This window comes from Lysobacter daejeonensis GH1-9, from assembly GCF_000768355.1.
In the GTDB taxonomy this organism is placed as follows: Bacteria; Pseudomonadota; Gammaproteobacteria; order Xanthomonadales; family Xanthomonadaceae; genus Aerolutibacter; species Aerolutibacter daejeonensis.
This window is the reverse complement of the sequence record NZ_AVPU01000004.1, coordinates 115344-173014: the sequence shown is the minus strand read 5'-3', so window position 1 is coordinate 173014 and position 57671 is coordinate 115344. Positions and strand designations below refer to the sequence as shown.

General features: G+C 66.9%; 44 protein-coding genes and 1 tRNA gene (2 of these 45 cut by a window edge). 17 read left to right on the top strand and 28 right to left on the bottom strand.

Annotated features, from left to right (window positions below; all coding sequences use genetic code 11):
• From N800_RS03915 to N800_RS03885, 7 genes are all read left to right on the top strand, one after another.
• Positions 1-207 carry the end of a cytochrome c-type biogenesis protein gene (locus N800_RS03915; RefSeq protein ID WP_036135064.1) on the top strand. Its footprint begins 273 nt before the window's first position, so only the last 207 of its 480 coding nucleotides appear in the window; its start codon lies beyond the left edge, outside the window; the stop codon is at positions 205-207.
• A complete protein-coding gene (locus N800_RS03910) occupies positions 207-1205 on the top strand; it encodes a tetratricopeptide repeat protein (protein ID WP_052107893.1) in 999 nt (332 codons plus the stop codon). Before N800_RS03915 ends, N800_RS03910 begins: the two co-directional genes overlap by 1 nt.
• A gap of 96 nt (positions 1206-1301) precedes the next feature.
• Positions 1302-2450 (top strand): homoserine O-acetyltransferase MetX, encoded by a 1149-nt coding sequence (metX, locus tag N800_RS03905; RefSeq protein WP_036135062.1) that lies wholly within the window; start codon positions 1302-1304, stop codon positions 2448-2450.
• Positions 2451-2586: 136 nt separating this feature from the next.
• Complete coding sequence (locus N800_RS03900) at positions 2587-3057, top strand: MarR family winged helix-turn-helix transcriptional regulator (protein ID WP_036135059.1); 471 nt, start codon at positions 2587-2589, stop codon at positions 3055-3057.
• A gap of 129 nt (positions 3058-3186) precedes the next feature.
• The gene (locus N800_RS03895) at positions 3187-3612 is read left to right on the top strand and encodes an organic hydroperoxide resistance protein (RefSeq protein WP_036135056.1); all 426 of its coding nucleotides are present in this window, start codon (positions 3187-3189) and stop codon (positions 3610-3612) included.
• Positions 3613-3739: 127 nt separating this feature from the next.
• A complete protein-coding gene (locus N800_RS03890; protein WP_036135053.1) occupies positions 3740-4339 on the top strand; it encodes a cysteine dioxygenase family protein in 600 nt (199 codons plus the stop codon).
• 43 nt (positions 4340-4382) lie between these two features.
• Positions 4383-4469 (top strand) — tRNA-Leu (locus N800_RS03885).
• Between the two features lie 171 nt (positions 4470-4640).
• Here the strand turns inward: N800_RS03885 and N800_RS03880 are convergent.
• The 3 genes from N800_RS03880 to N800_RS03870 all read right to left on the bottom strand — a co-directional run bounded on the left by N800_RS03880 (position 4641) and on the right by N800_RS03870 (position 7878).
• The gene (locus N800_RS03880; RefSeq protein ID WP_036135050.1) at positions 4641-4979 is read right to left on the bottom strand and encodes a tRNA-binding protein; all 339 of its coding nucleotides are present in this window, start codon (positions 4977-4979) and stop codon (positions 4641-4643) included.
• Between the two features lie 119 nt (positions 4980-5098).
• Positions 5099-5377, bottom strand: a complete 279-nt coding sequence (locus N800_RS03875) for an EF-hand domain-containing protein (RefSeq protein WP_036135049.1) — start codon at positions 5375-5377, stop codon at positions 5099-5101.
• 83 nt (positions 5378-5460) lie between these two features.
• On the bottom strand, positions 5461-7878 hold the full coding sequence (locus tag N800_RS03870; RefSeq protein ID WP_036135046.1) for a heavy metal translocating P-type ATPase: 2418 nt from the start codon (positions 7876-7878) through the stop codon (positions 5461-5463).
• Positions 7879-8274: 396 nt separating this feature from the next.
• Here N800_RS03870 and fdhD point away from each other — a divergent pair, with 396 nt between their 5' ends.
• Positions 8275-9105: a formate dehydrogenase accessory sulfurtransferase FdhD gene (gene fdhD / locus N800_RS03865; protein WP_036135043.1), complete on the top strand. Its 831-nt coding sequence runs from the start codon at positions 8275-8277 to the stop codon at positions 9103-9105.
• 35 nt (positions 9106-9140) lie between these two features.
• Here fdhD and N800_RS03860 read toward each other — a convergent pair whose 3' ends face one another.
• Together N800_RS03860 and N800_RS15550 are read right to left on the bottom strand one after the other, a co-directional pair.
• The gene (locus N800_RS03860) at positions 9141-10352 is read right to left on the bottom strand and encodes a nuclear transport factor 2 family protein (protein WP_084087170.1); all 1212 of its coding nucleotides are present in this window, start codon (positions 10350-10352) and stop codon (positions 9141-9143) included.
• Positions 10353-10446: 94 nt separating this feature from the next.
• On the bottom strand, positions 10447-11712 hold the full coding sequence (locus N800_RS15550) for an AraC family transcriptional regulator (protein WP_156962864.1): 1266 nt from the start codon (positions 11710-11712) through the stop codon (positions 10447-10449).
• Between the two features lie 30 nt (positions 11713-11742).
• Between N800_RS15550 and N800_RS15825 the strand changes: the two genes are divergently transcribed.
• From N800_RS15825 to N800_RS03835, 4 genes are read left to right on the top strand one after another with little or no spacing between them, the layout of a single operon-like run.
• Positions 11743-12408 (top strand): DUF3348 domain-containing protein, encoded by a 666-nt coding sequence (locus N800_RS15825; RefSeq protein ID WP_232227535.1) that lies wholly within the window; start codon positions 11743-11745, stop codon positions 12406-12408.
• Position 12409: 1 nt separating this feature from the next.
• On the top strand, positions 12410-14506 hold the full coding sequence (locus tag N800_RS03845; RefSeq protein ID WP_036135041.1) for a DUF802 domain-containing protein: 2097 nt from the start codon (positions 12410-12412) through the stop codon (positions 14504-14506).
• Positions 14503-15147 (top strand): OmpA family protein, encoded by a 645-nt coding sequence (locus N800_RS03840; RefSeq protein ID WP_036135038.1) that lies wholly within the window; start codon positions 14503-14505, stop codon positions 15145-15147. Before N800_RS03845 ends, N800_RS03840 begins: the two co-directional genes overlap by 4 nt.
• A 26-nt stretch (positions 15148-15173) precedes the next feature.
• Positions 15174-15791, top strand: coding sequence for a DUF2894 domain-containing protein (locus tag N800_RS03835; RefSeq protein ID WP_052107889.1), 618 nt, complete (start codon positions 15174-15176; stop codon positions 15789-15791).
• A gap of 86 nt (positions 15792-15877) precedes the next feature.
• On the opposite strand, the gene N800_RS03830 is transcribed toward N800_RS03835, so the two are convergent.
• From N800_RS03830 to N800_RS03815, 4 genes are read right to left on the bottom strand one after another with little or no spacing between them, the layout of a single operon-like run.
• Positions 15878-16486: a cation efflux transmembrane domain-containing protein gene (locus N800_RS03830; protein WP_036135035.1), complete on the bottom strand. Its 609-nt coding sequence runs from the start codon at positions 16484-16486 to the stop codon at positions 15878-15880.
• A complete protein-coding gene (arsJ, locus tag N800_RS03825) occupies positions 16483-17742 on the bottom strand; it encodes an organoarsenical effux MFS transporter ArsJ (protein ID WP_052107888.1) in 1260 nt (419 codons plus the stop codon). The genes N800_RS03830 and arsJ overlap by 4 nt, the downstream gene beginning before the upstream one ends.
• Positions 17743-17745: 3 nt before the next feature.
• On the bottom strand, positions 17746-18750 hold the full coding sequence (locus N800_RS03820) for an ArsJ-associated glyceraldehyde-3-phosphate dehydrogenase (protein ID WP_036135032.1): 1005 nt from the start codon (positions 18748-18750) through the stop codon (positions 17746-17748).
• 51 nt (positions 18751-18801) lie between these two features.
• A complete protein-coding gene (locus N800_RS03815) occupies positions 18802-19131 on the bottom strand; it encodes an ArsR/SmtB family transcription factor (RefSeq protein ID WP_425476494.1) in 330 nt (109 codons plus the stop codon).
• Positions 19132-19444: 313 nt separating this feature from the next.
• On the opposite strand from N800_RS03815, the gene N800_RS03810 reads away from it, so the two are divergent.
• Positions 19445-20248 carry an NRDE family protein gene (locus N800_RS03810; protein ID WP_036135030.1) on the top strand — a complete coding sequence of 268 codons (804 nt, stop codon included), beginning with the start codon at positions 19445-19447 and terminating at the stop codon, positions 20246-20248.
• A gap of 147 nt (positions 20249-20395) precedes the next feature.
• The gene (locus N800_RS03805; protein WP_036135027.1) at positions 20396-20767 is read left to right on the top strand and encodes a hypothetical protein; all 372 of its coding nucleotides are present in this window, start codon (positions 20396-20398) and stop codon (positions 20765-20767) included.
• A gap of 123 nt (positions 20768-20890) precedes the next feature.
• On the opposite strand, the gene N800_RS03800 is transcribed toward N800_RS03805, so the two are convergent.
• The 7 genes from N800_RS03800 to N800_RS03770 all read right to left on the bottom strand — a co-directional run bounded on the left by N800_RS03800 (position 20891) and on the right by N800_RS03770 (position 28052).
• Positions 20891-22192, bottom strand: a complete 1302-nt coding sequence (locus N800_RS03800) for a PQQ-dependent sugar dehydrogenase (RefSeq protein WP_036135024.1) — start codon at positions 22190-22192, stop codon at positions 20891-20893.
• A 73-nt stretch (positions 22193-22265) separates the two neighbouring features.
• Positions 22266-22748 carry a hypothetical protein gene (locus N800_RS03795; protein WP_425476493.1) on the bottom strand — a complete coding sequence of 161 codons (483 nt, stop codon included), beginning with the start codon at positions 22746-22748 and terminating at the stop codon, positions 22266-22268.
• The gene (locus tag N800_RS03790; protein WP_036135161.1) at positions 22718-22918 is read right to left on the bottom strand and encodes a PspC domain-containing protein; all 201 of its coding nucleotides are present in this window, start codon (positions 22916-22918) and stop codon (positions 22718-22720) included. The genes N800_RS03795 and N800_RS03790 overlap by 31 nt, the downstream gene beginning before the upstream one ends.
• A 64-nt stretch (positions 22919-22982) precedes the next feature.
• Complete coding sequence (locus N800_RS03785; RefSeq protein WP_036135021.1) at positions 22983-24068, bottom strand: class III poly(R)-hydroxyalkanoic acid synthase subunit PhaC; 1086 nt, start codon at positions 24066-24068, stop codon at positions 22983-22985.
• Position 24069: 1 nt separating this feature from the next.
• A complete protein-coding gene (gene phaE / locus N800_RS03780) occupies positions 24070-25374 on the bottom strand; it encodes a class III poly(R)-hydroxyalkanoic acid synthase subunit PhaE (protein WP_052107887.1) in 1305 nt (434 codons plus the stop codon).
• A gap of 74 nt (positions 25375-25448) precedes the next feature.
• Positions 25449-26066, bottom strand: coding sequence for a CDP-alcohol phosphatidyltransferase family protein (locus N800_RS03775; RefSeq protein ID WP_036135019.1), 618 nt, complete (start codon positions 26064-26066; stop codon positions 25449-25451).
• 138 nt (positions 26067-26204) lie between these two features.
• Positions 26205-28052: a D-(-)-3-hydroxybutyrate oligomer hydrolase gene (locus N800_RS03770; protein WP_232227533.1), complete on the bottom strand. Its 1848-nt coding sequence runs from the start codon at positions 28050-28052 to the stop codon at positions 26205-26207.
• Positions 28053-28175: 123 nt separating this feature from the next.
• Between N800_RS03770 and N800_RS03765 the strand changes: the two genes are divergently transcribed.
• A complete protein-coding gene (locus N800_RS03765; RefSeq protein WP_036135017.1) occupies positions 28176-28841 on the top strand; it encodes a response regulator transcription factor in 666 nt (221 codons plus the stop codon).
• Here N800_RS03765 and N800_RS03760 read toward each other — a convergent pair.
• Both N800_RS03760 and N800_RS03755 read right to left on the bottom strand, forming a co-directional pair.
• Entirely contained in the window at positions 28838-32197 is a 3360-nt protein-coding gene (locus N800_RS03760; RefSeq protein ID WP_036135015.1) for a hybrid sensor histidine kinase/response regulator, read from the bottom strand. The genes N800_RS03765 and N800_RS03760 overlap by 4 nt on opposite strands.
• Positions 32198-32392: 195 nt before the next feature.
• A complete protein-coding gene (locus tag N800_RS03755; RefSeq protein ID WP_052107886.1) occupies positions 32393-34627 on the bottom strand; it encodes a TonB-dependent receptor in 2235 nt (744 codons plus the stop codon).
• A gap of 183 nt (positions 34628-34810) precedes the next feature.
• On the opposite strand from N800_RS03755, the gene N800_RS03750 reads away from it, so the two are divergent.
• Positions 34811-36214: a GntP family permease gene (locus N800_RS03750; protein WP_036135013.1), complete on the top strand. Its 1404-nt coding sequence runs from the start codon at positions 34811-34813 to the stop codon at positions 36212-36214.
• Positions 36215-36228: 14 nt separating this feature from the next.
• Here the strand turns inward: N800_RS03750 and N800_RS03745 are convergent, their stop codons facing one another.
• Complete coding sequence (locus tag N800_RS03745; protein WP_036135155.1) at positions 36229-38943, bottom strand: bifunctional acetate--CoA ligase family protein/GNAT family N-acetyltransferase; 2715 nt, start codon at positions 38941-38943, stop codon at positions 36229-36231.
• Between the two features lie 218 nt (positions 38944-39161).
• Here N800_RS03745 and dinB point away from each other — a divergent pair, with 218 nt between their 5' ends.
• Positions 39162-40244 (top strand): DNA polymerase IV, encoded by a 1083-nt coding sequence (gene dinB / locus N800_RS03740; protein ID WP_156962863.1) that lies wholly within the window; start codon positions 39162-39164, stop codon positions 40242-40244.
• A 111-nt stretch (positions 40245-40355) separates the two neighbouring features.
• Here dinB and pnp read toward each other — a convergent pair whose 3' ends face one another.
• The 9 genes from pnp to N800_RS03695 form a co-directional block, all read right to left on the bottom strand.
• Positions 40356-42464: a polyribonucleotide nucleotidyltransferase gene (pnp, locus tag N800_RS03735; RefSeq protein ID WP_036135009.1), complete on the bottom strand. Its 2109-nt coding sequence runs from the start codon at positions 42462-42464 to the stop codon at positions 40356-40358.
• 156 nt (positions 42465-42620) lie between these two features.
• Positions 42621-42881 (bottom strand): 30S ribosomal protein S15, encoded by a 261-nt coding sequence (rpsO, locus tag N800_RS03730; protein WP_036135007.1) that lies wholly within the window; start codon positions 42879-42881, stop codon positions 42621-42623.
• Between the two features lie 214 nt (positions 42882-43095).
• Positions 43096-44019: a tRNA pseudouridine(55) synthase TruB gene (gene truB, locus N800_RS03725; protein WP_036135004.1), complete on the bottom strand. Its 924-nt coding sequence runs from the start codon at positions 44017-44019 to the stop codon at positions 43096-43098.
• Positions 44020-44064: 45 nt separating this feature from the next.
• A complete protein-coding gene (rbfA, locus tag N800_RS03720; protein ID WP_036135003.1) occupies positions 44065-44469 on the bottom strand; it encodes a 30S ribosome-binding factor RbfA in 405 nt (134 codons plus the stop codon).
• A 3-nt stretch (positions 44470-44472) separates the two neighbouring features.
• Positions 44473-47097, bottom strand: a complete 2625-nt coding sequence (gene infB / locus N800_RS03715; protein WP_036135001.1) for a translation initiation factor IF-2 — start codon at positions 47095-47097, stop codon at positions 44473-44475.
• A gap of 106 nt (positions 47098-47203) precedes the next feature.
• Positions 47204-48691 carry a transcription termination factor NusA gene (gene nusA, locus N800_RS03710; RefSeq protein ID WP_036135000.1) on the bottom strand — a complete coding sequence of 496 codons (1488 nt, stop codon included), beginning with the start codon at positions 48689-48691 and terminating at the stop codon, positions 47204-47206.
• A 5-nt stretch (positions 48692-48696) separates the two neighbouring features.
• Positions 48697-49302, bottom strand: coding sequence for a ribosome maturation factor RimP (gene rimP, locus N800_RS03705; RefSeq protein ID WP_036134996.1), 606 nt, complete (start codon positions 49300-49302; stop codon positions 48697-48699).
• A gap of 337 nt (positions 49303-49639) precedes the next feature.
• Positions 49640-54748: an OmpA family protein gene (locus N800_RS03700; RefSeq protein WP_084087181.1), complete on the bottom strand. Its 5109-nt coding sequence runs from the start codon at positions 54746-54748 to the stop codon at positions 49640-49642.
• 20 nt (positions 54749-54768) lie between these two features.
• Positions 54769-57671 carry the final stretch of an isopeptide-forming domain-containing fimbrial protein gene (locus tag N800_RS03695; RefSeq protein WP_036134995.1) on the bottom strand. The gene runs 4504 nt beyond the window's last position, so only the last 2903 of its 7407 coding nucleotides appear in the window; its start codon lies beyond the right edge, outside the window; the stop codon is at positions 54769-54771.

Below are 57671 nucleotides of genomic sequence, written 5' to 3'. Positions count from 1 at the left end.
CGCTACGGCGAGTTCGTGCTGTACCGCCCGCAGGTCGAATCGAAGACGTGGTTGCTGTGGTTCGGCCCAGCCGTGGTGTTGCTGGCCGGTGGCCTGGTGGTGGCCGGCATCGTGCGTCGTCGATCCGTGCAGCAGCGCGCGTCGGCGCAGGGCAATGCGGCTCGCAACACCCCGGCCAACGCCGTCGAAGACGATCAGGAGTGGTGATGAGTGCGTTCGTGGTGGCCAGCCTGGTGCTGGTGCTTGTCGTGCTGGCCTACGTGCTGCGCCCCGTGCTGAAGGCGCACCGACTGAGCGGCGCGGCAATCTTTGTATCGGTGCTGGTGATGACCGGCGCGCTGTACTTCGCCGTTGGCACGCCGCGTGCGCTGGACCCGGCCCAGCGCCGCGCCCCGCAGACGCTGGACGATGCCATTGCCCAACTGGAAGCCAAGTTGGCCGACGAACCCGGCGAGATAGACGGCTGGCGCCTGCTGGCCCGCGCCTACACCGCGCAGGGTCGCCACGCCGAGGCCCGTGACGCACTGGCCCGCGCCGTGACCGTGGCCCCAGACGAGCCGGACCTGCTTGCCGACGCCGCCGAAGCCCGTGCCAACGCGGACAAGGAGCACCGCTTCGACGACAAGGCCGTGCAGATGTTGCGCCACGCCCTGGACAAACAGCCCATGCACCAGCGCGCCCGTTGGTTCCTCGGCATCGCCCACCGCCAGGCCGGCCAGCCCGCCGAGGCCGCCAAGACCTGGGAGCCGCTGCTGGCCATCGTGCAGCCCGACGTGGTCGCCACCCTGCGCCCGCAGATCAACGCCGCCCGCGCCGATGCCGGCCTGCCCGAACTGGCGGCCCCGGTGGCCGCCAGCGCCAAGGGCATCACGGTGAAGGTGGAACTGGCCGAGGCCCTGCGCGACCGAGTGCCCGCCGGCGCCACGCTGTTCGTCATCGCCCGCGAACCGGGTGGCCCACCCATCCCGGTGGCGGCCGAGAAGCTGCCCGCCGCCAAGCTGCCGCTGGAAGTGCGCCTGGACGACGGCGACAGCCTGATGCCGACCAAGAAGTTCTCCGACCTGGCCAAGGCCGAGATCACCGCACGCTTGTCCGCCAGCGGCGACGCCATGCCCAAATCGGGTGACCTGGAAGCCACGCCCGTGCAGACCGCCACCGACGCCAAGGCCACGGTGGTACTGAAGATCGATCGCGTACGGCCGTAACCAGATGGCCCGACCCACGCCCTTGCAGCCGCAAGGGTGTGGTCTGCGACAATCATCCGTTCACCGCGGCGCGCCTGCCGCCCACGAGCCAACGGAATGACCGAATTCATCCCCCCCGGGACCCGCCACATCGACCTGCCCTCGCCGTTCCCGATGCGCCGCGGTGGCGCGTTGCACGGAGCGAAGATGGCGTACGAAACCTGGGGCACGCTCAACGCCACGCGCGACAACGCCATCCTGATCGTCACCGGCCTGTCGCCCGACGCCCACGCCGCCGCCAACGAAGCCAACCCGGCCGCCGGCTGGTGGGAGGCCATGGTCGGCCCCGGCAAGGCCATCGACACCGACCGCTGGCACGTCATCTGCGTCAACTCGCTGGGCAGCTGCAAAGGCTCCACCGGCCCCGCATCCATCGACCCGGCCACCGGCGAGGCGTACCGCCTGAGCTTCCCCGAACTGTCGGTGGAAGACGGCGCCAATGCCGCTGCGCACGTGGTCCGCGCGCTGGGCATCGGGCAACTGGCCTGCGTCATCGGCAACTCGATGGGCGGCATGACCGCGCTGGCCCTGCTGGCCATGCACCCGGGCATCGCCCGCAGCCATATCAACATCTCCGGCGCGGCGCGCGCGCTGCCGTTCTCGATCGCCATCCGCTCGCTGCAGCGCGAGGCGATCCGCCTGGACCCGCGGTGGGAGGGCGGCAACTACACCGACGAGCACTACCCCGAGTCGGGCATGCGCATGGCACGCAAGCTGGGCGTCATCACCTACCGCTCCGCGCTGGAGTGGGACGGCCGCTTCGGCCGCGTGCGGCTGGATTCCGACCGCGCGGACGACGAGCCGTTCGGTCTGGAGTTCGAGGTGGAGAGCTATCTGGAAGGCCACGCCCGCCGCTTCGTGCGCCACTTCGACCCCAACTGCTACCTGTACCTGAGCCGATCGATGGACTGGTTCGACATGGGCGACTTCCGCCCGGGCGGCTGTGGCCGCGGCGAAGGCCCGTCCAGCGACGACGACACCCGCGCCGCACTGGCCAGCATCAAGCTGGAGAAGGCGCTGGCGATTGGCGTGCACACCGACATCCTGTTCCCGCTGCAGCAGCAGCAGGAGATTGCTGAAGGCCTGCTGGCCGGCGGCACGGACGCGCGCTTCCTGCCCCTGCCCTCACCGCAGGGGCACGACGCGTTCCTGGTGGATTTCGACCGGTTCTCGCCGGCCGTGGGCGGGTTCCTGGCCGAGCTGTAACGCTGGCAGGCGGTGCGATGCCCCCTCCACCGGACCGTCGCACCCAACGCCGGGCAGCGGCCAACGGCACGCACCGTTCCACCCATGGACACGTGAATAGCTTGCAATTAAATAGTTCGCTATTTAAATTGTCCACATGGCGAACAAGACCCCCAACGCGATAACGGCAGCCGACGCGCTCAAGCTGGACCGCCAGCTGTGCTTCGCCCTGCACTCCACGTCGCTGGCCATGACCAAGGTCTACCGCAAGCTGCTGGCACCGCTGGGGCTGACCTACCCGCAATACCTGGTCATGCTGGTGTTGTGGGAGCAGGACGGGCTGACCGTGTCGCAGATTGGCGAACACCTGTTCCTGGACTCGGCCACGCTCACTCCGCTGCTCAAGCGGCTGGAAACCGCCGAACTGGTGGCCCGCACCCGTGCCGCGCAGGACGAACGCCAGGTGGTGATCACCCTGACCCGTGCCGGCAAGGCCCTCAAGACCAAGGCCGCCCGCGTGCCGCAGCAGGTGCTGTGCGCGACCGCGCTGGACATCCAACACGCCGGGCCGCTCAAGGCGCAACTGGAAGCCCTGCGCCAGCAGCTACACCAGCACCTTCCCGACTGACGCACCCGCGCTCGACTCCGTGGACCGCAACGCCACCGCAAATACATAGCGCGCTATTAAATAGTCAACAAAATACCGGAAGCAGCGACCGGCCCTTTCCATTCGCCGCACACCAGGAGAACCACCCCCATGTCCATCGAAACCGTCCTGTACCGCGCCACCGCCACCGCCACCGGGGGCCGCGACGGCCGCGCCGTGGCCTCTGACAACGCCTTCGACCTGCAGCTGTCCACCCCGCGCGAGCTCGGAGGCGCAGGCGGCCCCGGCACCAATCCGGAACAGATGTTCGCGGCCGGCTATTCGGCCTGCTTCATCGGCGCGCTGAAGTTCGTGGCCGGCCGCCAGAAGATTGCCCTGCCGGCCGATACCGCCATCGAAGGCCACGTGGGCATCGGCCAGATCCCCGCCGGCTTCGGCATCGAGGTGGAGCTGAAGGTCTCGATTCCCGGCATGCCACGCGAACAGGCCGAAGCGCTGGTGGCACAGGCACACCAGGTGTGCCCGTACTCCAACGCCACCCGCGGCAATATCGACGTGACCCTGACGGTGGTCTGATCGCCGCTCACCGCCCCTCCCCCCAATCGCGGGGAGGGGCTCCGTCCGCAGGGCCGCATCGGCAGGCCGTAGGAACCGTGCGGTCGCGTACATAACGCCGCGTGATGAGCAGGTTACAATCGGCCATATGCACGCCCAAGCCGCCACCCTGCCCGACCTCGACTTTCCCGGCCACGACAAGCTGGTCGCCGCCCTGGATGCAGCCGTCACCGCCGGTGACCAGCACGCCGTCACCGCCGCGTTGCGCAGCGCGCTGTGCAGCATGATCCGCGACCGCGACGTGCAACTGCCCGAGTGCGTGTACGACCCCATCGACGACCACTACGCCCGGCGCGAACTGTACCGCAGCCCGACCCACGGCTACAGCGTGGTGGCCATGACCTGGGGACCCGGCCAGGGCACCCCCGTGCACGACCACTGCGGCCTGTGGTGCGTGGAAGGCGTGTGGGACGGCGAACTGGAGATCACCCAGTACGAATTGCTGGAACGCGACGGCGACCGCTTCCGCTTCCGCGCCGCGGGCGGCATGCAGGCCGGCCCCGGCAGCGCCGGCAGCCTGATCCCGCCGCACGAATACCACACCATCCGCAACACCAGCGGCGACGACGTGGCCATCTCCCTGCACATCTACAAGGGGCCAATGGAAAGCTGCTCGATGTTCGTGCCGCAGGACGGCGAATGGTTCGCCCGCGCCTGCAAGGCGTTGAAGACGGACGAAGTGCACTGACCGGCAGACGGAGGCCTCGACCTTCGTTATACTGCTCGCCCGCGCCGGAGTGGCGGAATCGGTAGACGCAGCGGACTCAAAATCCGCCGCCCTTAAAAGCGTGTGGGTTCGAGTCCCACCTCCGGCACCAGATCTAGACAAGGGCCTGCGAGCAATCGCAGGCCCTTTGTTTTTGGCATTTCGAAAGTTCCTGACCAGGCCGGCGGAGCTCCTAGAGCTGGAGCGTTGGGATTGCCCTTGCGGTCAGCCCAGGTTGAGGCGGGAAGATTGTTCGAAGCGAAGGCTGCTGCGCCGGGGAGACTCAAAGGAGCTTGGTGCCAAGGGGCACTGCACGATCCGGGACACACAGGGCCACGCGCCCCAACTCGTCGTGAAAGCCTGTAACCAGGCATTCCGATTGCAGAGGGCCAATCTGCTTCTTCGGAAAATTGATGACGGCAACCACGAGCTTGCCGATCAGTGTCTGGCAGTCGTAAAGGTCCGTGATCTGCGCGCTCGACTTCTTGATGCCAATTTCGTCACCGAAATCGACGTGCAAGACGTAGGCAGGTTTGCGTGCTTCCGGGAATGGCTGGGCATCAACAACCCGGCCCACTCGTAGCTCGACTTTGACGAAGTCGCTCCATGCAATTGTTTCCACATCACACTCCGGTCAATTGGCCAGCGGTTTCGGCGGCGGCCCAGGACGAGCAAGTCAATATCTGGTGGTTGCGCACGTTGCAAGCGGCGGCGCCTCGCCGCCGCCAGCACGACCGCCGCTCACATTCCCTGTAGGGTAGCGAACTCATCCTTGCTCAGACTGCCATCCCTGTTGGCATCGACCATGCCGAAGTGCGCGACCAGGGGGTGCTTCGCCATTTCGGCCTTGGACAGGCGTCCATCCCTGTTGACATCGAGTTCGCCGAACGTTGCGGCAGGTGCGCCGTGCGCGTGCTGATCGTGATTTTTGTGCGTAGTGGCCGAAGATGTATCACCAGCGATAATCGGACCTGATGCGATGGCGAACATGACTGCAATAGCGAGATTTGCGTACTTCATTGGGATCGTTTCTTAAGGTTGAAATGACTTGTGTGCGCTTGGTTGGATGGGCATCACGGGCGGGATGGTGAGCTGGAACCAGCTCACGCCTTGATAGCCGGCTGCCACTGGCGCAGCAGCAGCGTATTGGCCAACACACTGACCGACGACAGGGCCATGGCGGCACCCGCGATCACCGGGTCCAATAGACCCAGCGCAGCCACGGGAATGCCTACCACGTTGTAGCCAAAGGCCCAGAACAGGTTCTGGTGGATCTTGCGGGTGGTACGGCGGGAGATGTCGATCGCCTGGGCCACCAGCGACGGATCCGGCCGCATCAAGGTTACGGCGGCGGCATGCATCGCGACGTCCGTGCCGCTGCCCATGGCAAACCCGACGTTTGCGGCCGCCAGCGCCGGGGCGTCGTTGATGCCGTCGCCGACCATGGCGACCACGCCCTCCGTGGACAGCTCCGCGACCACGGCAGCCTTGTCTTCCGGCATTACATTGGCCCGAACTTCATCGATTCCCAGCGCCGCGGCCACGGCCCGAGCGGCACCGAAGTTGTCACCGGAAATCATGACCGTCCGCAGCCCCAGGGCACGCAACTCGGCAATGGCCTCCAGCGCGCCCGGACGAGGCTGATCGCGGAAGGACAGCAGGCCCAGTAGTTGGGGACCCTGGGCGGTTTCCTCCGCCAGCCACGACACTGAGTGTCCATACGCGGCCAAGGTTTCGGCGCGGCCTTCAAGTGGCGCCAGATCAACGCCGGCTTCCATCATCATGCTGGAGCTGCCAAGCAACAAGGCGCGGCCGGCCACCTCGCCCCGCAGGCCACGCCCGGCCACGGCGCGAACATCGGAAGCAGCGAGTGTTTTCCGCTCGGAGCCATAGGCCTGGATCACGGCCTTGGCCAGTGGGTGTTCGCTGCCGGCCTGCAGCGCGGCGGCGAGCGCCAGCAGTTCCTGCGGGCTGCCATCCTTCGGCAGAAGTTCCGCCAGGTCCGGCCGCCCCGTGGTGAGGGTGCCGGTCTTGTCGAATGCCACGATCGACACCTTGCGAGCGGTCTCGAGCGCTTCGGCGTCCTTGATCAGGATGCCGGTGCGCGCTGCCACGCCGGTACCCGCCATGATCGCGGTCGGCGTGGCCAAGCCGAGGGCGCAGGGACAGGCGATCACCAACACCGCCACCGCAGTGAGAATTGCCTGGTTCCAGTCGCCAGTACCAAGTCCCCAGGCCAGCAGGGTGGCCAGTGCGACCACGATGACCACCGGGACGAAGATGGCACTGACGCGGTCGACCACGCGCTGAATGGGGGCCTTCTTCGCCTGTGCGTCTTCCACCAGGCGGATGATGCGGGCCAAGGCGCTTTCCGCCCCCACCGCCTTTGTTTCAATCGCAATCAGTCCCTCGCCGTTGACCGCACCGCCGGTGACGCGATCGCCCTCGCCCTTTGCGACTGGCATCGATTCGCCGGTGATCAGCGACTCGTCGGCATGGGTGCGTCCCTCCGCGATATTCCCGTCGACCGGAATGCGCTCGCCAGGCCGCACGACGACGATGTCACCGACGACCACATTGGCGATCGGCACCTCCGTCTCCGCACCATTGCGCCGCACCCGCGCCGTGGCGGGTCGCAGTGCCTGGAGGGCGCGGATCGCCTCGGTGGTTTGGCGCTTGGCTCGCGCCTCCAGCCACTTACCCATCAGGATGAGGGTGATGACGACCGCCGAGGCCTCGAAATAGAGCGGCGCCGGGCCGTGATGGCCAGGCTGGAACACGTTGTAGACGCTCAGACCGTAGCCGGCACTCGTGCCCAACGCGACCAGCAGGTCCATGTTGCCGGTACCGGCCTTCAGGGCTCGCCAACCCGCCTTGTAGAAGCGGGCGCCCAGCCAGAATTGAACCGGTGTAGCCAACGCGAGCTGCAGCCAGCCCGGTAGCATCCAGTGTTCACCCACAAGCATGCCGGCCATCGGCAACACCAGCGGCAGTGACAGGATCGCGGCGATGACCAGATGCGCCGCTTCCTTCGAACGGGCCTGGTGCGGCGCCTCCGCTGTGCCCGGTGCGGCCTCGGGTGCCTGGGCCGTGTAGCCGGCTGCGGTAACGGCGGCAATCAGGTCGGAGTCGGCCGCTTGTGCGGTCGCCCGCACGAGCGCCCGTTCGGTCGCCAGGTTGACTGTCGCCTGGAGGACCCCGGGCACCTTGCGCAACGCCTTTTCGATCCGCGCCACGCAGGACGCGCAGGTCATGCCGCCGATCGCGAGATCAACCTCACGGCTCGCCATCTCGTAGCCGGCCTTTGCCACAGCATTGGCAAGCTCATGCAGCGCCACGGGTGCATGGGTGCTGACCTCGGCGGTCTCGGTGGCGAGATTGATCACAGCCGTTGCCACACCAGGGACCGATTTGAGCCCGCGCTCGACCCTGCCCACGCACGACGCACACGTCATGCCTGAGACCTCGAAACGAAAATTGTCCTGGACGGCAGCAGCTGCCTGGGAGAGCGAAGCATTCATGGCGGCACCTGGGCCTCGGAGAATGAGGCTAGGCTGAGCCTTCCCATGATGGGAAAGTCAACACTGACGCCCCGGACAGCCTTGCCCCGCTCCAGTGCCCGGCTGGGGTGACTGGTATTACAAGCAGCTGGCGGGCCAGTGGATCGACATCATCGGTTTGCCGGAAGGCGACTACTTCGTCAGCGTGACCATCAACAAGGATGGTTGCCGCTTGCCTGCGCCAAGGCACCGAGGATGCCTTCCAGCTCACCGACGCGATGCGGGTGGTAAAGATGTCAGGCACCACCTGGTACGCATCGCCGCGCGCGGCGCCACGATGCAATGTCGCGCGTACGGCGTCTTCGTGGGCGACCGTCCGTGTGATTTGGCGCGCGGTTTCCTCGCTATGATGCGGCGATGGGTACGTCCAACGCAGAAGAATCACCCGGGTACGTACGCCGCAGCATCATCCGCTGGCGCGCGGACCGTTTTGAGGAAACCGACGACCACGTCGCTGAAGAGCACCCCGTGGAACTGCGCTACAACGGCCAGCCCTTCGCCGTGATGATGGCCAGCCCGGGCGACCTCGAAGACTTCGCGCTTGGCTTCTCGCTGAGCGAAGGGCTGATCGACGCACCCGAGCAATTGCTTGGCGTGCAGGCACGAACGCTGCTGGAAGGCACGCAGTTGGACATCCGGGTGCACGAAGGCTCGCCTGCCGCGCGGCTCGACCCGGCACACGGGCGTTCACTCCCCGGACGCAGCGGGTGCGGCATCTGCGGCACCCGGCGCCTGGAAGACGCGATGCGTCCACCGGGCGCGGTTCGCGGCGACCTGTGCCTGACCATGTCGGCACTGGAACGGGCCATGGAGGGACTGCAACTGCGCCAGCCAACCAATGCCGCGACCGGCGCGGTGCACGCCGCGGCATGGGCACGTGCCGATGGAGAGATCGCCCTTGTGCGTGAGGACGTCGGTCGACACAACGCCTTGGACAAGCTGATTGGCGCGCTCTGCAGGACGGGCCTGGACCCCGCCAGCGGATTTACCCTCGTGACCAGCCGCGCCAGCTACGAGATGGTGATCAAGGCGGCCAATGCCGGCATCAGCGTACTCGTAGCGATTTCGGCGCCCACCGCGCTGGCCATTGAACTGGCCCGCGGCGCCGGCATGACCTTGGTCGGCTTCGCCCGGCATGGCAGCTGCAATGTCTATTGCGGTGGCGAGCGCCTGCGATCGGGGGGCTGAAAGCCACCCTGTCCTGGGAAGGCCACTGCTTCGCCCTAACGGGTGCCCGCCGCGCCACCTTGGGTCGTGCCCGCCCCACCCTCCACCTGCCGGATGATGGCCTCGACCACATCACGCGTGGATTGCCAGTTCATGCCGGTGACCAGCCGACCATCGGTCTCGACGTACGAGGTATTGCGCGCCCCATAACGGAACTGGCCCTTGCGCTGTTGCAAGCGCTGCTCGATCGAGAACGGAAAAGTCTTGTAGTACGCCGCGTTGGTGTCCTCGAACGCATCCGGATAGCCCGTGACGCGCTTGCCGCTGACCAGGGGCGTGCCATCCGACAGCGTCAGGTTCACCAACCCCGCGCTGCCGTGGCAGACGGCAGACAGGACGCCGCCCTGCTGCTCGTAGAGGCGCGTTGCGAGTGACTGCAGGCCGGGGTTCTCCGCCACGCCATACATCGCAGCGCTGCCGCCGATGTACATCAGCGCGGCATAGTCGCCCGCACTCACCTCCTCCGGTTTGCGGGTGTTGGCCAGCGCCCACATGAAATCGGCGTCATAGATCCATTGCTTGTGCTCGGCATCGCGCGTGTCGACGTAGGCCAGCGGCACGGTGCCGCCCTGCGGGCTGACGAACTGCACGCCATAACCGGCCGCGCGGAACGTGGCGTAGGCGTGGATCAGCTCGGCAAAGCTGTTGCCGGCGCTGAGCCCGGTCCCGGGCATGGTGTCCACGTTGGAGACCACCAGCAGCACGTTGCGGCCGTGGGCCGGAGCGACGTGCCGCGTGGCGGTCTTGCTGATGACCTGCCATTGACCATCCAGCTTTTTCAACAGGAACAGGTCGACGAAGCGGGCGCCATCCCTGCCGAGCAGGACCTCGGCCTTGGCCGTGGCGATATCGCCCTCGACCTGCGTGCTGATCAGCCGGCCGACGCGGCCATTGAACTGGCCCGGGTTCCTGCGGAACCAGCTGGCGTATTCGGCAATGCCCAACTCGCGCATGCCGCCACCTGGCTGACTCAGGTACAGGCGTGCGTCGGGGTGGAACGCACGTTGCAGTTGCTCGGGCCGGTTGTACGAACTGCCCTGCAGGTAATCGTGGATGACGGCGGCGACCTGGCGGTCATCCGGCATCGGTTGGGCCTTCGCAGGCGCGCCGAGCATCTGCACCAGGAAGGCCAGGGCCGCGAGTTGGATGGTCAGCGCTCGCCTCAGGCTGGCACCGTAGGACACTCGGGTGAAAGGCGTTGCGGGCATGCGGGGCTCCGGTTGGGGGGGAAGCCCCGCACTCTGCCGGATAGCCTTTTATATCAATAGCTTGCAACGCGTTTCCGGAATCCAGAAACGTGTTTCAGGAGCCCGCTTGCGAAGCCTGATGGGCGGTCTGGCGCCATGCGGCCGGGGTCGTGCCCTCGACCTTCCTGAAGCTGCTGTAGAAGGTGGACATGGACACGAAGCCGGCGGCCTCGGCCACCTGCTCCATCGCCCCCCCGCCGGGAGCGCTCAACAACCGCTTGGCGGCTTCGACCCGAACCTGGGCCAGGTACGACTTGAAGGCGGTCTGGTGGTTGTCATTGAGCAGCTGCGACAGGCGCGCCGCCGGCATGCCCAGGCGGCGTGCCAGCTTGGGCAGCGTGAGGGTGGTGTCCCGGTACAGGTGTTCTTCGGCCATCAGCTGGTGCAGCGCCTGCAGGGCCGCGTCGGCTTCGTCGGCCGCGATCTTGCGATCCTGATAGGGAGCCGGCGCCGGGCTGGCCTTGCGCCGGGCGAGCATGACGATGATGCTCAGGTACAGCACGACCGAGAAGGACAGCGCGCCCACGATGTACGAGGTCAACCCTGCGGTGAAGTAGGCCAGCCAGACCGCCGCGACGCCCGCGATGACGGCCGCGACATGCCCGCTCGTCAATCCGTCCGTGGGCACCCGGCCCGCCTTCCGCCGCGTGGCACGCACAAGCAGGCCGCCTGCAAGCAGCAGGCATGCCAGCCACGCGTACTGGATCAGGTACCAGACCGGGCCGGTCCACAGATCGAGGTGATCCGGGTACGGCCAAGCCAGGCCGAAGCCGACGGCCAGCCCAAGCAGGCCCACGCCCAGGATCGGATCCTTGCGGGTGTGCAAGCGTTGCGGGTCGACCCAGGCACGCACGAAGCCAATCAGGCAGGGGCCGATGAGCACGCAGGCGGTCAGGCCCACCTGCAGCACGAGCTTGGAGACCTCGGGCCAGAAGTAGAACACCACCGACTTGCCGGTGCGGAGGCTGAGCATCAGCACCAATGCGGCCAGCCACCGTTGCGCGGGGGTTACCGGTTGTCGCCAGAGCAGATAGGCCGAAAGCGCCAAGCCATTGAAGGCGCCCAGCCCGGCAAAAAAGAACAGCAAATAGGACTGGACCATGGATGACGGTGTCCGCGAGGGGGAAGCGCCGCGATGGGCGACCGGGTTCAGCCGCACACGATAACGGCACGCGCCGGTGATGAGAATTGCGCTGCCGTCCGCCCCCGGACCTGCGGCCCGGCAGTCCGCCCCGCCGCCGCGCTCGCCCCAAAAGCCGTGTAAAATCCGCGTTTTACCCGCGTGGACGTAGTGGAATTTTCCCGAAGGGCGCAGGCCCATGGCCCCGCGCTCATCCGGCTGCTGGCCCGCATGGGCGATGCCGACGCGCCCCTGCCTCCCCAATCCTTGTCGGCCCGGCTTGGCCAGTGGATCGATTGGCGCCATGCGGTGGCGCTGTCGGCTGCGTTGGACGCCCGCCCCTCCCCGCCCCCGAGCGAAGACGTCCCCCGCGTCCACGCGGAGGACGGCGAATGCGCACGGGTGCGCGCGGTGCTGGTCAAGGCCATCGAGGGGGACCGCGCGTTCGCCTCGCCGCTGGGCGCACCGACAGCGGGTGAGGCGGCCGGTCCGGATGGCGCACCGCCCGATTACGCCTTCTTCCGCCAGCGTTACGTGGCCCTGCAGCAGGTGATGGAAGCGGAGACCAGCCACCTGCGCGGCCGCGTGCGAGGCATGGCCGCGCGGCACGCACCGTCCCTGCAGCAACTGGCCGCGATGGATGCGGTCATGGAGCGGGCCTTGGGGCGGCATGAGCGCGCGTTGCTGTCCGCATTGCCGGAACTGTTGGGCAAGCACTTCGAGCGCCTGCGACAGGATGCGCCGGGCAACGCCGAACCCTCCACCGTCCGCCCCGCCACCGCGTGGCTGGATCTCTTCCGCAAGGACATGCAGCGCCTGCTGCTGGCCGAACTCGACATTCGACTGCAACCCGCGGAGGGCCTGCTCGCGGCCCTTCGCAACACACCCCACGGATAACATGCGCAAGAACCTGCTCAAACCCGCTGTCTTCTTCACTGGCCTGGCTGCGTTGGCCTGGATTGGTGCGGGCTACGTCGGCGCCAATCTGCTGGCGCTGGCCGTCGTGTTGCTGATTGGGGCGTGCTACGTGGCCGGCGCATGGGAATTGCACCGCTACCGGCAGGCCACGGCCACGCTCGCCCACGGGCTCGCCGCGTTGACCGCGCCCGTACCCAGCCTGGGCGACTGGCTCGACCGCCTGCACCCGTCCCTGCGCGACGCGGTGCGCCAGCGCATTGAAAGCGGACGCACGCCGCTGCCGGCGCCGGCCCTGACGCCGTATCTGGTCGGCCTGCTGGTGCTGCTGGGCATGCTGGGCACGTTGCTGGGCATGATGACCACGCTGCAGGGCACCGGCTTGGCGCTGGAAAGCGCATCGGACCTGCAGACCTTGCGCGCTTCGATTGCCGCACCGGTCAAGGGGCTGGCATTCGCCTTCGGCACGTCCATCGCGGGCGTGGCCGCGTCGGCGATGCTGGGGCTGCTGTCTGCGCTGTGCCGACGCGAGCGCGGGGACGTGGCACAGGCACTGGATGCGGCGATCGCGACCACGTTGCGCCCGTTCTCCCAGCCGCACCAGCGCGAAGAGGCATTCAAACTGCTGCAGCGGCAGGCCGATGCGCTGCCCACCCTGGTCGACCGACTGCAGGCGATGGTGGCGGCCATCGAGCAGCAGAGCCAAGCGGCCAACGAGCGGCAGTTGTCGCAGCAGGCCGCATTCCATGACCGCACCGAAGCGGTGTACACGCAACTGGCGGCATCGGTGCAGCAGTCCTTGATGCAAGGCGCTGCGGAAAGCGCACGCGCCGCAAGTACGGCGCTGCAGCCGGTAGTCGAAGCCACGATGGCCGAGATGGCGCGCAATGCGGCCGCGCTGCATACCGGCGTGATGCAGTCGATGCAGCAGCAGATGGAAAGCTTGTCCACGGGGTTCCAGGCGAGCACGCGTACCGTAGCCGACCTCTGGAGTCAGTCACTCGCCGACCAGCGCCAGTCCAACGAAGGGCTGTTCCGCGACCTGCGCGCCGCGCTGGAAACGTTCACGGATACGTTCGACCAGCGCTCGGCGGGCATGGTCGAGTCCGTCGCAGCCCGCCTTGATGCGATCACCGCCAACACCAGCGCGGCGTGGGCCGACGCGCTGTCGCAACAGACCGCGACGGGCAACGAACTGGCTGGCCGCAACCAGGCGGCATTGGCGGCGGCGGCCGCCACCTTCGAGACGCATGCGGCGTCGCTGGTGCACACGGTGCAGCAGTCGCATGCGGATCTTCAGGCCACGCTGGAAACCAGCGCGCAGGAACGACTTGCCGCATGGGCGAACACGTTCGACGCGATGACCGGCCCGTTGGTCGAGCGCTGGGAGCAGGCTGGCGAGCATGCCGCAAGCCGGCAGCAGGCGTTTTGCGACACGCTGGCGCGCACCGCAGACCACATTTCCGCGCAGACCCAGGCGCATGCACGCGACACCATCGCGGAGATTTCCCGTTTGGTGGAAGCGGCATCCGAAGCTCCCAGGGCTGCGGCGGACGTCATCGCCGAACTTCGCCAGAAGCTTTCCGACAGCATGGCGCGCGACACGGCGATGCTGGAGGAGCGCGGCCGCCTGTTGGCCACGGTGGAGACGCTGCTCGACGCGGTGAACCATGCGTCCACCGAACAGCGCACCTCCGTGGACGCGCTGATCTCCACCACCGCGGACCTGTTGGACCGCGTGGGCACGCGCTTCACCGCGCACGTCGAGACCGAGACCGGCAAGCTGGATGCCGCCGCCACCCGGATTGCAGCCGGTGCCATCGAGGTCGCCAGCCTCGGCGATGCCTTCGGCGCGGCGGTGCAGCGCTTTGGCGAATCGAACGAACAGTTGGTTGTCCGCCTGCACGCGATCGAAGCCGCGCTGGACCAATCGCTGGCCCGCAGTGACGAACAACTGGCCTACTACGTGGCGCAGGCGCGTGAGGTGGTCGACCTCAGCGTCCTCTCGCAGAAGCAGATCATCGGCGAGCTGAAGCATCTGGCCGACCAGCGCGCCATGATCGGGACTGAGGCGGCATGAGCGTCGAACACGACAGCGATGCCGAGTCGTCCACCGCCGTCTGGGCCGCGTTCGGCGACCTGATGTCGGTGCTGTTGGGCGTGTTCGCACTGATCCTCGTGGGCGTGATTGCCGTGCAGATGCGCCTTTCGCACCAGTTGGACCAGGAAGTGCGCAGGCGCGAGGCGGAGGCGCACCGCAACCGCACGCTGGAGCAGGTGTTGGCGGTGCCGTTGGCCGAAGGACGGGTGACGCTGGCGGACGGCCGCATCGGCATCCGCGGCAACGTGCTGTTCGCGCTCAGCTCCGACAAGTTGCAGCCCGAGGGGCGGCAGTTGCTGAAGTCAATCGCCGGCCCGTTGGCGAAATACCTCGGGGCGCGCGATGAAATCCTGATGGTCAGCGGCTTCACGGACGACCGCCAGGTGCGCGACGGCAACCTGCAGTTTGACGACAACTGGGAGCTGTCCGCCCAGCGCGCCCTGACCGTGACCCGCACCTTGGTGGCCGAAGGCGTGCCCGCCTCGTCTGTCTTCGCGGCCGCATTTGGTTCGCAGCAGCCGGTTGGCTCCAACGCGGACGAGGAAGGTCGCGCCCGGAACCGGCGCGTGGAAATCGCACCCATGCCCAAGCCCGCAAAGGCAAACCGGAACACACCATGAGTCACGAGGCGGCACGCGCGCGATCAATGCTCGCGGCGTGGCTTGAGGACAGCGCTGACCGTCTGGACCCCGTCCGCTTCCAGCGGATCATGGCGTTTGGGCAGCGCACGGCGGCCCAGGAAGGCGACGTGCGACGCCTGCTGGATGAGCGGCTGGTCGAACTGGTCAATGCCTATGCCGACGACTTGGCGACGGCAACAGCCACCGCGAGGTCTGCAAACTCAGGCGCGCCGCGGGCCGCGCGCGGTACCGCGATGGCCGATCTGATCCAACACATCGCGTCCAACACCCCACAGCGTGATGCCGTGCCCAGCGATGCATCGCCATCGCGATCGTGTTCCCCGGTGTTCGACGACCTCAGGCAGGTCTGCGCCGAGGTCCGCACGGAAAGCCAGTTGCGCCAGGCACTGACACCCGCGCCGGCGGACGCAGGCCCGCTCAACTCCGCCAGCCTCGTCCATCGCGCGCTGACCCGGATGCGCGACGTGTCGCCGGAGTACCTGGAGCATTTCGTCGCCTATGTGGACGCGTTGTCAGCCCTGGAGCCGATCTGCGCAAAGAACATGCCGGCAACGGAGGGCATGCCAACCGCTACTGGCAGCAGGAAAGCGAGCCCGTCCAAGCCCCGGCGCCGGCCTGCCTGAGGCACGGCTTCCGCATCGGCGCTTTTCTACCTGGGCGGGACGAAAGCAGGATGCCGCGCCAGTAGGGGCTGATTGTTCGGGAAGCATCAGGACTCGCGGGGAATGCCTGCGCGGCGAGCCTCGCCCAGAATCTCCAGGGCTTCCTTGATCACATACAGACCGATCAGCAAGCCAATCACGTAGTCCGGATACGGTGTCGCCAGCCAGAACACCAGCGCGCCCGCCAGGATCACCCCCAGATTGGCCACGACATCCGCCCGGGTGAACAGCCACGTGGCGCGCAGGTGCACTTCACCGGATTTGAACGGCGACAGCAGGCGCAGCACGGTCAGGTTCACCGCCAGCGAAAGCAGTGCGGTGCCGATCATCCAACCGCTCAATGGATCGGCGCCGTATGCGACGCGTCGGGCCACTTCCGCCAGCACGGCAACGCCCAGGATCAACAACGCAAACCCACTGATCCAGGCGGCGTTGGCCTTGAACCGGACGCTGCGGCCGATCGCCATCAGCCCGATGGCGTAGGCGCTGGCATCCGACAGCATATCCAAGGCATCGGCCAACAGCCCCGTGGACTGCGCTAGCCAACCCGCAATGCCGCCGATGACGGCCATGGCGGCATTGAGCAGCAGTGCAAGGCGAAGCACTCGCCGCTCCTGCGCATTCCTCGCTTCGTGGCGGCAAACGCACTCGCTCATACGTCCCCTGTCGTCCGCGAATGCAGTGCCTCTTCGCCATCCACCAGGAGCTTGGCGTGACGCGGCAACGCCACCGACACCAGCGCCGCCATCGCGACGAACACGGCCGACACCAACAGGCACGCCGTCAGGCCGTAAGCCTGGAAGATCCATCCCGACAGCACAGTGCCCACCAGCCGACCCATCGCGTTGGCCATGTAATAGAAGCCCACGTCGAGGGACACGCCGTCCTCGGCCGCGTAGCTGACGATCAGGTAGCTGTGCAGCGACGAATTCACGGCGAACACGAACCCAAACACCGCCAGTCCCGCAACGAGCACAGCCTGTGCCGAGTGGCCCTGCACCAACAGGAGCGCCATCAGCGCTGGCACGCCAGCGAGCAGCAATGCCCAGGCGAACGCCGCGCGACCATCCGGCACATGGCCGCGGCGCTTGCCGGTGAAATACGGGGCAACCGACTGGACCACGCCGTAGCCGATCACCCACAGCGCCATGAACCCGCCGATCTTCCAGAAGTCCCAACCCAGCGTGGTTGCCATGAACACCGGTACCGCGACGACAAACCACACATCCCGCGCGCCGAACAGGAACATCCTCGCCGCCGAAAGCAGGTTGATGGCCCGGCTCTTCGAGAGGATGTCCCGGAACTTGGGCTTGCTCCTGGCCTTGCCCATGTCGCGCTTGAGCATCGCCAGGCTCAATAGCCAGACCATCAGCAACCCACTGGCCATGATGGCCACCGCGGGCGCAAACCCCACGGTCGTCAACAAGGCGCCGCCGAGGAAGAACCCGATGCCCTTCAGGGCGTTCTTCGAGCCGGTCAGCGCGGCAACCCAGCGGAACAACGTCCCCTGCTGATCGCCCGGCACGAGCAGCTTGATGCTGCTCTTGGCACTCATCTTGTTGAGGTCCTTGGCAACACCCGACAGCGCCTGGGCGGTCATCACCCAAGGCACGGTCAGCCACGCCGCCGGCACCAGCAGCATCGACAAGGCGATGACCTGCATCGCCAGGCCGATGTTCATCGTGCGGTTGAGGCCAATGCGCGCACCCAGCCAACCACCGACCAGGTTGGTGATGACTCCGAAGATCTCGTAGAACAGGAACAACAGCGCCACCTGCAGCGGGCTGTAGCCCAACTGGTGGAAATGGAGCACCACCAGCATGCGCAGCGCGCCGTCGGTCAGGGTAAACGCCCAGTAATTGCCGGTGATCAGCAGGTACTGACGGATATCGGGTGACAGGCGCGCGAGCATGGCCTACCCCGCCTTGCCGACCAACTGGACCAGCTCGGCGGTGCGATTCACGTAGCCCCACTCGTTGTCGTACCAGGCATATACCTTCACTTGCGTGCCGTTGGTGACCATGGTGGACAGCGCGTCGACGATGCTCGAACGCGGATCGTGCAGGAAGTCGATCGACACCAGCGGACGCGGTTCGTAGCCCAGGATGCCGTTGAGCTCGCCTTCCGCGCCCTGCTGCAGCAGCCGATTCACCTCTTCCACGGTGGTAGGGCGCTCGACCTCGAACACGCAATCCGTCAGCGACGCATTGGTCAGCGGCACGCGCACGGCGTGACCGTTCAGGCGACCCTTGAGCTCGGGGAAAATTTCGGCGATGGCCGTCGCCGAGCCGGTCGACGTCGGAATCAGGCTGCTGCCACACGAACGCGCGCGGCGCAGGTCCTTGTGCGGGGCATCGACGATGACCTGCGTATTGGTCAGGCTGTGGATCGTGGTCAGGCTGCCATGACGGATGCCCAGTCCCTCATGGATCACCTTCACCACCGGCGCCAGGCAATTGGTCGTGCACGACGCGGCCGACACGATGCGGTGCCGCGCGGGATCAAAGCGCTGATGGTTGACTCCCACCACCACGTCGAGCGCGCCTTCGGCCTTGACCGGCGCAGTCACCACCACCCGCTTCACCCCTTGGTCCAGATACGGCTGCAGCACGTCGGGCTTGCGGAACTTGCCCGAGGCCTCAAGCACCACATCGCAGCCGGACCAGTCGGTGGCGGCCAGTTCCTTGTTGCGGGTGACGGGGATGCGGGTGCCATCAATGACGATGGCGTCGCCATCGGCCGCCGCCACGTGCTGCCAGCGGCCGTGGACCGAATCGAAGTTCAGCAGGTGCGCCAATGTCGCGGCATCGCCGGCCGGGTCGTTGATCTGGACGAACTGCACCTCAGGATTGCCCCATGCCGCGCGCAGGGTGAGTCGCCCCATGCGGCCAAAACCATTGATGCCAACGCGAATGCCCATGTGATTGCCGTCAAGTCGATGGAGGAAGAAAGGTGTGGAGACCAGCGGTTGTCACTTACCGAAGCATTTGGACCGGTCTCCACCGCAGCAGTGCTGGGTCAGGTAGTCCACCAGCCCCTGCATTTGTTGAAAGTTGGCGCGATAGCGGATGTAGCGCCCCTGCTGCTCGCCCTCGATCAGCCCGGCATGGGCCAGGTTCTTCAGGTGGAACGACAGGGTCGCCGCCGGCAACTCGAATTTTTCGATCAACTCGCCGGGAAAAGCCCCCTCCGGACCCAGCTCAACCAGATGGCGGAAGATGGCGAGCCGTGAGGCGTGCGCCAAAGCGCCCAACGCGGGGACGGCCTGCTTTATATCCATAATTCCAGCATAGTGGAACAAATGTGACAGGCACAATCATGGCAATCAGCTGCCCCACCCTTCCAACCGCGCTTGTCTGCAGCGAGCTTGCGCTCACGCCACTCGGCGCCGGACGCCTTGGCCGCGCCCCCATGGTCGTCGCCGATATCCACGCATGAAGAAGGCCCAGTCCTCGGAAACGAATCCCCGGGTAGCTGAGCCTTCCAGTCGGAGCTGTTGCAGGAAACGTGAGTCTCGTGCTTTTTCTCCGGCAACACGAACTCTACGCTCCCCCGTGTTAGCGGGGCGTCAATAATCACCGGCCGTTTGTCGGCTGCTGCGCTAGGATGCGTGCATGTGCCTGATCGCCGTCGCCTGGCGCGCCCACCCCCGCTACCCGTTGGCGCTGATTGCCAACCGAGACGAATCGCACGCGCGCCCCACATCGCCCGCCGGTGCTTACCCGGATCTGCCCGGCGTGTTTGGCGGCCGCGATGGGTTGCAGGGCGGCAGTTGGCTGATGGTGTCGTCGAGGGGGCGGCTGGCCGCGGTAACCAACGTGCGCCAAGGCCTGGTCGCGGAGGCGGCGCCGCGTTCGCGTGGGCTATTGGTGACGCAGTTCATGCAGGACACCGCCACGTCGCCCGACTGGTGCACGTCGCTGGCACCCGACGCTCCGGATTTCGGTCGCTTCAACCTGTTGGCGTGGGATGGCAGCACGCTGGCGTTCGCCACCAACCATCCGGGCTTTGCCTCGCACCCCATCGAGCCTGGCGTGCACGCCATGTCCAACGGTGCCTTCGATGCAGTGTGGCCCAAGGGCGGGCATGCCACGGCCGCGTTGTCCGCATGGCTGGCCGGAGACGTGGCCGCTGCACGCGAGACGGATGACGTGGATTCGTTGGAACCGCTGCTCCAGGCATTGGCGGATACCACGCTCGCGCCCGATTCAGCTTTGCCCGATACCGGTGTGGGGTTGGCGCTGGAGCGCATGCTGTCGCCGCCCTTCGTGCGCAATGGCACGTATGGCACTCGCTGCAGCACCGTGGTTCTGGTGGAACGCGGGCGCCTGTTGTTCGTGGAACGTCGTTTCGGGCCCGACGCGGAAGTAACCGGGCAAACGGTGCAGGCACTGGCGATGCCCGAAAGTATCGCCTGACCCGAAACGCGGGTGGATGCGACGCGAGTTCGGCTTTGTTTCACAAGCTGAACGATTTTCCCTTGCAGGCCGTGGTTTTGCCGTGGCTTTCACGCGCCCACCGGCAAGGTGCCTGCGACGCACCAACGCGTTCCAGGAGAGCACACGATGAATACGACCAAGACCCTTCTCGCGATGGCCTTCGTGCTGGCGCTGGGCGCCTGCAACAAGGACCAGGCGAACATGTCCGCGCAGGACGCCGCCGAATCGGCTTCGGAAGCCCAGGAGGCCGCCAACAACGCTGCCGCCACCGGCGACGCCGCGGCGACCACGGCGGCCCAGGCTGCGGCTGATGCTGCTGCGGCGGCAGCCGATGCTTCGGCCACCACGGCGCAGGCCGTGTCGGGCGACGAAGTGACGCGCCGCGACGACCTGGCCGACTCCGCCGAGAAGGCCGCCGATGCCGCGGAACAGGCGCAGGACGCCGCCGAGGAAGCCGCTGCCGCGGCTGACGCCAAGAACAATACCGACGGTAAGTAATCCTTCGGTTGCCCCATTCGCCGGCCTGCGACTCCGGACACTCCTCGTCCCGCTCCAGGAGTCGCAGTGCCGGCGATTCTGTTTGAAGCTCTTGATTCCGTTTGCCGTTCCGAGCGCTACGCACTACGGGCGTGGCGCGCGTCGCAACTTCCAGATCGCGTTGCCCACGTCATCGGCGACCAGCACGCCATCCGCATGCATCGCCACGCCCACTGGACGGCCATGGGCCTTGCCATCCGCGCTGAGGAAGCCGCCGAGCACCTCTACCGGCGGACCGGCGGGATGCCCGGCTTGGAATGGCACGAACACCACCTTGTAGCCGTTGAGCGGTTTGCGGTTCCAGGAGCCGTGCAGGCCGACGAACGCGCCTTGTGCGAACCGCTCGCCCAGCGCATTCCCCGTCGAGAATGCCAGGCCCAGCGGCGCGACGTGGTTGCCCAATCCGTAATCCGGCCGCAGCGGTGTTGGCGAGGCGCCCGCCGGCAGCGGCACGCGGGTGTCGCGGTTCCCGCCCCAGTAGTACCACGGCCACCCGTAGAAACCGCCTTCGCTGACCGAGGTCAGGTAGTCCGGCACCAGGTTGTTGCCCAGCTCGTCGCGCTCGTTCACCACGGCCCACAGTCGTTGCGTGGTCGGCTCCCATGCGAGGCCCACGGGATTGCGCAGCCCCGACGCGAACACCCGCGTATCGCCTGAAGCGGGATCGATGCGCAGGATCGCAGCGCGGTTCGTTTCGGCAGCCATGCCGTTCTCGCCGATGTTGCTGTTGGAGCCCACGCCCACATAAAGGAAGCGACCTTCGCGATCGGCGAGCAGGCTCTTGGTCCAATGGTGGTTCAGCTGGTCGCCCTTGCCCGGCAGCGACACGACGTGGCGGAAAGGGCCAGCCTGCGTCGCGCCCGGAGTGTATGCCGTCGCGACAATCGCGTCGGCATTTGCGACGTACAACGTCGCTCCAATCAGCGCCATTCCGAACGGCGAGTGCAGGCCAGTGGCGAACGGAGTCCTCAGCTCGGCCACGCCATCCCCGTCGGCATCACGCAGCAGCGTGATCCGGTCGGCACTGGGAGTCCCCGCGCCAGCCTTGCCCATCACCTGCTTCATGATGGCGCCCTTGACGCCACGGATGCCTGACTTGCCCGAAGGACCATTGGATTCGGCAACCAGCACGTCGCCATCGGGCAGCACCAGTAGCCACCTCGGGTGGTCGAGACCGGCGGCGAAAGCGCTTACCTGGAGCCCGCGGGCGGGCACAGGCGTCTCACCCGCCGCCCAGCCCTCCGCCGGAGCGATATCCACGGTGGGGATGATCGGTGGCTTGGCCTTTGGCAGCGTGGGCTGGCTGCCCACGCCCGTGTCGCGCTCCGCAGGGACAGCACAGGCGGCCAGCAGCAAGGCAAGGCCAATGGCGGAATAAGGACGCATGGGGCCACAGTCGGGGAGTGTCCAACCCGTGTAGCACGCACCGCGGCAACGCCTTGTCTACGCGACGTCGTTGTTACGACGGACCTGATGCACTCCACGGCCACCAGCCGCGCCCGCATTGCGCGTAACGGTCCGCAGCGCGCTCGAACGGGTTGCGCACGCTCACCCCACCGCACAACAGGTATACGGGCAGGAACAGCGGTCCAAGCACCATGTACTGGTAGACATGCGCGCGCTCATGGTCGGCCAGCACGATGTGCGGCTCCGCCCCGTGGCCGGCGCGATGCGCGTAGGTGATGCAGGGCGAATCGAGCGTGTCGCCGGTATGCAGGATGACGTTGCCCATGGTCAGCGCGCCACCGGGGCCCCACGGCCAGCCGTGGAACACTACGGCCATGTCGCGTGGGCGCAGGTGCGCGTGCGCACCAAAGGCCATGCCGATGCCGCCCGCCAGCAGCCCCAACGCGGTATTGGGTGAGGCCCACGCAATGCCGAGCGCCTGCCCGGCGCGGCGCAACCAAGGGCTCAGGCGCCCTCCTCCGGCATGAGCAGCCACAGGATCAGGTACACCAGGATGCCGGGGAACGCCGCCGACGCGATCGAGACGATCACGAAAATGGCGCGCAGCAGAGTGGAGTTCCAGCCAAAGCGCTGGGCAATGCCGCCCAGGACACCGGCGATCATGCGGTCGTTACGGGAGCGGGTGAACGGGCGTGGCGTGCTCATGGCGTCAATCCTTGTGGCCTTGCCGGCGAGCATAGCGCGGGCCCGCCCCGCCGGCATGTGACCGTCAACGCGACCGCGCGGCCAGCCAGTCGTGGATGGCCTGCGGCACCTCGCGCTGGGCCCGGCTCGACACGTAGATGCCGATGTGCCCCCCGCGGAACGAGAGCTCGCTGTAGTCCTGGCTGCCCACCAAGCCCCCCAGCGCCTTCGACGCCTCGGGTGGCACCAGGTGGTCCTGCTCGGCGAAGATGTTGAGCACCGGCATGTCCACGTGGATGAGGTCAACCGGGTGGCCGCCGATGTCGATGCCGCCCTTGACGAAGCCGTTGCCCTGGTAGAACTGCTTGATGAACTGACGGAAGGCTTCGCCGGCCTGGTCGGGCGAGTCGAAGATCCACTTTTCCATGCGCAGGAAGTCTTCCAGTGCCTGCTTGTTGTCCAGGATGTCGACCAGGCCCACGTATTTCTGCACGAACAGCCGCCATGGCTTGAGCTGCAGGTAGGTGAAATTCATCATGTCGGCCGGCACGTTGCCCAGCGTGTCGACCATCAGGTCCACGTCCATGCCGCGGGTCCAGTTGGCCAGCATGTTGCCTTCGGTGTGGAAATCCACCGGGGTGACCATGGTGATGAGGTTGCGCACCTTGCGCGGGTTGAGCGCTGAATAGCAGAGCGAAAACGCGCCGCCCTGGCAGATGCCCAGCAGGTTGATGGCGTCCTGGTGGTACGCGCTGCGCAGGTGGTCGACGGCACCGCCGACCCAGCGCTGGATGTAATCCTCAAGCTCGAGGTAGCGGTCGGAGCGGTCGGGGTAACCCCAGTCCAGCACGTACACGTCCTCGCCGCGCTCCAGCAGCCCTCGCACGATGGACTTGTCCGACTGCAGGTCCACCATGTACGGGCGGTTGACCAGCGCATACACGATCATCAGCGGCACCTTGGCGGTGGGCGCGCGCTCGCCGATGAAGCGGTACAGCACCACCTTGCCGTCACGCCACACTTCCTCGCGGCGGGTGGCGCCGTAGTCGACCTCGTCGACCTCGGTCAGCGTCTCGAGGCCGGCGGCGAGCTTGTGCTGCATCTTCGCGGCTTCCTCGGCCAGCGACTGCGCGGTGAACCCGAGGGGGCCAAAGCTGTCGAAGGCATTCATGTCAGCGGGCTCCCTTGCCGGACTTGCTCACGGCCGTCTTGCTGGCGGCCTTCGCGGTTCGCGTGACCTTGCCCGGCTTGGCGCTGCGCGTGGCGACGGGTTTGCTGCGGCTGGGTGCTTTCGTGGCCTTCGACGCGGTGGCGCTTGCCGCAGCGGCTACGGGGTGCGCGGCCTTGGCTGCCTTCCCGGCAGCAGGCGAGGCTGTCCTGCCCTTGGCCGCCTTCGATGGCACGGGACTACGCTTTGCACCACCGGCAGATGACTTCGTGGCGGGTTTCGGAGTGGGCGTAGCAGCGCTGCGGGCACTGGAGTGCGTCTGGGCTGCCTTGCGCCGCAACGTGCCAATGGCATCCGAGAACGCACCGCCCTGCACCGGCGTAGGCCGTGCGGTGGGCGTGGCCGACATCGCGTGCACAAGGTCCCGCAGGCGGCGCACTTCGCGCTCCAATTGCACGATCTTGCGGTGTGCGGCGTCCACTTCGGTACGGCCCGGCACGCCCAGCAGTGCGCTGGCGCGTTCGATCTCGTCCTGCACGTGCTGGCGCACGCGCATCTGCGCGTTGGCCAGGTGGCCGTAGGCATCGCGAAAGCGCTGCGACAGCGCCAACTCGGCATACGCATCTTCCGCTGCGTCGATCCACAGATCGAACAGTGCGCGCGCGGACGTCAACTGGCGGCCGGGTTCGCTGCGCTCCGCCAGCAACTGCTCAAAGCGCTCGAAGGCGGTCTGCGCCGATTCGGCCAGCAGTGCATTGAAGGCCTGGCTGGCCGCCTGGTACTCGTCCTGTGCCTTGGCGGCAGCCTGCCAGCGCTCCTGGTGCTCACGCGCGAAACCAAAGGTAGGCACGTCCATCCAGCGGCCACGGTCGCGCTGCAGCATGTCCAGATAGGGGCGCACCTGCTCGATCCAGGCTTCGAAATCGTGCTGGCCGGGGCCGCGCATGTGCTTGAACACATCGGCGAAGGGGTTGGCACTGGCGCCGCCCAAGAGTTGCTTCCAGACGCGTGCGATCTCGCTGGCGTCGGCATTCTGGCCGGCGAATTGCGCGGCCAACTGCTGCATCTGCCCAAACCAGCCTTGCGCCTGGGCATTGAAGCGCCCCACGGCATCATTGGCCTGCGTCGGCCCGCCCTGCGCCAGTTGCGACCACCAGCGCACGGCATCATCCCAGCCGGGCACGCTGTTGGCGGGCTTGGCCGCCGCCCCGCGCATCATCTCGCCCCACGCGCTCCAGTATTGCTTGGCGATGGCGTCGAACTCATCCGTGCCGAAACCGCCCATCGTCCCGAAACCCTGCTTGGCCATCGTGCCCTCCCGCGTTTGCCATGATCATAGCAACGGGAATGTTGCAGTGCGCCAAGCCTTTCGGCGCACGCGACTCAAGGCTTGGGGATACGCAGGGTCTTGCTGATCATCAGCGAGCCGGACAGGGCGAACATCAGCACCAGCGGATGGAACTGCCATGGGCCCAGCTGGACCATCCCCAGCCACAGGTTCTGGCCAATCGCACCCTGCGCGGCCGCCACCGCCAGCACGATCACCAGCACCAGGCTGGTGGGGATGGGCGTGCCTTCGAAGTACTTGACCTTGCCCTCGTCGCCCGAGAGCTGCTCGGCAGTGACGTTGTAGCGTGCAAGACGGCTGACGCCGCAGCCGACGAAGTAGCTCAGCACCGCCCAGTCCCAGCCGCCCTGCAGGCCGCAAGCGTAGGCCAGCGCGGCGGGCGCCACGCCGAAGGAGATCACGTCGGCCAGCGAATCCAGCTCCCGGCCCAGCGTGGAGGCGGACTTGCGCCAGCGTGCGATGCGGCCGTCCAGCGCGTCGAACACGAACGCCAGCGGGATCAGCGCCATGCCGATCATCAGGTCGCGCACCACGCCCTCCTGCAGGAAGCGCATGGCGGCGAAGATGGCGCCGGTGCCGCAGAAGGCGTTGGCGAGGGTGAACCAGTCCGCAAGGTGGAACTCGCGGAGCATCGAGAAATGGCGGCGCGACATGGCGACTCCTGTCGTCGGCAGGTCAGTCGGTGACCTTCAGCCTGTCAGCCTGCCAAAGTCGAGGTGAACAGGGCAAGCACGGGTGTGCGCAAAGGCGACGGCGGTCGGCAACGGTTGGTTATGCAGTGCCGGCGCACGTCATTGGGCCGGCATGGCCAGATGGCGGGCTTCCAGCGGATTGCCCGCACCCCGCGGCACGGTCGGAATGACCGCGTCTGCGGGCAACGGGCCGTTGCCGTCCAGATGCGCCTGCAAACGGTCCAGCGCCTGGTACACGTACGGCAGCAGCGGCACATACCGCGCGCCATAGTCCGGCAGGCCCAGGAAACCGTCAAAATGCTGGGCGTTGCGTACCTGCCAGAAACGGACGTCGCGACCGGCCGCCTTCGCACCCGCCACATACGGCGCGCTGCTGAACGCCACCGGGATCAGGCCGTCGCTGGTGCCGTGCACGACCACCACGGGCAGGCCTGCGCGCGGGAAACCGGCGCGGGTCTGGGCCACGCCCGCATGCAACTTGGCGGCCAATGCTTCGTTGGAGTTGGTCCACAGCGCCCGCAGGCATTGCAGGTCTGCCATCGGACTGGACCCCGCCGGAGGGACGGCGAATACACCCGCGCCCGGCGGAATGCCGCTGGCATCGCTCCACCAGGCGGCCCGCTCGGCGGCGGTTGCCGCACGCGGCTTGCCTGCGGCATCGAGGGCGGAGAATCCGTAGCCGCACGGCATCTCGCCGAGCGGTGCGCGCGTGTACGCGGAGGCATAGGTCACCGCCACCGAACGCCACAGGTCAAAGCCCGCCGACAGGGCTCCGGCACGCAACGCGTCGTCGGTCCAGCCCACGTCGTGCAGGCGCTGGTACGCGGATGCGGCCAGCGCCGCGGTATCGGTACCGTCCAGCAGGCCGGCCTTGCCCAGCGCAGCACACTGCGCCGCCCACAGCGGCGCTACCTGCGCCTGCAGGGGCGGCTGCGGCAAAGGAGCCAGCGCCGGGTGCAACAACGCGCATGGCATCAGCAGCGCGGCCTCGGTGGTGTAGTCGTACAGAGCCCGACTGCCGTGCCCTTCCACCAGCACGTTGGGTTCGCCAGCCACCACGCCATCCAGCCAATCGCCCTCCATCTCCGCGGCGCGCAACACGGCGCCACCGCCATTGGAGATGCCCACGGCGATAACGCGGGTGTTGTCGAAGGTGAACGGTGCGGCCTGCGGGAACGCCGTATCCAACGAATTCAGCGCGAACTGCGCGGCCTGCTTGACGTGGTGGCCCCAGTCAGCCTCGGGGTTGTCGCCCGAATGCGCATGCTTGAACGCTATGCCGGTGGCGCCAGCGGGGGCTTGTGGTGCGAATGCCAGGCCATCGGCGGCTGGGCCGACGGTGCCATCCAGGCGCACGCCCTGTCCGCTATCGAGATCGAAATAGTCGGTGCCCGCGCCCTTGTCGGTGTGCGCCACGGCGCAGCCCTTGGGCAGGCCCCATGCGCTGGCGACGGCGATGGCGCCATACACCCCGCGCGAACCGGAGGCCGCGGCCACCACCACGCAACGGCGCTTGAGGTCGAAGGCGTCGGGCACCTGCACCAGCACGCGGTGCGGCTGTTGCGCACCCGGCACGGTGGCCAGGGCGCTGAATTCACGGCCTGGGACCGCATGCGTGCTCCCGTAAAGGCTGCCGTACCCGCCGCCGGGCGTGAGATCGGCAATGCCGCGCCAGTTGGCCCACAGCGCCCGACGCCGCAGTTCGACGGACGTGGGTGCAGTGGCCTCGATGAACGCCGGTGGGGTCATGGCCCGCAGGCCCTCCAGCCCCAAGCCCGCCGTCAGCAGGTCGTCATTGCCGCGATGCTCGGTGATGCGCATGGGACCAAACACGTCGTCGTCTCCCGTGGTGCGCGTCACACCGACGCTGCTGCAGCCTGCCGCTGCAAAGGCGGCACTGGCGAAAGCGAGGCGCAATGCGCGCATGAGCGGGCGGCGGAGGGTCATGGAGATCTTCATGCCGCGAGCGTAGCAAGCCATACCCCGCTCCTCATCGTACTTTGGTACCACCTCCCCGCGGCGCACAGCGCGGCCTTGGCTTGCTAGGCTAGGCACGAAGCCGAGCCCGACATGCCCTCACTCCTGATCGCCGACGACCACCCGTTGTTCCGCGCCGCCCTGCGCCAGGCGGCCACCGAGGCCGTGCCGGACACCGTGGTGGCGGAAACCGACAGCTTGGACGGCGTACTGGCAGCGCTGGACGCCGATGCCGGCATCGACCTGGTGCTGCTGGACCTGCACATGCCCGGCAACCATGGACTGGCGGGGCTGGCGGCCGTGCGCGCCCAGCACCCCGAGGTGGCGGTGGTGGTGGTATCGGCCAACGACGACCCGCGCGTAGTGCGGCGTGCGCTGGACCACGGCGCGGCAGGATATCTGCCGAAGAGTTCCGGCCTGGAAGAACTGCGCGATGCGGTGCGTGCGGTACTGGCATGCGAACAATGGCTGCCCGCATCGCTGCGGGCCGCCGTGTCGCGTACGCAAAGTTCCAGCAGCGATACCGATCTCGCCTCGCGTCTGGCCAGCCTTTCCCCGCAGCAGTTCCGCGTGCTGACCTACGTGGCGCAGGGCTTGTTGAACAAGCAGATCGCTGATCGCCTGGACGTGCAGGAGCGCACCGTGAAAGCACACCTGTCAGCGATCTTCGAGAGGCTGGGCGTGCGCAACCGCACGCAGGCTGGCGTGATCCTGCGCGAACTTGAACTCAGCGACCCGGCGCGGCAGATCGCCGGCTAGGACACGGGCTCCAGCGGCTGCAACTCGCGCGAGGCGAGCAATCGGTCCAGCACCGACTTCAGCGCCAGCGGTTTGAGGGGCTTGCGCAGCAGCGTGAACCCAGCCGCCTGCACCTCGCGACGCACGGCTTCGCCGGCGTCCGCGCTCAAGATCACCGTGGGGCGTGCGCCGAAGCGCGCCGCCAGCCGCTCAACAACGGCCGGTCCGGTATCGCCATCGTCGAGGTGGTAGTCGAAGAGCCACAAGGCCGCGGGGCCCTCGGCCAGTGCCGCGGCCGCCTGCTCGCCATCGCCCGCGGTGACCACCTCGCACCCCCAGGTGCGCAGCAACTGCGCCAGCGCATCCAAGGCCACTGAGTCATTGTCCAGCACCAGCACGCGCGTCCCGGACACGCCCAGGCGCTGTGCAGGAAGCGGTGCGACGATACGCGGGCGTCTGCCCACGCGCTGCACCTGCAAGGTGAATGCCGTGCCCCTCCCGGGCCGGCTGCGCAAGCCGATGGGCGCCTGCAGCAACTCGGCGATGCGGTCGGCGATGGCCAGCCCCAACCCCAGTCCCTGCCCCGGCGCGTCGTCCCCGCGCCGGAACTCTTCGAAGATGCGCTTCTGTTGCTCAACCGGGATGCCTGGACCGGTATCGAGCACCTCGATGCGCAACGACCCATGCCCCGCGCGCACCCCGAGCAGTACCGAGCCAGTGGGCGTGTAACGCACCGCGTTGGCAAGGAAGTTCTGCAGCACGCGGCGCAACAGTTGCGGGTCGGTCCGCACCCATGCGGAACTGGGCACGTAACGGAATCGCAGGCCGTGCGCCGCGGCGATGGCACCGAATTCCGAGGCGAGCGGATCGAGCACTTCGGCGATGGGCAGTTCGCGCGGCTGCGCCTCCAGGCCGCCGGCCTCCAGGCGCGACATGTCCAACAGGCCGTTAAGCAGGTCGCTGGTGGAGTCGAGCGCGCCTCCAATCTGTCGTACCGTCGCGCTCTGTACCGGATCGCGAAGCTGCTGCGACAACGCGTCGGTGAACAGCTGAGCCGCGTGCAGCGGCTGCATCAGGTCATGGCCGATGGCGGCAAGGAAGCGGCTCTTGGCATCGTTGGCCCTTTCGGCCTCGCGCTTGGCGGCCTCCAGGTCCACCGTTCGTTCGGCCACGCGCTGCTCCAGCGTTTCGTTGGCCTGGATCAGGCCCGCCTCGGCGTGCCTGAACTCGGTGACGTCGGTGAACGTGGCGACAAAGCCGCCGCCAGGCATGGGGTTGCCGCGGATCTCGATGATGGTGCCGTCGGGAAGCACGCGCTCGGACAGGTGCGGGGTGCCCGCGCGCATGAAGGCCAAGCGGCGCTCCAGCGCCTGCTCGGTATCCGGACCATGCGCCACCTGCGCCAACGCCCAGCGCGACAGGTCCGCAATGGGCCGTCCAATCTGCAGCAGTTCCTCGGGATAACCGAACAATTCCACGTAGCGGCGATTCCATGCCACGAGCCGCAACTGCGCATCCACCACGCTGATGCCCTGCGACATGTTCTGCAGCGCCGCCTCCAGCACGCGCTGGTTGAAGCGCAGGTCGGCCGATGCGACGCCGACGATGGCGGCCACGGTATCGAGGTCCTGGCCCGCCTCCCGACGCGCGGCATCCAGCAGCACGCGTGCCGAAGCGGTGCCGAGCACGGCGGCCAGTTCGCGCTCCATGCGCGCCTCCACCTCGGTGGGTACCGCGCCTTGCCCTGCGGCGTCCACCAGCAACTCGTCCACGCGATCGCGCGACAGGAAGCGCAGACCGGCATCGCGCAGCGCGCGCGCGTCCAGCCCCAATCGCGCCTTGCGTGGGGCATCACTGCGCCACAGCGCGGCAAGCAGCGTGCCGAGCGTGCCCAGGAACAGGCTGGCGCCCACCGCGCGGCCCAAGCGACTCCAGCCCGTCAGTCCAAACAGCGCATCCGGCGCCAGCCACACCTGACCGAAGGGGCCAGTGGTCAGCCAGGCCGGCGGCGTGCCGCGCAATTCCAGGGTCATCGGCACCAGCAGCACCCACACCCATGCCGCGAAGCCAACCATGATGCCGGCCTGGGCGGCGCGCGCCGGAGTCTTTGGTCGCCACACCGCAAAGCCCAGCGCGGGCACCAGCGTGGCCAGCGCGGAAAACGACACGGCGCCCACATCGGCCAGCGCATCGCTGCCTGCGATGAGGCGGCTGTACGCCCACGCCAGCAGCATCGTCGCGACGATGCCGCCGCGACGCAACAACAGCACGTGGCCGCGCAGGTCTCCGCCGTCGTGGCGGGACCACACCCCGCGCAGCAGGCCGGGGGCAAACCAGTGATTGCCGATCATCAGGCTCAACGTCAGGGTGCTGACCACCACCATGCCGGTGGCGGCGCTGAGCCCACCCAGGAACCCGAACAGCGCCAGTGCTTCATGCCCCTGCGACAAAGGCAGCGCCAGCACGTACAGGTCGGAAGGCACCTGCCCTGCCAGCAACGCCTGCCCGGCCCTGGCCAAGGGGAGCACCGGCAGCGCGATCAATACCAGGTACAGCGGAAACAACCAGCGCGCCGTCCGCACGTCGTGCTCGTCGCGGCATTCCACCACCGCGATGTGGAACTGGTGGGGCAGGATGAACATCGCCATCGCACCCAACAGCACCAGGGGTATGAAGCCGCCCGAGGGCGCCGTGGGAGGTGGCGTGGCCGGCGTTGGCAGCTCGGGAAGGTCAAGGCCGAACCAGACGAAGCACCCCAGCGCCAGCATCGCTGCCAGCTTGAACACCGACTCGAAGGCCATTGCCAGCACCAGGCCGCGGTTGTGCTCGGTCGCGGAGGCACGGCGGGTGCCGAACAGCATCGCGAACAACGCCATCGCCAATGCGACATACAGGGCGATGTCCTGCCAAGCCGGGCCGGCCGCGTCGGCCGCCGAACGCGTGGTCAGCATCGAGAAGCTCATCGCTACAGCCTTGAGCTGCAGCGCGATATACGGAATGAGGCCCAGCGCGGCCACCAGGGTGACCGTGGCGGCCAGCCACGCATCCTTTCCGAGACGAGTGGCGATCAGGTCCGCGAGCGAGGTCGCGTTGGTGTCGCGCGCCAACCGCACCAGCCGCATCATGAATGCCACGGCCAATGCGTACAGCATGATCGCGCCCAGGAACGTGGGCGGCAGCGGCCAGCCATAGCGCGCGGCCTGGGTGACCGTGCCGTAGAACGTCCACGACGTGCAATGCACCGCCAGCGACAGCGCGTAGATGTGACGCCAATGGCGACCGAGCACGCCCGGATGCCGCTCTGCCCAGAGGGCGGTGCCGAACATCAATGCCAGCCACACAAGGCTGGCAAGCGCGACCGCGGTGAAACTCAGCATTCGCGCCTGGACTCCCCTACCCGGCCCGTGAACCGGTCAGCTTCACACTCGCTGCAGAAAGGCCGGCGACCCGTGCAGCACTCACATCGAGGATAACCAGAACCCCGTGCCACCCTCATCTCGAGCATAGCGAAAAAGCAACGACGGGTCCCGTTGCCGGAACCCGTCGTGCACCCTGACCGCTTTCGGGGTCGGTCAGAACTCGTAACGCGCCGTGAGGCTGTACTGGCGCGGTGCGCCGTAGAAGCCGGTGTAGACGCCCAGTGCACGGTTAAGGTTGTAGCCGGTGGTCAGATATTCCTCGTCCGTCAGGTTGCTGCCGTTGAGCGAGAAGGACCACGCGTTGTTCAGGCGCCACGTCACCCCCGCGTTCAGCAGTCCGTAGCCGTCCTGCGTGATCGGCGGGCGACCGTTGGGTGGTACTTCCGCGCGCTGGATCTCGGTGGTGGCCACTACTTCCGACTGGTAGCTGTAGCCCACACGGGCCGACAGGCTGCCACCGCCCGACAGGTCAGTGCGGTACTCAAGGTTGACTGCACCGGAGAACTCGGGCGCGTTGGTGAACTCCTGCTCATCGGCGATGTTCAGGCCGGCATAGCGAAACTCGTCATATTTTCCATCCAGCCATGCGAGATTGCCGCTGAACACCCAGTTGCGGACAGGCAGCCACTGGTACTCGACCTCCACACCGTTGACCGTACCCTTGCCGGCATTGGTGAAATCGCCGAAGAACGCGTCGTCCGTGCCGTCACCGTTGCTGTCATAGGCAGTAAACACCGAGAGCTGGATGTCCTCGTACTTGTTCTGGAACGCCGCCAGGTTGAGGAACAGTGTCTGGTCGAGGAACGCCATCTTGCTGCCGATCTCGAAGCTGTCCACGACCTCGTCATCGAACGGTTCGGCCGAGCGCGGAACGGCGGTTGCCTGGGCGCGGATGTTGTAGCCACCCGACTTGAACCCGCGCGTCGCCAACGCGTACAGCATGATGTCGTCGGTCGCCTGGTAGTTGAGCGAGACCTTCGGCGATGTGTTCTTGAAGTTGATCGACTTGTCGAAGTTCGCAACCGTGGAAATTGGACGCGTGAACGTGTCATCGCTGTAGCCGCGGTTCAGAACCGTCGCGCGCTTGTCCTCGTCGGTATAGCGGGCGCCAACGTCGAGCTTGAACTTCTCGGTCAGGTCAAACGTCCAGTCGGCATACAGCGCGACGCTCTCGGTGCGTACGACGCCTTGGGTATCGCCGAACAGGAGATTGAAGAAGTTGTTGAGCACCCGGCCGCCGGCGTCGCCGTCGAAGGCATACAGGCCCATCACGCCGCGGGCACGACCGCCACCGTCGAAGTTGGCCTGCAATTCGTGACTGACCTGCTCGTCGCTATAGAAGGCCTTGACGTCGGCAATCTTTGCCTGGGTGGTGTCAAAGTCAATGTTGGTTTCCGTGTCCGACTCGCGCTTGGCCAGCACGTACTTGAACGCCCAATCGTCGCTTGCGCGCCAGTTGACGGTCACCGACGCGCCACGAAGCTCGGTGTCGTTGACGTTCGGCATGCCATTGCGCACGTCGTAACGCGAATCCATTGGCGGCGCACTGGGAACAAAGCGATTGGCCCCCAGCATCTGCGCACCGCGCACCCCGGACTGGTCGTCCACCCAATCGAACGCGAACTGGACGTCGAAGTCGTCACCCGCATACGCGCCCAACTGACCACGCAGCGCAAGGATCTCCTTGTCACTGACCTCCTGGTCGGTCACCACGTTCTGGCCGAAGCCGTCACGATTCAGGCTCGCCACGGCGATGCGACCGCGCAGGCCGCTGTCAGCGCCGCCAATCGGGCCGCCGACCGCCGCCTTGACGTCGAGCTGGTTGTAGTTGCCGATGGTGACCGAGGCGTTGCCCTCGAAGTCGGTCGGCAGGCCACGCGAGATGTACTTGATCGCGCCGCCAATGGTGTTCTTGCCGTACAGGGTGCCCTGCGGGCCGCGCAGCACTTCCACCCGCTGGACATCGAACACATCGAGCAACGCGCCCTGCGGACGCGCGATGTAAACGTCATCCAGGTAGATGCCCACGCCCGGATCCACACCCCACAACGGGTCCGATTGGCCAATGCCGCGGATGTATGCCGTCACCGTGCTGCTGGACCCACGGGCCGCATAGACGGTGAGATTGGGCACGAGGGCATCGAGGTCACTGAGGTCCTCGACAGCCATCCGGTCCAGTGCGTCCGCGGTGAACGCAGTGACCGCGATCGGCACCTCCTGCAGCGTCTCCTCGCGCTTGCGCGAAGTCACCGTGATCTTGTCCAGCGTGGTGGCCTGCGCGGACTCCTGGCCCGTCGGCGCCGACTCCTGCGCCCACGCCGCCGGCGCCAGCAACGCGCTGGCGATGGCGAGGCTCAGGTACTTGCGGCTGTTCTTGCTACGACCCATTACGCACTCCTCCCCCGATTTCGTAGTGGCGCGGCCTGTCAGCCATCGCCTGATGGGACGACCCCACCATGGCCGCCAGACTAGGAGAGCCCCGTCACGTCGGCATCTGTACCTTCGGACAATGCCGGGGCGGCGGCCCGATCCGGAGACTTGCCATCCACCTGCAAGGCTCTGGAGCTGGGGATGGCGTTTCTGATCGTGCTGGCCGCGTTGTGCTTCCTGATGTTCGTGGCGTACCGCGGCTACAGCGTCATCCTGTTCGCGCCGGTGGCGGCGCTGGGCGCTGTGCTGCTGACCGACCCATCGCTGGTGGCGCCCATGTTCACCGGGCTGTTCATGGACAAGATGGTGGGTTTCCTCAAGCTCTACTTCCCGGTGTTCCTGCTGGGCGCCATCTTCGGCAAGCTGATCGAGGTGTCGGGCTTCTCCAAGTCGATCGTCGCCGCCACCATCCAGCTGGTGGGCGCCAGTCGGGCCATGCTGTCCATCGTCATCGTCTGCGCGCTGCTCACCTATGGCGGCGTGTCGCTGTTCGTGGTGGTGTTCGCGGTTTACCCCTTCGCAGCCGAGCTGTTCCGCCAAAGCAACATCCCCAAGCGGCTGATCCCGGGCACCATCGCGCTGGGCGCATTCACCTTCACCATGGACGCGCTGCCCGGCACGCCCCAGATCCAGAACATCATTCCCGCCTCGTTCTTTGGCACCAACGCCTGGGCCGCGCCGTGGCTGGGCATCCTGGGCGGCGTCTTCATCCTCATCGTGGGCCTGAGCTACCTTGAATGGCGCCGTCGCGCCGCCCTGAAGACCGGCGAGGGCTACGCCGACGGTGCTGCACTGGTGAACGAGCCGGCCTCGTTTGCTGGCGGCAAGCTGGCAAACCCGTTGATCGCGTTGCTGCCGCTGGTGCTGGTGGGCGTGAGCAACAAGCTGTTCACCAGCTGGATCCCGGGGTTTTACGGTGACAGCCACTCCTTCGACCCGGCGGTGATCGGCAGCACGCCGCCCGTCGTGCAGGAAGTCTCCAAGGTCGCCGCCATCTGGGCGGTGGAAGGCGCGTTGCTCGTCGGCATCGCCTGCGTGATCGCGTTCGCATGGAAACCGGTGATGGCCAGCTTTGCCGAAGGCACCAAGTCGGCCATCGGCGGCGCGATGCTGGCGGCCATGAATACCGCTTCGGAGTATGGTTTTGGGGCCGTCATCGCGGCCTTGCCGGGCTTCCTGGTCGTAGCCAATGCGCTGAGCGCCATCCCCAACCCACTGGTCAACGAAGCCGTCACCGTGACCGCGCTTGCAGGCATCACCGGCTCGGCATCAGGCGGCATGAGCATCGCCCTGGCGGCCATGGCAGAGACGTTCATTGCCAACGCCAACGCTGCCGGCATCCCGATGGAGGTTCTGCACCGCGTGGCGGCGATGGCTTCCGGCGGCATGGACACGCTGCCGCACAACGGCGCCGTGATCACACTGCTGGCCGTGACTGGCCTGACCCACCGCCAGGCCTACAAGGATGTTTTCGCGATCACGCTGATCAAGACCGCGGCGGTCTTCGTGGTCATCGCCGCGTTCTACCTGGCCGGGATCGTCTGACCCGCCACCCGACTTCAGGCCGGAGCCGATGCGGCTTGGGCATGGATCGGCAGCGACACCGCCATCACCGATGGGTCGTCGGGACTGGGCGCGACCTTGAACCCCAGCGCCTTGCACATCTCCAGCATGGTGCGGTTCTCCTGCAGCACCTCGCCGACGACCGAACGCAGCCCAAGCCAGCGCGCGTATTCGATCATGATCTGCATCAGTCGCCATCCCAGTCCGTGGCCCTTCAGGTCGGAGCGCACCAGGATCGCGTACTCGCCGTGGTCGTAGTTGGCGTCCGCGAGCAAGCGCACCGCCCCCAGCATGTCCCCGGTTTCCGGGTCGATGGCCACCAGCGCAATCGAGCGCGCGTAGTCCAGCTGGGTCAGCTGGGCGATGAATTCATGGCTGAAATGACGCACCGCCTGGAAGAAGCGCATGCGCAGGTCTTCATCCGACACATGGGTGAAGAACTCGCGGAACAGCGCCTCGTCCTCGGGCCGCACCGGGCGCACGAACACCTGGCGCCCGTGGCCGAGTTCGACATGTCGCTCCCATTCCTTGGGATAGGGCCGGATCGCGAACCGCGGATGGCCCGGTCCCTTGTGCAGGCGGGCCAGTGCTGACACGCCAATGCGCGCGTCCACCGCGATGACACCATCCTTGTCGGCCAGCAGCGGGTTGATGTCGATCTCGCGTATGTCGGGGACGTCGGCAGCGAGCTGCGCCAGCTTGACCAGCACCAGTGCGACTGCGCGCTCGTCAGCGGCCGGCACGTCGCGGTAAGCCTTGAGGATGCGCGAGACGCGGGTGCGGGCGATCATGTCGTGTGCAAGGCGGAGATCCAGTGGCGGCAGTTCCAGGGCCTTGTCGTTGATCATTTCCACTGCCGTACCGCCGCGACCAAACACAACTACCGGCCCGAAGGTCGCATCGTCCACCACACCGGCAATCAGCTCGCGGGCTTTGGTGCGCACGACCATGGGGTGCAGCGTGACTCCGTTGATGCGCGCGCCGGGACGAGCCTCGCGGGCACGCGACAGAATCGCGGTGGCGGCCTCGCGTACCGCGGCAGCGGTCGACAGATTGAGGCGAACACCGTCGATGTCGGACTTGTGGGTGATGTCCGGCGACAGGATCTTCACCGCCACCGCGCCGCCATCGGCCAGCATCGGCTCCGCCAGTCGCCCCGCCTCCTCGGCATCACCTGCGGTCACCACGGGCGTGATCGGGATGCCATAGGCCGCCAGCACGCGCGCTACTTCGCCCGGGTCCAACCACGCACGTCCGTCGGCCAGCGCACGCGCGACCGTATCGCGCGCCGCGGCCGTATCCACGACGAGATCGTCGGGCAAGCTGGGGGGCGTCTCCATCAACGAGGTCTTGGCCTCGCGGTGCCGGACCAGATACATGAAACCACGCACCGCATCAGCCTCGGTCGCATACGTTGGGATTCGCGCGGTCGTCAGGTGTTCGACCGCGGCATCGTTTGCGCCGAGCCATACGGCCAACACAGGCTTGCGCGCCACCGTGGCCGGAAGTGCCTTGCGTGCGTCGGCCAAGGCTTGGGCTCGCACGTCGGTAGGCACCAGCGCCGTGGGCACGTTCAACGCAAGGATCGCGTCGTTGCCCGGGTCCAGCGCCAATGCCGAGAACGCCGCCGCATATTCCGGGTTGCCTACCCCGCCATTGATGTCCACGGGATTGGTGCCGGGCCACACCGCCGAGGCCACCGCGTCGAGTTGGGCCACCGTTCCCTCACCCAAGCTGGCCAGCGTACCGCCCATGTCGCGCAGGCGGTCGGCGGCGAGCATGCCTGTCCCCCGCCCGTTGGCGAAAATCGCCAGCCGCGGCCCGGGAAAGGTATCCACGCGTCCGAGCGTTTCGGCAGCAGCGAAGAGTTCGTCCAGTGCCAAGACCCGCAGCATCCCGGCGCGCTGGAAAGCCGCTGCGTACACGGCATCGGGCGAAGCCAGCATCGCCGAGTGCGTCTTTGGTACGTGGATGGGCCGCGCGTGGCGGTCGGATTTCACCACCACCACCGGCTTCAGGCGGGCCGCAGCCCGCGCCGCCGACATGAACTTGCGCGCGTCGCGGATCGACTCGACATACAGCACGATCGCCCGGGTGCGGTGGTCACGGGCGAAGAAGTCGAGCAGGTCGGCAAAATCGACGTCCAGCTCATCGCCCAGCGATGCCACGGCAGAAAATCCGATCGATCGGCCCACGCCCCACTCGACCAGCGCTGCCGCTATGGCGGCCGACTGGGAAATCACTGCAATGTCGCCTGGCTGCGGGTGGTGCGCGGAGAAACTGGCATTGAGTCGCGCGTGCGGTGCGATGACACCCAAGCCGTTGGGCCCCACCAGACGCAGGCCATGGACCCGCGCCACCGCCGCCAGCCTGGCTGCCGGCGATCCGGGCCCATGCCCCAAGTCGGTGCCCAGCACGATGGCTGCGGTTGTTCCAAGCTCGGCCGCCGTCCGCGCGAGCGCGACCACCTTGGTGGGTGGTGCGGCCAGCACAACCAGCTCCGGCGTCCACCCCAGGTCCTGCAGGCGCGGCACCGCGGCCACGCCTTCGATCCGTGCGTGGCTGGGGTTGACCAGCCCCAAGGGGCCGGCAAATCCGGCCGCCTGCAGATTGCGGAGCACGGCGGCCCCGAGCGAGCGCTCCCGCGGGCTGCCGCCGACAACCGCGACGGAGCGGGGATTGAAAACGGACTCGAGGGAATAAGTGCTCATCTGCGGATGACGCCAATCCTCGCTGATCTGGTGATTGCCCGGCTTGATCGTCCTCAAACCGGCTCGCGGCCCAGGCGACGACGTCATTGCATCCTGCCGTGCGCGGGCAGGGATTGCACAGCATTGTGTCCTCGCGCGCTGTCACCCGAATGACGGCCACTGGCCGGGCCGATGCCATGCCGTTAGTATTTTGACTAACAAACCACTCATTGACTCGCTTGCAGCAAACACCCCGCAAGATCCTCCATGTCGACATGGATGCGTTCTACGCCTCCGTCGAGCAGCGCGACGACCCCGGCCTGCGCGGCCGTCCGGTGGTCGTGGCCTGGCGCGGTGCGCGCTCGGTGGTGTGCGCGGCCAGCTACGAGGCACGCAAGTTCGGCGTCCGCTCGGCCATGCCGGCGGTTCGGGCCGAGCGCCTGTGTCCGCACGCCGTGTTCGTGCCCCCCGATTTCGGCCGCTACAAGGCAGTGTCGCGGCAGATCCGCGAGATCTTTGCCCGCCACACCGATCTGATCGAACCGCTGTCGCTGGACGAGGCATACCTGGATGTCACCGTCACCAAGACCGGCCTGCCGTCGGCCACCGAAACCGCGCAGGCCATCCGCACCGCCATCCGCGACGAAACCCAGCTCACGGCGTCGGCGGGTGTCGCGCCCAACAAGTTCCTGGCCAAGATCGCTTCGGACTGGAACAAACCCGACGGCCTGTTCGTGATCCGCCCCCACCGCGCCGAAGCCTTTCTCACGCCGCTGCCGGTGGGTCGCCTGCCCGGCGTGGGCAAGGTGATGGAACTCAAGCTGGCCGAACTGGGGATCGCCACCGTGGGCGACCTGCGGGCCATGGGAGGCGACGCCCTGGAGCAGCGCTTCAGCCGCTGGGGACGCCGACTGCATGAGCTCTCGCTGGGCATCGATGAACACGCCGTGGTCACCGAACGCCCCACGGTGCAGATCTCCAGCGAGGACACCTTCGAACGCGACCTGCTGCTGGACGAACTGGAACCCCACATCCAGCGGCTGGCGGAGAAGACCTGGGCCGGGTACCAGCGCGAGATCGGTCGCCTAGCGCGCACGGTGGTGCTGAAGCTCAAGACCGGCGACTTCCGGACGCTCACCCGCAGCCTGACGCAACCCGCACCGCCGCTCGATGCCAAGGATCTGGCGCGCATCGCCTGCGAGCTGCGCAACCGCATCGATCTTCCTGCGAAGACGCGCTATCGACTGGTGGGCGTTGGTCTGTCCGGCTTCGTCGATGCCGACCAGTTCGAGGTCCAGAGCGATCTGTTCACGCCGCCCTGAGAAGGCGCGGGCACGGCTCGCTGGGAACGCAGACCCTGACCCACACCCCAAAAGCAGAAGAGCGGGCTTTCGCCCGCTCTTCCACGCGTACCGCTCGGAACCCGCCAGCGATTACTCGCCCGCCAGGCCCTCGCCTTCGGCCACGGCCTTCATCGACAGGCGGATGCGGCCCTGCTTGTCGACTTCCAGCACCTTGACCTTGACCACGTCACCTTCCTTGAGCTTGTCCGAGACCTTCTCGACGCGCTCGTTGGAGATCTGCGACACGTGCACCAGACCGTCCTTGCCCGGCAGGATGGTGACGAACGCACCGAAGTCCATGATCTTGGCGACCTTGCCTTCGTAGATGCGGCCCGGCTCCACGTCCGAGGTGATCTGCTCGATGCGCGCCTTCGCGGCCTGGGCAGCGGCGGCGTTGACCGAAGCGATGACGATGGTGCCGTCATCCTGGATGTCGATCTGGGTGCCGGTTTCCTTGGTGATGCCCTGGATGGTGGCACCGCCCTTGCCGATCACTTCGCGGATCTTGTCCGGGTGGATCTTGATGGTCAGCAGGCGCGGGGCGTACTCGCTCAGCTCGCTGCGCGGCGTGGTGAGCGCATTGGCCATCTCGCCGAGGATGTGCAGGCGGCCGGCCTTGGCCTGCGCCAGCGCGACCTTCATGATCTCCTCGGTGATGCCCTGGATCTTGATGTCCATCTGCAGCGCCGAGATGCCTTCAGCGGTACCGGCCACCTTGAAGTCCATGTCGCCGAGGTGATCCTCGTCACCCAGGATGTCGGACAGCACGACGAAGTTGTCGTCTTCCTTCACCAGGCCCATGGCGATACCGGCCACCGGCGCCTTGATCGGCACGCCCGCGTCCATCAGCGCCAGCGACGAACCGCAGACCGACGCCATCGACGACGAACCGTTCGACTCGGTGATTTCCGACACGACGCGGATGGTGTACGGGAACGCTTCCATGGTCGGCATGACAGCCAGCACGCCGCGCTTGGCGAGGCGGCCGTGGCCGATCTCGCGGCGCTTCGGGCCCATCATGCGGCCGGCTTCACCGACCGAGTACGGGGGGAAGTTGTAGTGGAACAGGAAGTGTTCCTTGTACTCGCCCGAAACGGCATCGATGATCTGGCCGTCACGCGCGGTGCCGAGGGTGGCGACCACGATCGCCTGCGTCTCGCCGCGGGTGAACAGCGAGGAGCCGTGGGTGCGCGGCAGCACCGACACCTTCGAGCTGATCGGGCGGATGGTGTCGAGCGCGCGGCCGTCGATGCGGATCTTGGTGCTCAGCACGGCGCCACGCATGGTCTGGTACTCGAGCTCGCCGAATTCCTTGGCGGCTTCGGCGGCGTTCCAGCCGTTGGCTTCGATCTGGCCGGCCAGCGACGCCAGCACTTCCTTCTTCAGCGCCGAGATCGCGTCGCGACGCTCGAGCTTGTTGCGGATCTGGAAGGCGTCAGCCAGGCGGTTGCCGATGGCAGCCTTCAGCGCGCCGATCAGCGCGTCGTTCTTGGCCGGGGCAACCCAGTCCCACTTCTGGGTGCCGGCTTCGGCAACCAGTTCGTTGATGGCGTTGATCGCGATCTGCATCTGCTGGTGACCGAACATCACCGCACCCAGCATCACGTCTTCCGACAGCTCCTTGGCCTCGGACTCGACCATCAGCACGGCGCTCTGGGTGCCGGCGACGACCAGCTCCAGGTCCGACTCCAGCAGTTCGCTGGTCGACGGGTTGAGGATGTACTCGCCGTTCTTGTAGCCAACCTTGGCGGCGCCGATCGGGCCCTGGAACGGGGCGCCGGTCAGGGCGACCGCGGCCGAGGCACCCAGCAGGGCCGGGATGTCACCGTCCACTTCCGGGTTCAGCGACATCACCGTGGCGATGATCTGGACTTCGTTCTTGAACTCTTCCGGGAACAGCGGACGGATCGGGCGGTCGATCAGGCGCGAGGTCAGCGTTTCCTTCTCGGTCGCGCGGCCTTCGCGCTTGAAGAAACCACCCGGGATGCGGCCACCGGCGTAGAACTTCTCCTGGTAGTCCACGGTCAGCGGGAAGAAGTCCTGGCCTTCGCGTGCGGTCTTGGCGGCGACGGCGGCCACCAGCACAACGGTGTCATCCATCTTGACGATGACGGCACCGCCGGCCTGGCGTGCGATTTCACCGGTTTCCAGGGTGACCTGGTGCTTGCCGTACTGGAAGGTCTTGGTAATTTTTGCCACGTTGGGTTCCTTCGATTTCGATGCGTTACGCACGGGGCCCCTGCCCCTCGCGTTCAGTGGCCGGGCGGCCACTTGGTGTTACGTGGGACGCCAGGTTTTCCGGCAGTCCCCAAAAACGAACCGCGGCGCATCACTGCGCCGCGGTGGGTGTCTCGGTTAGCGACGCAGACCGAGCTTCTCGATCAGCGCCTTGTAGCGCTCCACGTCCTTGCGCTTCAGGTAGTCCAGCAGGCTGCGACGGTTGTTGACCATCATCAGCAGGCCGCGACGGCTGTGGTGGTCCTGCTTGTGCTGCTTGAAGTGCTCGGTGAGCTGCTCGATGCGGGCGGTGAGCAGGGCGACCTGGACTTCCGGCGAACCGGTGTCGTTGGCGCCGCGCTTGTTGTCTTCGATGATCTTGCTGGTATCAATGGACATTGCGATATCTCGTGACGCGAGGCCTGCAGAAGCGAATCGGAACGCGTTATGCGCCGACGCACCGCTTGGCCCGCCTTTGCCAAAGGAAAAAAGCACCCGATGGGTGCCTGCTTGCTGTTGAAAGCCCGCGAATTGTAGCCCGCGAGGGTTTCCGGAACAAGGTTTTACTGACTCGAAACCCTGCCGGGCCCGCGATTGACCCGGGCGGGCGTGACTACGCGACCGCCCAGATGAACAGGCGTTGCGCCCGCAGCACGCCCTCGTGCACCTGCCCCAGCCCCAGCGCGCGCTCAGTCTCATCCAGCACGGCGACCAGACCATCCACGGAGGGGTTCGGCAACGTGACCGTTTGGCCTCGCCCCAGGCGCAGCGCATCGGCCGCATCCAGCGTGACGTGCGGGAACCCGGCCAGTCCGGCCTCGAGCGGCAGCAATGCCTCCATGAGCCGGTCCTCGCCCTCGGCGGCGAGCGCCTCAAGGGCTTCCAGCGTCCACATCCGCGGTGCGGTGAAGGGCTCCACCCATAGGCGCCGCAGCACGGCGACGTGCGCCCCGCAGCCAAGCGCCTCGCCCAGGTCACGCACCAGGCTGCGGATATAGGTGCCCGATCCACATTCCACGCGCAGGTGCACCCGGTTGCCGTCACGGCTGAGCAGGCGGATCCGGCGGACCTCCACCTCGCGCACGGGGGCGTCAATGGCCTCGCCCCGGCGTGCCTTGGCATACAACGGCTCGCCGCCCTGCTTGAGCGCCGAGTAGATGGGGGCACGCTGCTGGATCTCGCCCACCAGCGGCTGCAGCGCGGCCTCAATGGCGGCGTCATCCAGCGCGGGGACAGACCGCTCCTGCAGCACCACGCCATCGGCGTCGTCGGTGTCGGTGGTGATGCCCAGCACTGCCACCGTCTCGTAGGCCTTGTAGGCACCCAGCAGGAGCCCTGCGATCTTGGTCGCTTCGCCCAGGCACAGTGGCAGGAGTCCGGTCGCCAGAGGGTCCAAAGCGCCGGTGTGGCCACCCTTCTCCGCACGGAACAGGTGCCGCACGCGTTGCAGCGCCTGGTTGGAGCTCAACCCCTGCGGCTTGTCCAGCAACACGATGCCGTGCAGCGGACGGAATACGGTGCGCGCTTTCCTGCTCATTCCCAGTCCAATCGTGAAAAAGGCGGCCGGAGCCGCCTTCCTGGATCACTTCGAGCCGTCGGTATCCGGTTCGTCGCCGTCGTCGCCTTCCGCCTCGTCCCGCAGATCGGGCAGATCACGCAGCAGCAGGTCGATGCGTTCGCCCTTGTCCACCGAATCGTCATAGTGGAAATGCAGCTCCGGCACGTGCCGCAGCTTCATCGCGCGGCCCAGCTGGTAGCGCATTTCCGGCGTCAACGCCTTCAACTCCTTGACCGCGGCGGCAGAACTCTCCTGCAGCAACGCGGTCACGAACACCTTCGCGTGCGCCAGGTCACGGGTGACCTCCACGTCGGACACGCTGAGCGACGGCAGGCCGTGCTCGCGCACGGTCTGGTGCACGATCTTGCCCAGCTCACGACGGAGCTGGGCGGATACGCGATCACTGCGGTAGAACGACTTCTGTGCCATGGCTTAGAGGGTACGCGCCACTTCGATACGCTCGAAGCACTCGATCTGGTCGCCGGGCTTGACGTCGTTGTACGCCTTCACGCCGATACCGCACTCGGTGCCGTTACGCACTTCGTCCACGTTCTCCTTGAAGCGGCGCAGCGATTCCAGCTCGCCCTCGAAGACCACGGTGTTGTCGCGCAGCACGCGGATCGGCTTGGAGCGCTTGACCACGCCCTCGACCACCATGCAGCCGGCAACCGCGCCGAACTTGGAGCTGCGGAACACGTCGCGGACCTCGGCGATGCCGATGATCTCTTCGCGGATCTCCACGCCCAGCAAGCCGGACGCCACCTGCTTCACCTGGTCGATCACGTCATAGATGATCGAGAAGTAACGCAGGTCGACGCCATTGGTCTCGATGACCTTGCGCGCCGAGGCATCGGCACGGACGTTGAAGCCGATGATCGTCGCCTTCGAGGTCGAGGCCAGGGTGGCGTCGGACTCGGTGATGCCGCCCACGCCCGAACCGATGACGTTGATGCGGATCGCGTCGGTCGACAGGCCGGTGAGGGCCTCGCGCAGGGCCTGCACCGAACCATGCACGTCGGCCTTGACCACCAGGTTGAGGGTCTGCTGGCCTTCGCCCGAGCCCATCTGGGCCAGGATGTCTTCCATGCGGTTGCCGGCCTGGGCGACCAGGCGCGATTCGCGGCGCTTGGCGTCACGCTGCTGCGCAACGTCCTTGGCCAGGCGCTCGTCGTCGACGACCACGAAGTCGTCGCCCGAATCCGGCACGCCCGACAGGCCGAGCACCTGCACCGGGATCGACGGGGTCGCCTCCGGCACCTGCTCGCCACGCTCGTCGAACAGCGCGCGCACGCGGCCGTACTGCACGCCGCAGACCAGGTAGTCGCCCTTCTTCAGGGTGCCGGACTGGACCAGCACGGTGGCGACCGGGCCACGACCCTTGTCCAGCGAGGACTCGATGACCACGCCATTGGCGCGACCGTCGCGCACCGCGCTCAGTTCCAGCAGTTCGGCCTGGATGGAGATCGCGTCCAGCAGCGCGTCGATGCCCTGGCCGGTCTTGGCCGAGATCTCCACGAACTGGGTATCACCACCAAACTCTTCGGCCACCACTTCCTCGGCCAGCAGCTCGTTCTTCACTCGCAGCGGATCGGCGTCGGACTTGTCGATCTTGTTGACGGCCACGATCAGCGGCACCTTGGCCGCCTTGGCGTGCTGCACCGCTTCCTTGGTCTGCGGCTTGACGCCGTCGTCGGCCGCCACGACCAGCACCACGATGTCGGTCAGCTTGGCGCCGCGGGCACGCATCGCGGAGAACGCGGCGTGGCCCGGGGTGTCCAGGAAGCTGATGACGCCACGGTCGGTTTCGACGTGGTACGCACCGATGTGCTGGGTGATGCCACCGGCCTCGCCCGACACGACCTTGGTACGGCGGATGTAATCCAGCAGCGAGGTCTTGCCGTGGTCGACGTGGCCCATGATGGTGACCACCGGCGGACGCGCGACCTTCTCGCCCTGCGTGTCCTCCACGTGCGCCAGCAGCTCGTCCTCGACGTTGCCGGCGTCGGCCTTCAGCGCGACGTGGCCCAGCTCCTCGGTGACCAGTACCGCGGTGTCGTGGTCGATGGATTGGTTGATGGTCGCCATGACGCCCATCTTGAACAGCGCCTTGACCACCTCGCCGCCCTTCATCGCAAGCTTCTGCGCCAGGTCGGCCACGGTGATCGTCTCGCCGATGGCCACTTCGCGCACGACCGGCGCGGTGGGGCGCTCGAAGGCGTGCTTGCCACCGCCGGTGCGGGCCTGTTCGGACCCCCGGCGCGGGCGGTTGCCACCGGCCGGCCGGCCACGCGCACCGGTGGAACGGCGGGCGCGGTCGGACGCACTCAGGTGCATCTGGCCGGCAAAGCGGCTGGCGCGATCATCGTCCTCGACGCCGGCCACCATGACATGCGAGCCACGCGGCTTGTGCGCGGGTGCGCGTGTCGCGTCGGCGCGCGGCGCCACGGCAGGCTTGGGATGGGCGTGGGCGTGGGCAGGCGCCGGCTTGCGGGCCGGGGCCTCCTCGTCCGCGGACACGACACCGGCGGCCTCGAGTGCAGCACGGGCCTCGGCTTCGGCCTTCAGGCGCGCAGCCTCTTCCGCTTCGCGGCGGACGCGGTCCTGCTCCTCGGCACGCTGACGGTCGGTCTCGGCCAGGCGGCGCTGCTCGTCGAGGTTGCGCTGGCGCGACTCCTCAAGCTTGCGCAGGATCTCGGCACGCTCGTCGGTGACCGGGCCTGCCTTCTCGGCAGCGGCATCGCGCGGCGAAAGGGTGATCTTCTTGCGCACGACCACGTCCACCGTGGTCTTGCCACCCTTGCTGCCGCCCACCGTGATTTCCTGCTTGCGGCTGCGGTTGAGCGTGATCTTCTTGGGCGCCTCGCCAGCTTCCTCGGCGGCCTCGACCTTGCCGTGGGAGCGCTTGAGGAAGCCAAGCAGCTTGACCTTCTCGATGCTGGTCACGACCTGGTCGGGGCCGCTGAACGGCATGCCGGCTTCGGCGAGCTGTTCCAGCAGCTTCTCGACCGGCGTGTTCACCAGTGCGGCCAGCTTGCGGATAGTGGTTTGCTGCGACATTCGGTTTCCGTGTCCTCGTGGCGTGGGACGCATCCCGCGCGTGATGGAGCGATTCTAGCCCTGCGGTGGCGGCCAAACCCTGTTCAGGGTGACCGCCGGCCGGGTTCTACTCGAACCAGTGCTTGCGGGCTTCCATGATCAGCGCCGCGGCGCGTTCCTGGTCGATGCCCTCGATATCGGTGAGCTCGTCCGTGGCCATGTCGGCCAGGTCGTCGCGGGTCACCACGCCACGGGCAGCCAGGGCGTAGGCGGTGGCCTCGTCCATGCCTTCCAGCGAGAGCAGGTCGGCGGCGGGCTGGTGTTCCTCCAGCTCCTCTTCCGCCGCCAGCGCATCGTTGAGCAGGGCGTCGCGGGCACGCGAGCGCAGCTCCTCGACGATGTCCTCGTCAAAGCCTTCGACCGCCAACAGTTCGCCGACCGGTACGTAGGCAATTTCCTCGACGGTGTTGAAGCCTTCCGCCACCAGGATGCCGGCGATTTCCTCGTCCACTTCCAGCTTGTCCATGAACAGCTGGCGGGCCGCATTCTGCTCGGCTTCCGACTTGGCGGTGACCTGGTCCTGGGTCATCACGTTGAGCTGCCAGCCGGTCAGGCGGCTGGCCAGGCGCACGTTCTGGCCGCCCTTGCCGATGGCCTGCGCGAGGCGCTCTTCGGCCACGGCCAGGTCCATCGAATGCTTCTCTTCATCGACGATGATCGACTGCACTTCGGCCGGCGCCATCGCATTGATGACGAACTGCGCCGGGTTGTCCGACCACAGCACGATGTCCACGCGCTCGCCGTTGAGCTCGTTGCTCACGGCCTGCACGCGCGAGCCGCGCATGCCGATGCACGCGCCGATCGGATCGGTGCGGTTGTCGTGGGCCAGCACGGCGATCTTCGCGCGGTCACCCGGATCGCGGGCGCAAGCCTTGATGGACACCAGGCCCTGGCCGACTTCCGGCACCTCGAGCTTGAACAGCTCCATCATGAACTCCGGCGCCGCGCGGCTGATGAACAGCTGCGGGCCACGGGGCTCGTTGCGCACGTCGAACAGGTAGCCGCGGATGCGGTCGCCGGTGCGGACCACGTCGCGCGGGATGCCCTTGTCCTTCGGGATGATCGCCTCGGCGTTGCCGCCCAGGTCGACGTAGATGTTGCCGCGCTCCACGCGCTTGACGATGCCGGTGACCAGCTCGCCCACGCGATCCTTCCACGCGTCCACCACCTGCTGGCGCTCGGCTTCGCGCACGCGCTGCACGATCACCTGCTTGGCGGCCTGCGCGGCGATGCGGCCGAACTCCGGGTTCTCGATCTGCTCTTCGATGTAGTCGCCCACCTCGGCGCCTTCGACCTCGTCGATGGCGTCCATCAGGCGGATCTGGCGGTCGACGGAGTCCATGACCACGTCATCGGCCACGACTTCCATGCGGCGGAAGGTCTCGTAGCTGCCATCCTTCTGGTCGATCTTGACGCGAACCAGCACGTCTTCGTCGTGGTAGCGCTTCTTCGCGGCCGATGCCAACGCGGCCTCGATCGCCTCGAAGATCACTTCCCGCGGCACGCCCTTCTCATTGGCAACCGCATCAACGACCAGCAACAGTTCCTTGCTCATCTCGATTACTCCGCACGGGACGGCTTGTCGGCCGCCGGCTTCTTGGTGGATTTGTTGGATTTGCTCTTGCCCGGGCGCGCGTCGCGGCCGGACTTGTCCCTGGCAGGCGCGAGGCCCAGGGCCACCCAATCGGGGACCAGGCGCGCCTTCTCGATGTTGTCGACCGACACCACGAAAGGCGTGCCGTCGATGCTGAACGTGACCATGTCGCCTTCGACCGCATCGATGCGACCCTGCAGGCGACGACGTCCGCCCTGCGGCAGCTTCAGCGCCACCTTGGCCGACTCACCGGCGAAGCGCGCGAAGTGCGCTGCGGTGAACAGCGGCCGGTCGATGCCCGGCGAGGACACCTCCAGCGTGTAGTTGGCGCTGATCGGGTCCTCGACGTCGAGCTGGGCGGACACCTCGCGGCTCACGGCCTCGCACTCATCAATGCCGACCATGCGCGGCTCGCCATCCTCGCCCGGCTCGGCGTCTTCCGGCATGTCGATGTACAGGCGCAGGGTGGTGCCGCCGGTCGACGGCAGGTACTCCACGCCCAACAGCTCGACGCCCAGCGACGCAACCGTCGGGGCCAGCAGGTTGGAAATTTCGGTCGCCTTGTCCGTCACGCGTAAAAGCTCCTGCGGTTGTGACCTGCGAATGGGTACTGCAAATTGCGGTACTTCGAATGCAACAAAGGGCCCATTGGGCCCCTTGTCCGTACAACTGGATGTCGGCGTGGCGCGCAGGTTGCGCGTGCCACCAAGCCCAAACTCCGGTCCGGGAGGCGCCCCGAGGGGGAGCACCTTCGCATGCCTACAGTGCCGGCATGGGGCCGAAGCCAGCGGCGCGGGCAGTACTACGGGCCTATCTGAACAATGCCAGTCAGGCCAACCACCTTCGCCGGAGTCCGGCATGATACGCCGTTAGCGCCCGCCAGCCAAGCCCTGCCCCATGCCGTCGGCGCTAGAGGGCGCCGACGACGTTCAGGAACAGGCCCTGGTGGCGATAGCTGAGGTCGGTGAGGTTCTCCGAGAAGTCGGTGAAGTTGTAGCCCACGCCCGCCTTCACGTGTTCGCCGAAGTAGCGGTAGACGCCCAGCAGCATGCCGCCTCGGGATTCGTCCAGGTCGGGCAGGTGCAGGCGGCGGGCCTCCAGCAGGCCCTCCCAGTCCTTGAACAGCCGCACGTCGGTCCGCAGGATCACCAGTTGCGCCCGGTTGTCGAAGAACTCCGGGTTCTCGCGGTCCAGGCTCACCGAGCCCAGGCGGTAGGCATACTTGCCGCCCACCGACCACCAGGGGGTCAAGGCGTAATTGACGTCCACCGAGGCGATGTGGCTCTTCTGGATGAACTGCGCCGCCGTGCCGGTGAGGGTCACCTGGTCGGTGGTGGGCACGTTATAGAAGTACGTGTACTTGGCCAGCGCATTCAACCGGTTGCTCAGCACCGGGCGGTAGCCGAAGCCGATGACACCCTCGGTGAACTTGCCGTCGTAGAACTGCCCCTGCGAGCTTTCGCTCATGGAGTGGTCGAACTTGCCCACCAGGCGCCAGTCGTCCGACAACTGGACCTTGAAGTTGTTGCGGAACAACCAGGTGGTGCGCTCCACATGCGTGGCGTCGGGCTGCTCGCTGTCGTCGGCACGGTATTCCACGCCGCTGGAGATCCGGGTCTGGCCCAGGGTGTAGGCCACCCGTACGCCGCCCGCGCGGCGTTCGGTCTCGGCGGCGGTCTCGCTGTTCTGCAAGGTGCCCAGCTCGGCATTGGCGCCAAGGCTCCAGCGGTCGCTCAGGTTCAGCGACAGGCCGGCGGCGTGGGTCAGGCCCCGGGCTTCGTTGGCGTCCTGGTGGCGCTGCTCGGCGTAGACGCTGCTGCTGTCGGCCAGGCGGCGCTTCACGCCCCAGACCAGGCTGCCGCGCTGGCCGCTGACGTTGGTGCCGTCGAGGATGTCCCCGCGCTCGTTCTCCAGCGCGTAGTTCAGGTACAGGCTGGTCTTGTCGGACACCAGGTAGCTGGTACCGAGGCGTCCGCCCGGCCCGAGGTCACCGGCCGAGGCCTCGGCTTGCACGCGCAGCTTTTCGCCAACGCGCATCGCGCCGCCAACACCCAGCCGCCCGTTGTCCTGGCGGTCGCCGTCCTTCGAGAGGGTCTGCTGGGCGAAGGCCCAGGCATTCCACCTGTCCGCCGAGTCGTAGCCGACGTGCACCACGGCATCGGTGCGCTGGCCCTGCTCCTGGGTCAGCGGCACGGTAGTGCGCAGGTCCTCGCGCTTGTCGCTGCGCACGCCCGTGGCTACGTTCCAGCGATCGTTCCACTGGTACTTGACGTTGAGCTCGGCGGCATCGAGCGTGAGGCCGGCATCCTGCTCTCGGTGGTCGGCCTTGCCGACGACGCTGAGATTCTCGCCGATCGGCACGTCCACGGTGCCGCCGTAGTACGTCCGGTCGGACAGCGTGCCGAGGCCGGGCGCCGAGTAACCGGCATCCTGCGCCTGCGTGTACAGCGTCACCCTGCCCTTGCCGGCCTTGAAGATGTCGTTGATGCCCAGGCTGAAATCGGCGCGGTAACCGCTGGCTTCCGCGTTGTTGAATGCAGCCGGGTCGTTGCCGGCAAAGCCGAAACCGCCGTCGTACGAATACAGCGAATTCGACGCCAGCCCCTGCGTGCGACCGCTCTGCAGCTTGAGCCATGTGTCGGCGCTCTTGCGCAGGGTGAGGTCCGCGCCAAGCATGCTGTTGTCTTCGACATCGCCGCTACTGCGACTGCCGGTGAGGCCGACGCCGACGTGGTCGTTGACCCAGACGTGCGCACGGCCGCCGGTGCTGACCGTGTCGATCTCGTCAAAGCCGGGAGCGTACTCGTAACGCGCCACCAGCCAGGCTTCCTCGCCCGAGAGGCCGCCGCTGCGCACCAGCATGTTGTCGCCGCCGGTGGATGACAGCGGTGCCGACAACAGCACGCGGCCCTGCAGGTAGTCGATGTCGTAATCCAGGCCCGGCCGCAGCTCCACGGTGCCGGTGACCAGCTGCGAATCCTTGTCGCGCATCTCAATTCGCAGGCGCTCGGAGCCGCTCAGGATGTCCTGGTTGCGCAGGTAGAACAGCGAGCCTCCGGTGCCACGGAACTCGTCGCGACCGCCGATGGTGCCCGGCTCGGCAGCAAAGCCGCTGACGACCGCGCGACGCTCGCCGAACGCGGTGGTCGCATCCGCCTTCCACTCCGCGGTCGCACCGTAGAGCCCGCGATCGACCTGCGCCAGTTCGTTGCCGGCGTAGTCGGTGTGGAAGTTGCCCCACATCGCGAAGTCATCGCCATGCTCGGCGCGCAGGTAGAACTTGCCCAGCGTCGGCGCCATTTCCTCGACGACGCCGTCGTCGCCGAAGGTGGGATAGTGGTAGTCGGGATCGATGCGGCGGAACAGCGCGTCGGGGGCCTTGTCCAGCAGGTTGCCGAAGAGGTCCTTCACCGGCCCCTCGCGCGTGTCGGCACTGGCGGTCAGGCGCCAGCCATTGGCGAACTTCTCGGTACCGAAGAACGCCAGGCGACCGTAGAACGAGGCATTGCGTTCAAAGCCAGTATTCTCGCCCTCCAGCAGGTCCGCCGGGCCCTTGGTGCGGTTCTTGGCCAGCGTCAGGTCGGCGATGCCGACAAAGAAGCGATCACGCTCGCGCAGCTCAAGGTCGCGCAGGTAGAGGTGGCCGTTGCCCTCGGGATCCAGCACGGCGACTTCCACGGTGTGCAGGCCTTCCGGCAGGATTTCCTCGGCGATGAAGTCACCCTTGGCGTCCACGGGGACGGGCCGACCGGCGACCCATACCGTGTGTCCCTCGGGGATGCCGGTGCCGCGCACGGCCAACGTGTTGGCACCGATGCGGATGTTGCGCAGGGCAATGCTGCTTTCACCATAACCGGCGAGCGGCGGCGTGCCATCGGTGGTTGCGGTGGCAGGCAGGTCTGTGACATTGCCTTCACTGTTCGTGTTGACCAACCACAACGGACGCGCATTGGTTTCGTCGAAGCGACCCTGTTCGTCGTAGGCACGCAGCACGTACTGCAGCTCGCGGCCTGCGGCGGGGATGCTTTCGCCCATCGGCTGCCATTCGGCATCACCGTTGGCGTCCAGCGCCACCACTGCCAAAGGCGTGGCTTGCGCGGACTGCCCCTTCTCGTGGATGCGAACCTCGGCGCGGTGGATGAATCCGCTGTAGTTGGAGTACATGCGGAAGCGGACTGGAGTGTCCACGGTAGCCACCTGGGGTGACGCGGACACCGACAAACGCGGCGCGGCGGTCAGGTCGTCGAACTGGAAGCGGATACCGGCCTGGTCCAACGCCACGTCGGTGCATCGCTGCACGTCAGACGAGCTGCGCCCCGGGTCGTCGATGGGTTCGCCGTTGACCGAGATGTGCATCGGATTGAGGCCAAACGCATTGCTCGGCGCCAACTCGCGGTTCAGGCGGGTGATGTCCACGCCCTCCAGGTCGTCGCGCACGGCGGGCTCGTCGTAGACCACCTGCACTTCGACATAGGAGTCCAGGCCTTGGACGAAGCCGTCGTTGGGCACGTCAGCCGCCTGCACGAAGCCGTGGCCCTCATGCTCCACCTGGTCCGACCCGAGCTGCATCTCGTTGCGGATGGCGTCCATCGCACGCCGTGCGCGTGCCACCGACAAGCCGATGTCGTCTTCATAAACCGCAGTGGTGCGGCGATCCAGGCGCTCGTTGCCGGTGTAGCCGATGAAGCGCAGGCGCACGTGCTCGCGGTCCTTGACCTCGTCCATGGCGGCGCGCAGGTGATCGGTGAAACCGGCCGGGACGATGGCTTCGCCGGCCTCCAGCATCAGCGTCGGGATAGGGCCTGCCGACGGCTGGTGCACACGGGTGATGACTTCCTTGCCCGCATCCGCCGGGCACATCTGGGGCTCTTCCGGCAGTTCCTGCAGGGGGTCGTCGTACCAGAACTGCACCTCGATGCGGCGGTTGAGTGCACGGCCCTGCGGCGTGTCGTTCTGGCCGAACATCGCCGTCGCGCCGCGGCCATCGCTCTGCACCGCTGCCGCGGGGAGGCCCAGCGCCTGCTGCACTGCCAGCGCGGCGCGGTGCGCCCGCGCCTTGGACAACGCGTCGGCGTCACCATAGATGCGTGCGTTGCGGTCCGACAGCGCCATGTCATCGGAGTAGCCGATGAACTTGGCCGTCACGTTCTGCTTGCCCTCAAGATTGGCGAACGCCTTGCGCACCTGCTCGATGAACGCCGGGGAGACCTCCACACCCTCTTCGCCGTAGTGCAGGGCGGTCACCAGGTTGTTCACCCGCGTGCGCTTGGCGTGCCCGTCCTGAAACCGCATCAGGCACAACTCTTGCACGCGGCAGACCTTGATCTGGCGGAAGTCCTCCTTGACGAGCACTTCCTGCTCCATGGTGGCGGCGCGGGGTTCGTCGTACCAGACTTCCACTTCGACGCGGCGGTTCCGCGAACGCCCGGCATCCGTGGCGTTGCTGGCCACCGGCTTGGTATCGCCCATGCCTTCGAAGGCAATGGCCTCCGGCGGAAGCGTGAGGGCCCGCTGCAGCAATTCCGCCACCTCACCCGCGCGTTCGCGCGAGAGGCCCTGGTTGTCACCGTAACGCGCGGTCAACTCCGGCGACAGGCGCTGGTTGTCGGCATGGCCGACCAGGTGCAGGCGCACGTTGGCCTTGCCGCGCACCGACTCCATCGCGCGCCGGATCTTCTCGATGTCCTCGTTGCGGATGGTGATCGCACCCGAGTCGAAGTGCAGCGGCGCGACGATGCCGCCCAGCTTCACCGTCTCCATCACCTGTCCGTCGACCTGCTGCTTCTCGACCCGGTCGCCGCCTTGGTGCTCCAGCACGCCTGGATCACGCACCAGTGGGCGGAATGCCTGGTCACCCGAGAGGTGGCGCTCGACCGCCTCGCCCATCGGCACATCCTTGGCTGGCTGGCCATCGGCGACCGGTTCGTTGACGCCCTGGTCCTCGGCCGACTGCGCCACCGCCGTGGCGGTCATCAGGCCCAGGGCCAACAGCGACAGTCGCATGCGGTTCTTCAACATGTTGTTCTTCAGCCTGGTGTTCACTTACGCGCCCCCTGGTTGTCGGAGGGGCGCTGCACTGGCGCGCCACGGCGCCAGAAAGTCTGTTGCTCCACGGTGAGCTGGTAGCTGGCGCCGGCCGATGGCCAAGCCTGTACGACCAACTCCTTGATCGCGGCGATGCGGGCTTCGACCAGATCCGGGTCTTCAAGGTCCGCCAGATAGGACAGGCGCAGCACGGCGGGCTCCTTCACCAGTTCGTCGAGCAGCGTCTGCAAGCGCGGCTGCCAGTGGCGGCGCAGCTCGGTGCCATCGCGCTCGAACACCTCATCGCTGAGGTCGAGGCTGACCACGCGGAAGACCGAGGCACCGTAATCGATGCTCAGCGCCTTGCCGCGGGTGGCGCGCGCTATCACGGTCTGCTTGGTGGACAGGCGATAGCCACTGGGCAGGGTCCGATCGTCCAGCTTCAGCACGAAGTTGCTGCCACGGTCTTCGTTCGGCACCACGGCACAGGTCAGGTGGTAACGACCGTGCTTGTCGGTAGTGGCCGCGAGGCCGCGCGCACTGACCACGCGGACGCCGCCAATGCCACCTTCGCCTTGGTCCTGCACGCCGTTGCGATTGGCGTCGTCGAACACCTTGCCGAGGACGTCGGTGCAGTCGAAGGTCGTGTCCGGCGTCACTCGCACGGTGGCCGTGGCCTCCCCGGACAGCGGACGGTCAGTCAACCCGTTCCAGACGCGGGCCCGGTTCACGAATTCGCCCTCGCCCACGCCGGCACCCACAGCCAACAACAAGGTGATGACGTGCTCATCGGCCGTGCCGAAGGCGACACCGCTCCACCTCAGCTGGCGGCCTTCCTGCTGGGGTTCGGTCGGCACGTTGTCGACGCGTGCCGAGCCCGGGACGTAGCGGAAGCCCGCCGGGTAGTAGTCGACCGCACGCACATCGCGCAGCTGCAAGCCCGAAAGGTTGCGCAGCGTGATGGTGTACGGCACCAGCTGGCCGCGCGTGACGTTCTTCATCGGCGTTGTCTTGCTAATGGCCAACGCCTCACCCAGGTCCAGGTCCAGCGGGATGTGGTTGTTGAAGATCTGGCTGCTGCCGGGAACGAACGTGTTATCCAGCCGCAGGTGCAGGTAGTAGGTTGTTCCCACCGAACGCGCCGCCACCGCCGTGGACGGAGCGAACTCCGACGGCTGCGCCTCACAACGCTCGATGGTGCCGGGGACGGCATCGCTCACGCCCGCCGGACAACTCGGCACGGAGAACGCCGTGGTGGTCGCATCCGATGTCGGCGGAATCAGGGCGGACGCACCGGCCAGGAAGTCCGCAGACGGCGGAGCCACTTCAATGACGTAGCTACCGCCCGCCGGGCAAGCCAGGTCTGCGAAGTTCAGATCGAAGCGGTAGTAGCCCCACTGCTGGGTGACTTGGCCCTGCTGCACCGGATCGGCGAAGCAACTGGCGGGCAGCGCCGAGACACCGGCCGCATCGAGCATGCGTACGCGCGCACCCGGAACCACGCCACGGTTCATGGACTCGTAGACAACGCCATTGGGCTCAATCGGCAGGTTGAGGTTGGGCAGGCTGCTGCCGCTCTGCACAACGATCGCGTGGATGCGCTGCAGGTCGTTGTTGAACACTGAGTGGGCGTAACCAAGCTTGGCCGTGGCCGCGGTAGCGCCTGGTGCGGTGAAGCGCACTTCAAGCGCGTCGGAGCTGCCGGCGTTCGGGGCCACGTTCGCGATCTGCCACGCACCGTTGGCGTCGGTGGTAGTGCTGCGTTCGAGCTGGTTGTTGCGATACAGCGCCACACCCCAGCCCGCAAGCACGCGCTCGCCAGCGTCGGCGGTCCGATTGAAGTCTGCGTCGTGCCAGGCGCGGCCGCTCAGCACACCGACACCTATCCGGCTGCCGACGTCGAAGGCGACGCTCGCGCTCGCGGTCTGCACCGGGTTGTCCCAGTTGACGACGCCGGTGTTGGCCACGCGCGTGCCAGCCGCGACGTTGGACGCAAGCATGGCGCGAAAACGCAGCGTCGCCGACGCGCCGGGTGCGAGATCGCCATAAGCGTCCGTGTAATCGGCGGTGATCACCTGTCCGCTGGAGCTGACGCCGGCACTGCTGCCGTTCAACGTGGCCGAACCGTTGACATAGGTGAGCTGGCCCGAGGCAGTCGCGTTGAGGTCGTCAACGATGCGCACCTGCGTGGCAGGCACGGTCGAGATGTTGCGCACGATCACCACGTACTCGAGTTCGGCGCCCGGCAATGCCGCCCCCCCGCCGACCACGGCCACCTGCTTGTTTATGGTTAGCGTCTGCGTGCCACCGACGACCACCACGGTCGGCTCGGGGCCCGTGGAAGGATTACCGTCACCATCGGTCAGCAGTGGCGGTTGCGCGGTGCTTGTCACGCGTGCCTGGTTCACGATCAACGTACCGCCGGCCGTGCCAGCGTTGACGCGCAGCTCGAACTGCACGGTCGCCATCTGGCCCGGATTGAGCGTGCCGATGGAGATGCCGGCAATCAGCGGCGAGACGCCACCATCCGGTTGGCCGACAGGCTGGCCGTTCAGGGTGAGCGAGTTCGCAACCCACGTAGTGTGCTGCGGCACGTCATCGCGGAGCACAACCTGGGTGGCCGGCGCCTTGCCGTTGTTGTAGATGCGAATGGTGTAGAGCAGCGTGTCGAGCGGATCTACCACGCCCGGCAAGCCGCCGTCGACGCGCAGAACTGCAGCCTTGTCGGCGTAGAGCAGCGCCACGTTACCGACGACGTCTCGGGTGGGATCGTTGACGACCGGCGTACGCGGATCATCGGACGGAACTTCGTTTGCTAGATCCGCGCCAGTGACAAAGGCCTGGTTGGCAATGACGGTTCCGTCGTCCGCGTCCGTATCGACGACCACGCTGAAGGTGATCGTGGCGACGTTGGCCG

Bases quoted from the DNA above. Each gene is read 5' to 3' on its own strand.
- N800_RS03800 (WP_036135024.1), bottom strand. From the start codon at position 22,192: ATGCGTCCTTATTCCGCCATTGGCCTTGCCTTGCTGCTGGCCGCCTGT.
- N800_RS03910 (WP_052107893.1), top strand. From the start codon at position 207: ATGAGTGCGTTCGTGGTGGCCAGCCTGGTGCTGGTGCTTGTCGTGCTG.
- N800_RS03700 (WP_084087181.1), bottom strand. From the start codon at position 54,748: ATGTTGAAGAACCGCATGCGACTGTCGCTGTTGGCCCTGGGCCTGATG.
- N800_RS03785 (WP_036135021.1), bottom strand. From the start codon at position 24,068: ATGAATGCCTTCGACAGCTTTGGCCCCCTCGGGTTCACCGCGCAGTCG.
- rbfA (WP_036135003.1), bottom strand. From the start codon at position 44,469: ATGGCACAGAAGTCGTTCTACCGCAGTGATCGCGTATCCGCCCAGCTC.
- arsJ (WP_052107888.1), bottom strand. From the start codon at position 17,742: ATGCTCGCGCGCCTGTCACCCGATATCCGTCAGTACCTGCTGATCACC.
- N800_RS03830 (WP_036135035.1), bottom strand. From the start codon at position 16,486: ATGAGCGAGTGCGTTTGCCGCCACGAAGCGAGGAATGCGCAGGAGCGG.
- N800_RS03820 (WP_036135032.1), bottom strand. From the start codon at position 18,750: ATGGGCATTCGCGTTGGCATCAATGGTTTTGGCCGCATGGGGCGACTC.
- N800_RS03745 (WP_036135155.1), bottom strand. From the start codon at position 38,943: ATGAGCACTTATTCCCTCGAGTCCGTTTTCAATCCCCGCTCCGTCGCG.
- N800_RS03755 (WP_052107886.1), bottom strand. From the start codon at position 34,627: ATGGGTCGTAGCAAGAACAGCCGCAAGTACCTGAGCCTCGCCATCGCC.
- phaE (WP_052107887.1), bottom strand. From the start codon at position 25,374: ATGGCCAAGCAGGGTTTCGGGACGATGGGCGGTTTCGGCACGGATGAG.
- N800_RS03895 (WP_036135056.1), top strand. From the start codon at position 3,187: ATGTCCATCGAAACCGTCCTGTACCGCGCCACCGCCACCGCCACCGGG.
- N800_RS03765 (WP_036135017.1), top strand. From the start codon at position 28,176: ATGCCCTCACTCCTGATCGCCGACGACCACCCGTTGTTCCGCGCCGCC.
- N800_RS03875 (WP_036135049.1), bottom strand. From the start codon at position 5,377: ATGAAGTACGCAAATCTCGCTATTGCAGTCATGTTCGCCATCGCATCA.
- N800_RS03870 (WP_036135046.1), bottom strand. From the start codon at position 7,878: ATGAATGCTTCGCTCTCCCAGGCAGCTGCTGCCGTCCAGGACAATTTT.
- N800_RS03835 (WP_052107889.1), top strand. From the start codon at position 15,174: ATGCTCGCGGCGTGGCTTGAGGACAGCGCTGACCGTCTGGACCCCGTC.
- truB (WP_036135004.1), bottom strand. From the start codon at position 44,019: ATGAGCAGGAAAGCGCGCACCGTATTCCGTCCGCTGCACGGCATCGTG.
- N800_RS03890 (WP_036135053.1), top strand. From the start codon at position 3,740: ATGCACGCCCAAGCCGCCACCCTGCCCGACCTCGACTTTCCCGGCCAC.
- N800_RS03805 (WP_036135027.1), top strand. From the start codon at position 20,396: ATGAATACGACCAAGACCCTTCTCGCGATGGCCTTCGTGCTGGCGCTG.
- metX (WP_036135062.1), top strand. From the start codon at position 1,302: ATGACCGAATTCATCCCCCCCGGGACCCGCCACATCGACCTGCCCTCG.
- N800_RS03900 (WP_036135059.1), top strand. From the start codon at position 2,587: ATGGCGAACAAGACCCCCAACGCGATAACGGCAGCCGACGCGCTCAAG.
- nusA (WP_036135000.1), bottom strand. From the start codon at position 48,691: ATGAGCAAGGAACTGTTGCTGGTCGTTGATGCGGTTGCCAATGAGAAG.
- rpsO (WP_036135007.1), bottom strand. From the start codon at position 42,881: ATGTCCATTGATACCAGCAAGATCATCGAAGACAACAAGCGCGGCGCC.
- N800_RS03810 (WP_036135030.1), top strand. From the start codon at position 19,445: ATGTGCCTGATCGCCGTCGCCTGGCGCGCCCACCCCCGCTACCCGTTG.
- N800_RS03770 (WP_232227533.1), bottom strand. From the start codon at position 28,052: ATGACCCTCCGCCGCCCGCTCATGCGCGCATTGCGCCTCGCTTTCGCC.
- N800_RS03760 (WP_036135015.1), bottom strand. From the start codon at position 32,197: ATGCTGAGTTTCACCGCGGTCGCGCTTGCCAGCCTTGTGTGGCTGGCA.
- N800_RS03845 (WP_036135041.1), top strand. From the start codon at position 12,410: ATGCGCAAGAACCTGCTCAAACCCGCTGTCTTCTTCACTGGCCTGGCT.
- infB (WP_036135001.1), bottom strand. From the start codon at position 47,097: ATGTCGCAGCAAACCACTATCCGCAAGCTGGCCGCACTGGTGAACACG.
- N800_RS03750 (WP_036135013.1), top strand. From the start codon at position 34,811: ATGGCGTTTCTGATCGTGCTGGCCGCGTTGTGCTTCCTGATGTTCGTG.
- N800_RS03775 (WP_036135019.1), bottom strand. From the start codon at position 26,066: ATGTCGCGCCGCCATTTCTCGATGCTCCGCGAGTTCCACCTTGCGGAC.
- N800_RS15825 (WP_232227535.1), top strand. From the start codon at position 11,743: ATGGGCGATGCCGACGCGCCCCTGCCTCCCCAATCCTTGTCGGCCCGG.
- N800_RS03790 (WP_036135161.1), bottom strand. From the start codon at position 22,918: ATGAGCACGCCACGCCCGTTCACCCGCTCCCGTAACGACCGCATGATC.
- N800_RS15550 (WP_156962864.1), bottom strand. From the start codon at position 11,712: ATGGGCCTGCGCCCTTCGGGAAAATTCCACTACGTCCACGCGGGTAAA.
- N800_RS03840 (WP_036135038.1), top strand. From the start codon at position 14,503: ATGAGCGTCGAACACGACAGCGATGCCGAGTCGTCCACCGCCGTCTGG.
- fdhD (WP_036135043.1), top strand. From the start codon at position 8,275: ATGGGTACGTCCAACGCAGAAGAATCACCCGGGTACGTACGCCGCAGC.
- N800_RS03860 (WP_084087170.1), bottom strand. From the start codon at position 10,352: ATGCCCGCAACGCCTTTCACCCGAGTGTCCTACGGTGCCAGCCTGAGG.